This window comes from Paeniglutamicibacter sp. (assembly GCF_046714615.1).
Lineage (GTDB): Bacteria > Actinomycetota > Actinomycetes > Actinomycetales > Micrococcaceae > Paeniglutamicibacter.
The window spans coordinates 1-50459 of the sequence record NZ_JBKKAP010000014.1 but is presented as its reverse complement, the minus strand read 5'-3'; the positions used below and the strand labels follow the sequence as shown (position 1 = coordinate 50459).

35 protein-coding genes, 1 pseudogene and 4 riboswitches are annotated in these 50459 nt (G+C 64.2%); of the genes and pseudogenes, 23 read left to right on the top strand and 13 right to left on the bottom strand.

Annotated features, from left to right (window positions below; all coding sequences use genetic code 11):
• Positions 1-105 precede the first annotated feature (105 nt).
• On the bottom strand, positions 106-606 hold the full coding sequence (locus ACLQ7E_RS01760) for a CoA-binding protein (RefSeq protein WP_411730818.1): 501 nt from the start codon (positions 604-606) through the stop codon (positions 106-108).
• Positions 606-1979: an O-acetylhomoserine aminocarboxypropyltransferase/cysteine synthase family protein gene (locus tag ACLQ7E_RS01755; RefSeq protein ID WP_411730817.1), complete on the bottom strand. Its 1374-nt coding sequence runs from the start codon at positions 1977-1979 to the stop codon at positions 606-608. The genes ACLQ7E_RS01760 and ACLQ7E_RS01755 overlap by 1 nt, the downstream gene beginning before the upstream one ends.
• 155 nt (positions 1980-2134) lie before the next feature.
• Positions 2135-2230, bottom strand: a riboswitch (SAM riboswitch).
• 130 nt (positions 2231-2360) lie between these two features.
• Here ACLQ7E_RS01755 and ACLQ7E_RS01750 point away from each other — a divergent pair.
• Positions 2361-2912 (top strand): histidine phosphatase family protein, encoded by a 552-nt coding sequence (locus tag ACLQ7E_RS01750; protein WP_411730816.1) that lies wholly within the window; start codon positions 2361-2363, stop codon positions 2910-2912.
• Positions 2913-2945: 33 nt separating this feature from the next.
• Positions 2946-3593: a methyltransferase domain-containing protein gene (locus ACLQ7E_RS01745; protein ID WP_411730815.1), complete on the top strand. Its 648-nt coding sequence runs from the start codon at positions 2946-2948 to the stop codon at positions 3591-3593.
• An 83-nt stretch (positions 3594-3676) separates the two neighbouring features.
• On the opposite strand, the gene katG is transcribed toward ACLQ7E_RS01745, so the two are convergent.
• The 5 genes from katG to ACLQ7E_RS01720 all read right to left on the bottom strand — a co-directional run bounded on the left by katG (position 3677) and on the right by ACLQ7E_RS01720 (position 11208).
• A complete protein-coding gene (gene katG / locus ACLQ7E_RS01740; protein WP_411730814.1) occupies positions 3677-5857 on the bottom strand; it encodes a catalase/peroxidase HPI in 2181 nt (726 codons plus the stop codon).
• Between the two features lie 84 nt (positions 5858-5941).
• Entirely contained in the window at positions 5942-6370 is a 429-nt protein-coding gene (locus tag ACLQ7E_RS01735; protein WP_411730813.1) for a Fur family transcriptional regulator, read from the bottom strand.
• Positions 6371-6827: 457 nt separating this feature from the next.
• Positions 6828-8858: an acetate--CoA ligase gene (acs, locus tag ACLQ7E_RS01730; protein ID WP_411730812.1), complete on the bottom strand. Its 2031-nt coding sequence runs from the start codon at positions 8856-8858 to the stop codon at positions 6828-6830.
• Positions 8859-8974: 116 nt separating this feature from the next.
• Complete coding sequence (locus ACLQ7E_RS01725; protein ID WP_411730811.1) at positions 8975-10630, bottom strand: sodium:solute symporter family protein; 1656 nt, start codon at positions 10628-10630, stop codon at positions 8975-8977.
• On the bottom strand, positions 10627-11208 hold the full coding sequence (locus ACLQ7E_RS01720; RefSeq protein WP_411730809.1) for an OsmC family protein: 582 nt from the start codon (positions 11206-11208) through the stop codon (positions 10627-10629). The genes ACLQ7E_RS01725 and ACLQ7E_RS01720 overlap by 4 nt, the downstream gene beginning before the upstream one ends.
• A gap of 4 nt (positions 11209-11212) precedes the next feature.
• A riboswitch (SAM riboswitch) is annotated at positions 11213-11302 on the bottom strand.
• Between the two features lie 422 nt (positions 11303-11724).
• Positions 11725-11821: riboswitch (SAM riboswitch) on the top strand.
• A 6-nt stretch (positions 11822-11827) separates the two neighbouring features.
• Between ACLQ7E_RS01720 and ACLQ7E_RS01715 the strand changes: the two genes are divergently transcribed.
• Both ACLQ7E_RS01715 and ACLQ7E_RS01710 read left to right on the top strand, forming a co-directional pair.
• On the top strand, positions 11828-13165 hold the full coding sequence (locus ACLQ7E_RS01715; protein ID WP_411730808.1) for an acyl-CoA dehydrogenase family protein: 1338 nt from the start codon (positions 11828-11830) through the stop codon (positions 13163-13165).
• Positions 13166-13246: 81 nt separating this feature from the next.
• Positions 13247-14650, top strand: a complete 1404-nt coding sequence (locus tag ACLQ7E_RS01710) for an LLM class flavin-dependent oxidoreductase (RefSeq protein ID WP_411730807.1) — start codon at positions 13247-13249, stop codon at positions 14648-14650.
• Positions 14651-14844: 194 nt separating this feature from the next.
• On the opposite strand, the gene ald is transcribed toward ACLQ7E_RS01710, so the two are convergent.
• From ald to ACLQ7E_RS01685, 5 genes are all read right to left on the bottom strand, one after another.
• Positions 14845-15966, bottom strand: coding sequence for an alanine dehydrogenase (gene ald, locus ACLQ7E_RS01705; RefSeq protein WP_411730806.1), 1122 nt, complete (start codon positions 15964-15966; stop codon positions 14845-14847).
• A gap of 62 nt (positions 15967-16028) precedes the next feature.
• Entirely contained in the window at positions 16029-17516 is a 1488-nt protein-coding gene (locus tag ACLQ7E_RS01700) for an NAD-dependent succinate-semialdehyde dehydrogenase (RefSeq protein WP_411730805.1), read from the bottom strand.
• The gene (locus ACLQ7E_RS01695) at positions 17513-18814 is read right to left on the bottom strand and encodes an aspartate aminotransferase family protein (protein ID WP_411730804.1); all 1302 of its coding nucleotides are present in this window, start codon (positions 18812-18814) and stop codon (positions 17513-17515) included. Before ACLQ7E_RS01695 ends, ACLQ7E_RS01700 begins: the two co-directional genes overlap by 4 nt.
• 141 nt (positions 18815-18955) lie before the next feature.
• Positions 18956-19852 (bottom strand): LysR family transcriptional regulator, encoded by an 897-nt coding sequence (locus ACLQ7E_RS01690; RefSeq protein ID WP_411730803.1) that lies wholly within the window; start codon positions 19850-19852, stop codon positions 18956-18958.
• Positions 19853-19885: 33 nt separating this feature from the next.
• Positions 19886-20782: a LysR family transcriptional regulator gene (locus ACLQ7E_RS01685; protein WP_411730802.1), complete on the bottom strand. Its 897-nt coding sequence runs from the start codon at positions 20780-20782 to the stop codon at positions 19886-19888.
• A gap of 158 nt (positions 20783-20940) precedes the next feature.
• On the opposite strand from ACLQ7E_RS01685, the gene ACLQ7E_RS01680 reads away from it, so the two are divergent.
• From ACLQ7E_RS01680 to ACLQ7E_RS01590, 19 genes are all read left to right on the top strand, one after another.
• Entirely contained in the window at positions 20941-22206 is a 1266-nt protein-coding gene (locus ACLQ7E_RS01680) for a M24 family metallopeptidase (protein ID WP_411730801.1), read from the top strand.
• The gene (locus ACLQ7E_RS01675; protein WP_411730800.1) at positions 22151-23386 is read left to right on the top strand and encodes a PLP-dependent aminotransferase family protein; all 1236 of its coding nucleotides are present in this window, start codon (positions 22151-22153) and stop codon (positions 23384-23386) included. The genes ACLQ7E_RS01680 and ACLQ7E_RS01675 overlap by 56 nt, the downstream gene beginning before the upstream one ends.
• A 5-nt stretch (positions 23387-23391) precedes the next feature.
• Positions 23392-24627: a M20 family metallopeptidase gene (locus tag ACLQ7E_RS01670; protein WP_411730799.1), complete on the top strand. Its 1236-nt coding sequence runs from the start codon at positions 23392-23394 to the stop codon at positions 24625-24627.
• A 21-nt stretch (positions 24628-24648) separates the two neighbouring features.
• A complete protein-coding gene (locus ACLQ7E_RS01665; RefSeq protein ID WP_411730798.1) occupies positions 24649-26061 on the top strand; it encodes an MFS transporter in 1413 nt (470 codons plus the stop codon).
• Between the two features lie 76 nt (positions 26062-26137).
• A complete protein-coding gene (locus ACLQ7E_RS01660; protein ID WP_411730797.1) occupies positions 26138-26890 on the top strand; it encodes an SDR family NAD(P)-dependent oxidoreductase in 753 nt (250 codons plus the stop codon).
• Positions 26891-27415: 525 nt separating this feature from the next.
• Positions 27416-27510: riboswitch (SAM riboswitch) on the top strand.
• A gap of 106 nt (positions 27511-27616) precedes the next feature.
• The gene (locus tag ACLQ7E_RS01655) at positions 27617-29275 is read left to right on the top strand and encodes an ABC transporter substrate-binding protein (protein WP_411730795.1); all 1659 of its coding nucleotides are present in this window, start codon (positions 27617-27619) and stop codon (positions 29273-29275) included.
• Between the two features lie 7 nt (positions 29276-29282).
• Positions 29283-30242 (top strand): ABC transporter permease, encoded by a 960-nt coding sequence (locus ACLQ7E_RS01650; protein ID WP_411730794.1) that lies wholly within the window; start codon positions 29283-29285, stop codon positions 30240-30242.
• Positions 30243-30262: 20 nt separating this feature from the next.
• On the top strand, positions 30263-31159 hold the full coding sequence (locus ACLQ7E_RS01645) for an ABC transporter permease (protein WP_411730793.1): 897 nt from the start codon (positions 30263-30265) through the stop codon (positions 31157-31159).
• Between the two features lie 13 nt (positions 31160-31172).
• Positions 31173-32810: a dipeptide ABC transporter ATP-binding protein gene (locus ACLQ7E_RS01640; RefSeq protein WP_411730792.1), complete on the top strand. Its 1638-nt coding sequence runs from the start codon at positions 31173-31175 to the stop codon at positions 32808-32810.
• Positions 32811-32857: 47 nt separating this feature from the next.
• Positions 32858-34093 carry an acyl-CoA dehydrogenase family protein gene (locus ACLQ7E_RS01635; protein ID WP_411730791.1) on the top strand — a complete coding sequence of 412 codons (1236 nt, stop codon included), beginning with the start codon at positions 32858-32860 and terminating at the stop codon, positions 34091-34093.
• A complete protein-coding gene (locus ACLQ7E_RS01630; RefSeq protein WP_411730789.1) occupies positions 34094-35512 on the top strand; it encodes an NtaA/DmoA family FMN-dependent monooxygenase in 1419 nt (472 codons plus the stop codon). It begins immediately after the preceding gene.
• Between the two features lie 127 nt (positions 35513-35639).
• Positions 35640-36068, top strand: a complete 429-nt coding sequence (locus ACLQ7E_RS01625; protein ID WP_411730788.1) for a CoA-binding protein — start codon at positions 35640-35642, stop codon at positions 36066-36068.
• 454 nt (positions 36069-36522) lie between these two features.
• Positions 36523-44715, top strand: a complete 8193-nt coding sequence (locus ACLQ7E_RS01620) for an LPXTG cell wall anchor domain-containing protein (RefSeq protein ID WP_411730787.1) — start codon at positions 36523-36525, stop codon at positions 44713-44715.
• 151 nt (positions 44716-44866) lie between these two features.
• Positions 44867-45253, top strand: coding sequence for an MmcQ/YjbR family DNA-binding protein (locus ACLQ7E_RS01615; RefSeq protein WP_411730786.1), 387 nt, complete (start codon positions 44867-44869; stop codon positions 45251-45253).
• Between the two features lie 24 nt (positions 45254-45277).
• On the top strand, positions 45278-45601 hold the full coding sequence (locus ACLQ7E_RS01610) for a putative quinol monooxygenase (RefSeq protein ID WP_411730785.1): 324 nt from the start codon (positions 45278-45280) through the stop codon (positions 45599-45601).
• Between the two features lie 8 nt (positions 45602-45609).
• Positions 45610-47010 (top strand): DUF1990 family protein, encoded by a 1401-nt coding sequence (locus tag ACLQ7E_RS01605; RefSeq protein WP_411730784.1) that lies wholly within the window; start codon positions 45610-45612, stop codon positions 47008-47010.
• A gap of 85 nt (positions 47011-47095) precedes the next feature.
• Positions 47096-47764 carry a DNA alkylation repair protein gene (locus ACLQ7E_RS01600; protein ID WP_411730783.1) on the top strand — a complete coding sequence of 223 codons (669 nt, stop codon included), beginning with the start codon at positions 47096-47098 and terminating at the stop codon, positions 47762-47764.
• 86 nt (positions 47765-47850) lie between these two features.
• On the top strand, positions 47851-48582 hold the full coding sequence (locus ACLQ7E_RS01595) for a hypothetical protein (protein ID WP_411730781.1): 732 nt from the start codon (positions 47851-47853) through the stop codon (positions 48580-48582).
• Positions 48583-48633: 51 nt separating this feature from the next.
• Entirely contained in the window at positions 48634-50265 is a 1632-nt protein-coding gene (locus ACLQ7E_RS01590) for an HD domain-containing phosphohydrolase (RefSeq protein WP_411730780.1), read from the top strand.
• A 52-nt stretch (positions 50266-50317) separates the two neighbouring features.
• Here the strand turns inward: ACLQ7E_RS01590 and ACLQ7E_RS01585 are convergent.
• Positions 50318-50459, bottom strand: a pseudogene (locus ACLQ7E_RS01585) (IS30 family transposase); the annotation flags it as partial.

Below are 50459 nucleotides of genomic sequence, written 5' to 3'. Positions count from 1 at the left end.
CGGTACCCGGGGGGGTCCCGGGGGGTCCCGCCAACTACGATGGGCCGGTCCCCTAAAACACTTGGTTTCTGCCACGGACCCTTCGCGTTGCGCCGCTGCTTCAAGCTAGGCGAGCAGTTGGCGCTTGGAGGAGATGACGCCGGTGTTGAAGCCGGCCAGGCGCAGCCCGCCGTGGAAGCGGGCGTGTTCGATCTTCACGCAGCGATCCATCACGACGTTCATGCCGTTGGCCTCGGCCTTCGCCGCGACCTCCTCGTGCCATGAACCCAGCTGCAGCCACAGGGTCTTGGCCCCCACCGCCAGCGCCTCGTCCAGGACGCCGGGCAGGTCGTCGTGCTTGCGGAAGACCTCGACCAGGTCCGGGGTTTCCGGCAGGTCTGCCAGCGACTTGTAGACCGGCTGCCCCAGGATCTCGTTGAGCACCGGGTTCACGAAGTAGACCTTGTACTTGGCCGAGGACAGCAGGTACGTCGATACGAAGTAGCTGGCGCGCGAGGGCTTGTTCGAGGCCCCCACGATCGCGATCGACTTGGTGTTGCGCAGGATGTCCAGGCGCTCGGCGGCATTGGGTCCCACCCAGGTGCGGGCCTCGATGGCGTTGCTCATTACTTGGCTCCCGTCACGGCGGCCGCGCGGGCGGCGTCGATGGAGCAGGCTGCCCCGTCGTAGGTTTCCTCGGCCGGGGCGCCCGCAACCTGCTGCGAGACGGTCAGTGCCTGGTCCAGGTCCCAGAGGATGTCCTCCAGGTCCTCCAGGCCCACCGAGAAGCGGATCAGGTCCTCCGGGACGCCGGCGGCAACCAGCTGCTCGGCGGAGAGCTGCTGGTGCGTGGTGGAGGCCGGGTGCAGCACCAGGGTGCGCACGTCCCCGATGTTGGCCAGGTGGCTGGCCAGCTGCAGTGCCTCGATGAAGGCGGTGCCGGCGGCGCGGCCGCCCTTGACGCCGAAGCTGAACACCGAGCCGACGCCCAGGGGCAGCAGCTCCTTGGCGCGCTCGTAGTGCGGGTGGGATTCCAGGCCGGCGTAGTTCACGTAGGTGATGCGCTCATCGGCCTCGAGCCATGCCGCAACGGCCTTGGCGTTTGCCAGGTGCGAGTCCATGCGCTGGGGCAGGGTCTCGACGCCCTGCAGCAGCTGGAACGCCGACTGTGCCGGCAGGGCCGGACCGATGTCGCGCAGCTGCTCGCTGCGCAGCTTGGTCAGGAAGCCGTACTCGCCGAAGTTGTCCCACCAGGAGACATTGCCGTAGGAGGCCACCGGCTCGGTCATCGCGGGGAACTTGCCGTTGCCCCAGTTGAAGGTGCCGGATTCCACCACGACGCCGCCGAGGGTGGTGCCGTGGCCGCCAAGGAACTTGGTGGCGGAGTGGATGACGATGTCTGCGCCGTGCTCGATGGGACGCAGCAGGTACGGAGGGGTGAGGGTCGAGTCGACCACGAGCGGGATGCCCGCGGCGTGGGCGACCTCGGCCAGGCCCTTGAGGTCCGCGATGTCGCCCGAGGGGTTTGCCACGACCTCGGTATAGACGGCCTTGGTGTTCTCCTGGATGGCGGCGGCGAACTCGGCCGGATCCGTGGAATCGACGAAGGTAGTCTGGACCCCGAAGCGGCGCAGGGTCACGTCGAGCTGGGTGATGGTGCCGCCGTAGAGCTTGGAGGAGGCCACGATGTGGTCCCCGGTCCCGGCCAGCGCCGCGAAGGTGATGAATTCGGCGGCCATGCCCGAACCGGTGGCCACGGCGCCGATGCCGCCCTCGAGGGAGGCGATGCGTTCCTCGAATGCCGCCACCGTCGGGTTGCCGATGCGGGAGTAGATGTTGCCGTACTTTTGCAGCGCAAAGAGGTTCGCGGCGTCGTCGGAATCCTTGAAGACAAACGACGTGGTCTGGTAGATCGGCACGGCGCGGGATCCGTGCTCGGCGTCCGGTGTGCCGCCGGCGTGCAGTGCGCGCGTGCGGAATCCAAATTGATGTTCGGCCATGAGGGGTGGCTGACTCCTTGCATATGCGGGCGACGCCCGTCCACGTTCCGTGGACTTCCATCGCCCTAAGGTGGGGCTGGTTTGCTAACTTTTCCCGGGATCAATGCTGGGTTGCCGTGGCGGGGGCCGGGCAGTCCCAAAGATTGCTTTCGCGCTCTCCATCGTTTCTGGCGGTAGCACCTTCTCCACCGGAGTGTGGAAGGTTGCTGCGGCGTCACTGAACCAGATCTCTCGGCCGCTCGGGATGGTGGTCTGGAATCCATTGTGGCAAGAATTCCCCGATGCGCCAAAGATTGTGAGCTTAGGTTGCGGCAGGAATCCGGCAAATCGAAGATCCTGCAAGAAAAGCGGGACCAAAAGCCGCCCGGTAGGCTTGTGGGCATGAGTGCAACATTGGTTTTGGTTCGGCACGGTGAAACCGCCTGGAACGCCGAGGGCCGCCTTCAGGGTCAAACGGATATTCCGCTCAACGACCTGGGGCGGGCCCAGGCGCACGCCGCGGGACAGTCGCTCGGCTCCGAACCGTGGGACGTCATCGTCTCCTCGAGCCTGGGGCGGGCCATCGAGACCGCCGAGTTGATCGGCCAGAACCTCGGACTCGCCCTCGCCGAAAAGATCGGCGGCCTGCAGGAACGCAGCTACGGCGACGCCGAGGGACACGTGGTCCGCGACCTGCCCCGCGACCAGATCGATCTCCTGTTGCGTTCGGCCGAACCCGAGGACGCCGTGGCAAGCCGTGGCCTGGCCGTGCTGCATGAACTCACCCAGAGCCACCCCGGCAAACGCATCATCGCGGTGGCACACGGAACGCTGATCCGCCTGACGCTGGATGCGATCAGCGGGGGCGAGCGGAGCCCCATCCTGCGCAACGGCGCCATCGTTCAGGTTGACGTCGAGAGGCTGCGGGACCATTTCCGCTCGCCGGTGCACTAGAAAACCCTGCCCGCGCGGGCGCACCATGTGTGCATGAGCGAAACGTTTTTTGGGGAACCTGAGTATTACGCCCGATGGGCCAAGACCTACGACGCCATGATCGGCTCCAAGCTGTACAACAAGGTGTTCTGGGGCACCGACCCCCGGCAGTATTCAATCTTCGCTGCCCAGGCCATCGGCTCCGGGCAGGGTCCGCTGCTGGAGGTGGCGGCCGGCACGGCGCAGGCCACCGCGACGCTTCACGTGGCCAGCGCCAGGGAGACGACGTTGGTGGACATGAGCGCCCCGATGCTGGAGCTGGCGGGCCAGTCCATCGCCCGGGCGGCCGGCGGCACCCTGCCCAAGCGGATCACCCTGGAATGCCGGGACATGCTCTCGCCCTCGGGGGACAAACGCTACGAAACCATTCTCGGCCTGGGGCTGCTGCACCTGGTCCCGGATGTCACCGCCACAGTCAGCGCCCTCGGCCGGCAACTCGAGAACAACGGAAGAATGTTCCTGGCCTCGTTGGTCAAGGGCTCGGCCCGGTCCAACGCCTACCTTGCGCTGCTGAAGGCCCATGGCGACATCGCGCGTGTCCGCACCGCCACCGAGCTCTTTGACGAAGTGCGGGCCAGCGGGCTTGGACCGGTCACGCTTTCCCGGCGCGGGGCCATGGCCTACGTGGAGATTTCGCGCTAGAAACGCGGGATGCGAGGCCAGCACATATGGTGGCGCGAGAGGCGGCGCGGGAGACCCGCCCCGCCTCTCGATTCAGCCGGTGACTACTTCTTCAGTTCGAAGCGGTCGGCGTCCATGAGCTTGGCCCATGCGGCGGCGAAATCGCGGCCGAACTTCTCCTTGGCGTCGTCCGAGGCGTAGGCCTCGGCCAGGGCGCGGAGCTCGGAGTTCGAGCCGAAGACCAGGTCCACGCGGCTGCCGTTGAAGCGGCCGTCGGTGGTGGAGTAGGTCTTCTCTTCGGCGTCCGGGGTCCATTCCAGGCCCAGCTCCATGAGATTCGCGAAGAAGTCGTTCGTCAGCGCACCCGGGGTGTCGGTGAAGACGCCCAGGTTCGAGCCGTCCCAGTTGTTGCCCAGCACGCGCAGGCCACCGAGCAACACTGTCATCTCCGGGGCCGAGAGGCCCAACAGGTTCGCGCGGTCGATCAGCAGGTACTCGCTGGGCATCTTCAGGAAGCCCGAGTCGTAGTTGCGGAACGCGTCGGCAACCGGCTCAAGCCACGCGAACTGCTCCGGATCGGTCTGCTCCTGGGTGGCATCCACGCGGCCCGGGGTGAACGGCACGGTGAGCTCCTGGCCTGCGGCCAGGGCAGCCTGCTCGATGCCCACGTTGCCTGCCAGAACCACGACGTCGGCGAACGAGGTCTTGACCAGTGAGGTGGCGTTGAACTCGTCAACGATTTCCTCGAGCTTGGCGATGACCGGCTTGAGCTGCTCGGGCTGGTTCACGGTCCAGGAAACCTGTGGCTCCAGGCGGATGCGGCCGCCGTTGGCGCCGCCTCGCTTGTCCGAGGAACGGAAGGTCGCAGCGGCCTTCCAGGCGGTGGAGACCAGCTGCTGGACGCTCAGGCCCGAGGCGGCGATCGTGGACTTCAGCGCCTCGATTTCCGCATCGCCCAAGGTCACGGCCGGAGCGGCCGGCAGCGGATCCTGCCAGACGAGGTCCTCGGCCGGGACCTCCTTGCCCAGGTAGCGGGACTTCGGGCCCATGTCGCGGTGGGTCAGCTTGAACCACGCGCGGGCGTAGGCGTCGGAGAACTGCTCCTGATTGTCCTTGAAGCGGCGGGAAATCTCGCCGTAGATCGGGTCGAAGCGCAGGGCCAGGTCGCTGGTGAGCATGCGCGGCTCGCGGTGTGCGGCCGGGTTGTGGGCCATCGGGACCAGATCGGCGCCGCCGCCGTCCTTCGGACGCCACTGCTGGGCGCCGGCAGGGGAAAGGAACATTTCCCACTCGTAGGCGAAGAGGATGTGGAAGAACTCGTTGTCCCAGCGGGTCGGGTGGTAGGTCCAGGTGACCTCCAGGCCCGAGCCGATGGTGTCATCGCCGTGGCCGGTGCCGTGGCCGGACTTCCAGCCCAGGCCCTGCAGCTCCAGCGGTGCGGATTCCGGCTCGGCGCCCTTGTGGGACTCTTCGTTGGCGCCGTGGGTCTTGCCGAAGGTGTGGCCGCCGGCGATCAGCGCGACGGTTTCCTCGTCGTCCATGCCCATGCGGCGGAAGGTTTCGCGGATGTCGATGGCCGAGGCCAGCGGATCGGCGAGGCCGTCCGGACCCTCGGGGTTCACATAGATCAGGCCCATCTGGACTGCTGCCAGCGGGGCGTCAAGCTCGCGGGCCCCGGTGTAGCGCTCGTTGTCCAGCCACACCTTCTCCGGGCCCCAGTAAACGTCGTCGTCGGCTTCCCAGACGTCCGGGCGGCCGCCGGCAAAGCCGAAGGTCTTGAAGCCCATGGTCTCCATGGCCACGTTGCCGGCCAGGATCATCAGGTCGGCCCAGGAGATGGACTGGCCGTACTTCTTCTTGACCGGCCACAGCAGGCGGCGGGCCTTGTCCAGGTTGACGTTGTCCGGCCAGGAGTTCAACGGAGCGAAGCGCTGCTGGCCCGCGCCGCCGCCGCCGCGGCCGTCGTGGCTGCGGTAGGTGCCGGCCGAGTGCCAGGCCATGCGCACGAAGAAGGGTCCGTAGTGGCCGAAGTCGGCAGGCCACCAGTCGTAGGACTTGGTCATGGTCTCGGCGAGGTCGGCCTTCACGGCGTCCAGGTCAAGGGCCTCGAAGGCCTCGGTGTAGCTGAAGTTCTCGTCCAGCGGGTTGGAGACCTGGGTGTTCTTGGCCAGGATCTTCAAGTTGAGCTTATTCGGCCACCACTCGGTGTTTGCACTTCCGTGGGTGGGGTGGGTGCGGCCGCCGCCGTGGAATACGGGGCACTTGCCGGTTGTAGCTTCAGACATGGCTTCCTTCTTAAGGTGTTTTGTTGGTTTAGGGGAATGGACGGGCTTGCAGGGGGACTTCTGGCCGAGTGGGGATCCAGGCGACTAGGAGTCCGCGTTTTGGCACTGGGGACATAATCCCCAGTAGATGACCTCGGCCTCTTCGATGGCGAACCCGTGGTCGTTGGCGGCATGCAGGCAGGGGGAGTCTCCCACCGCGCAGTCGACGTCGAGCACCGTGCCGCAAGAGCGGCAGACCAAATGGTGGTGGTTGTCGCCCACGCGGGTCTCGTAGCGCGCGTTGTGCCCGTGCGGCTGGATCTTGCGCACGACGCCGAGGTGGGTCAGCAGCTTCAACGAGTCGTATACGGCCTGGTGGGATACCGCGGGGTGCTCTTGGCGCACTGCATCACGGATGGCATCTGTATCCGCATGCGGGTTGGCGGAGACCGCGGCGAGCACGGCGACCCGCGGGAGCGTCACACGCATGGACGCCTCGCGCAGCACTTGCTCGAGCTCAACCGGTTTTGTCATGCTTAATAGTTTTCCCACTTATTTTGAACTAGTCAAGATATGGGCGGCTTTGAACTGAAATATTTCGTGGAACCCGGCATCGCGACGTGCGGTCCGGGTGGGCGGGACCGGCCGGGTCGTCCGCCTGCCGGCCCTGGTGGCAAATGTGTCCTGCGCCACCATGCGTATTGCTGCCACGCATGGTGGAGTCGCCCCCCCGCGACGTTGGGAGGGCGGCGGAAGCAAACGTGCGAGGGGTATCCACCAAGGCGCGGCCCCGATGCGGCAACGCACTGGCCCCGGCCGATTGCCCAGGGCAGGATGAAGACACGGGTGATAAATTCTTCGGCAACCCCGCGTTTTTATGACCGCCGAGCCAGGGCCTGTGACGGAGTGCCCGGTTCCCTGACGAACAACAGGGCTGTAGGGGAGAACCCTCCCGGTGCAATATGCCGCCCTCGGCGCCAGGGCGATCGGATCAAGCGACGGGCCGCCCCGATCGTGTCAGCGGCGCGGCAGCGGACCCGGGGACGTCGGCGTCGCAGATCTCCTTGATCTGCTCGATGCACGGCTCGTTTTGCAGACTGGTGGTGTCGCCCAGGGCGCTGCCCTCAAAGAGCTGGGTCAGTAGCCGGCGCATGATCTTGCCCGAACGGGTCTTGGGCACGTCGGGCACGAAGACGATCTCGCGCGGCTTGGCGATGGGCCCAATCTGGGTGGCCACGTGGTTGCGCAGCTCCACAATGAGGGCCTGCTGCTTCGCCAGCGCCTCGCCGGCCAGGTCCGTTCCCACCACCGACTTGTCGAAGGGCACCACGAACGCGGTGGCAGCGTGGCCGGTCTTGGCATCGGCGGTCGGGCAGACCCCGGCCTCGACGACGGCCGGGTGGGTGACCAGCGCGGACTCGATCTCGATGGTGGAGAGCCGGTGCCCGGAAATGTTGATGACATCGTCCGTGCGGCCCAGGATCCAGATGTCCCCGTCCTCATCGAAGCGCGCGCCGTCCCCGGCCAGGAACCAGCCCTGCTGCGCGTACTTCTCCCAGTAGGAGGTGTAATAGCGCTCCGGGTTTCCCCAGACGGTGCGGGCCATGGAAGGGCCGGTCTTGGTGAGCACGATGTACCCCTGCAGGTTCTTCTCCACGGTCGCCGCGGCATCGTCAACGATGTCCACGCTCACGCCGGGCAGTGCCCGGGTGCCGCAGCCCGGCTTGAACGCGGTGTCGTCCTGGCGCGGGGAGAGGATGGTGGCGCCGGTCTCGGACTGCCACCAGGTGTCGACCATGGGGATGCCGGCGGCTGTGTCGCGGCCGACCTGGCTGCGCAGCCAGCGCCACGCCTCCGGGTTCACTGCCTCGCCGACGGTTCCGGCCATCCGGATCGAGGACAGGTCGTATTCGGGGGGGACGTCTTCGGGGAACCAACCCATCAGCGAGCGCACCAGGGTGGGCGCTGTGTAGTAGCTGGTCACCCCGTAGCGTGCGATGATCTCGAAGTGGCGGCCCGGATGCGGGGCATTGGGCACGCCCTCGTAGATGACCTGGGTGACGCCGTTGGACAGCGGCCCGTAGATCTCGTAGGTGTGCGCGGTGACCCAGGCCAGGTCCGCGGTGCACCAGTGGACGTCGCCGTCGCGCTGGGCGGGATCCGGGTTGGAGAAGAGGAACTCGTGGCTCCACGACGCCTGGGTCAGGTATCCGCCGGTGGTGTGGACCAGGCCCTTGGGCTGGCCCGTGGTCCCGGAGGTGTACATGATGAACAGCGGGGTCTCGGCGTCGAAGGCCTCGGGGGCGTGTTCGGTGCTCGCGGTGTCGACCGTCTCGTGCCACCACACGTCCCGGCCCTCGACCCAGTTGATGTCGGTGTGCCCGGTGCGGTTGATGACCAGGACGTGTTCGATGGCGTTGTCGCCGGCGACGGCCTCGTCGGCGTGCGCCTTGACGGGGACCGAGGTGCCGCGGCGGTACTGGCCGTCGGTGGTGACCAGGAGCTTGGCGGCGGTGTCCTCGACGCGGAACTTGAGGGCCTCGGCGGAGAAGCCGCCGAAGACCAGCGAGTGCACCGCGCCGATGCGTGCGCAGGCCAGGGTGATGACAATGGTTTCCACCAGCACCGGCAGGTAGATGACCACGCGGTCGCCCTTGGTGATGCCCAGGGCCTCCAGCGCATTGGCCGCCTGGGAAACGCGGTCCTGCAGGTCCTTGTAGGTGACGGTGGTCCTGTCGCCGGGCTCGCCCTCGAAGTGCAGCGCGACCTTGTCGCCGCGGCCGGCCTCCACGTGCCGGTCCACGCAGTTGTAGGCGGCGTTGAGCTTGCCACCCTCGTACCAGCGCAAGTCGGGACCGCGCCGGGCCACCTGGTCGACGCCGGTGCTGGTGTGGATGGTGTGCCACGGATCGGACCAGCTCAGGCGCCGAGCCGCGGCATCCCAGAAAGCGAGGCGTTCGGCTTCGGTCCAGGAGGCCTCGTTGGCGATGCCCGCGGTGGCAGGGGACAGGGTTTCAGTCATTGTTTTCTCCATCGGTCCGGGCGTGGGCCCTGCGCCGGGTGCTTGTGGGATTGCTGCGGCATCTGCGGCCTGGATGCCCCGGCCGCCAGTGTGGGCAGGGGCTCTGCCGTGAGTGATCAGGGCACCGGAGTGGTTTGTCCGGAACGCGGCTGAAGAGCGCTCCCGGATTCCGCCGGGACCTCCGGTGTTGAAGTGGATTCCGTACCAAAGAACACCGCCAGCGAGGCAAGGATCAGGACGATGAACAACGCCATCCCAACCAACCCGAATCCAGCGATCCAGCCTGCGGTGACACTCAGAACGGCCAGTGACATCACGGTGGCAGCCGCGAATTGTGTAGCTTTGCGGCGCCGGCCCGGCGTTGTGCTGAGCCGCCATTGGGTGGTTAGCAAGGTGACGGCAACCAGCGTGAAGACGTTCACCAACATTCCGACCCAAACAGGGTGGGTGCCAAGGAAGAACTCCTTGGGAGACCAGTCCGCTAGGTGGTTCCAGAGGATGCCGGCGCTGAAACCGGCCACCATCGATGCATAAACGGCGGTGCGTGTGGCCAACGGCCAAAAGAAGACTGCCAGGACTGGGGCCAGGGTCGCGCCGTTGCGCAACGTCCAGGCCAGGACGTTCCACCAGGCGGATTGCTCGGTACGGAGGATGCTAAAGAGGATCATGAGTCCAGTCAGGGCCACCAGCGACCACTGCGTGTAGCGAACCAGCTGCGCCTCGGTGGCCTTGGGGTTGAGTGCGCTGCCGACGTCGCGGCCCAGGGAAGTAGATCCGGAGAACTGGCACGGACCGGCCCAGCCCATGGCACAGGCCCAGACGCCCAGGAAGAACACGCCCACGAGCGGTGCTGGGAGGACCTGTTCGATGTAGTGGGGGATCGCCACCAGGGCCAGGCTCTCTCCGGGCATCACGATGGCCGCCGAAGTGCCGATGAGCGCACCGATGATGATGAAAGGGACGCCAAAGGCGGCAGCCGTGTAGAGGCCCTTCTGGCCGTCCTCTGGTGTTCGGCAAGACATGGTCATTTGGAAAGCGGCCTGTGCCAGCGGCACGTTCACGATGAAGGTGCCGAACCATGCCACGATGAGGGAAACGCCTGCGTTGCCGGGGTCGAACATTTGGGGGTTGGTCTCGGCAAAGTCGATCAATCCGGAGATCCCGGGCTTGGCCAAGATTGCGTATGCGCCCACGAGCAGCATGCCGACAAACACGATGCAGTTCATGGTTTGGTTGAATGCCACTGAACGCATTCCACCTGTCCACAAGAACATGAGCAATAACAAGGCCGTGACGATGACGGCCAAGTGCAAGTTCAGGCCAGTGAAAGCTGTCAGTGCGGAAGCGAAGGCGATCGTGGTGGCAACCGACCACATGGGAAACGTGAAAGCCGTGATAACGCCGGCAATGCCCTTGGCAAGGCGGCCGAAGCGGTCTCCGATGATGCCTGTTACGGTGACGACGAGCTTCTCCCGCAACTTCTTGACCAAGAGCAGCGAGATGAGCAGGATTTGCACGGTCTCGGCCACACCGTACCAAAGCGCGGATACGCCTGTTCGGTAGCTCAGCTCCATGATGGCTATGTAGGAAGAACCAGAGAACAGTCCGGTGATGCAGAAGGCAACCGTCCACGGGCTGAAGGTGCGACCGCCAACAAAGAATCCGCTAGTTTTGCCCAGCGTGCTGCGGCGTTGGGCAAGGCGTCCGCCGAAGACGAGCAGCGCCGTGTAGGACACCGCGAGGCCGATGGTCCACAGTCCGGCCGCGCTCATGCGCTTGCTCCCGCAGCAGTTGTAAGTGCGGTGCGGGGAGCGTATCCGAGCGCAATGTTGCAGGCATCTTCGGCGGAGCCCGGGGCGACTTCAGTGGCGAATTCCCAGTTGATAACCATGTTCACGCCTGCTGTCTTGACCAAGTTGATGGCCGGGCATCTCCGGTGGACTTGCGAGGTGAATTCCCGTTGCAGCTCAGGATCGTCCAGGGCCGTTTCAACATGGATTTCGAGCCGGTAGGAATGGAAGAACGGAGAAACGTCTGCCGTTCCGGCAAACCCACGGGTATCTTGAGTGGCAATCGAGTAGGTCTCCAGGGCAGTGAAGTCGATCCGGAGTTCCTTTGCCACCTGTTCCACAACGACGCTTACGCATCCGTTGAGCGCGCCGGCAATGAATTCCATCGGTGTCGGTGCGTTGTTGGTTCCGCCCACGGCGACAGGCTCGTCAATGTCGAAGGAGAAATCCCGGATTCCGACACGTGTACGCATGGAACCCAGCCAGGTTCCCTTGGCGCGGATGCGCTTGTCGTGGGGCCCCGAAGTGTTGGGCACAGTTGGCAGGGAAGCGGATGTCATGGTCTCTCCATCGGACTTGGCGGTAGCACCGGCCTCAGCGAGGTGGTTGCTGCGGCGTCATAGAGCCAGATCTCTCGGCCGCTCGGGATGGGTTACGACTCAATCAAAGTCGATGCGGTGTCACGGGAGCAAACCGTCCGTAACATGACGGAATCTTCGACCACATGGATATTCTTCACGTATCAACGAAGGATATTTCATTAATTGGTAAAATTTCGATGCTTTGATTCCAGTCTGGCGGCAGTCGGGGGATCTCCGCAAGAGGCGCTGCATCCCCTGCCTCCGTCCCCGGGAAACCGCGGCCAGAGAGGAAAGTGCGCGACGCTGCTCGAGATGGGCAAGGCGATCCTCGATGCTCCCTGTCTCGTCGAAGGATTGGCGGGGGAAACGCCGGGGAGTCGGTCAGCCAAGCCCGGCATTCAGGAGGCGGAATCGTGTTTCGGCCAGCGCCGGAGGCCCCGATTGTGACGAAACGGGTTGTCTCCGCCTCGCCGGGACGTGTAGAAATATGACCAACAACCATCCAGAGCGGCCGAGAGATCTGGCTCCATGACGCCGCAGCAACCCCTCCCCTTAATTGGGCGGTAGGTGCTCACGCCAGAACCGATGGAGAGAATTCATGGCTGTCGATTCCTTTGCACATGCTCACGATGTCGAAGCGGACCCCAACATCTTTGGAGCCGTCAATCTCGACGCATTTACCGGCGACACCCCTGCCCGGCACCTGCTCAAACTTACTCCGGGCGTTCCCCTGAACGGTCACTATGACGAATTGGCCGCAATCTTCCGTCCGGTCTTCGCCAAGATTGCCGCCGGGGCCAGCGAGCGAGATGCCAACCGGACCCTTCCCTTTGAGCCGGTCGGTTGGCTGAACCGGGTGCGATTCGGTGCATTGCGCATCCCGGTGTCCGAAGGCGGCTACGGGGCGAGCGTGTCCGACCTCTTCCGCCTGTTCATTGAGCTGGCCGAGGCGGATTCCCAGGTGGCGCACCTGTGGCGCTCGCACATCGGCTTCGTCGAATCCGTGTTGCTGCTTGAGGACGATGCCTTGCGGCACCGCTGGATCGAGCGCATTGTTGCCGGGCAAATCGTCGGCAACGCCTACACCGAGCGCGGTGGAAACCGGCTCGGCACCCTGAACACGACGATTGCCAAGCAGGGCGAGCGCTGGATCCTCAACGGCGAAAAATACTACTGCACCGGCACGATCTACGCCGACTGGGTCGCCGTTGCCGTGGCGCACCCCGCCCGCGCCGGCCGGCAGATCGCCGTGGTCTCCACACAGCATTCCGGGGTCAAGATCTTTGACGACTGGGACGGATTCGGGCAGCAGCTCACCGGCACCGGCTCGACCACGTTCGAGAATGTCCCGGTGGACACGATCCTTCCCGACGAGCAGCAGGTCAACAACCCTGAATCCGCGATCTTCCAACTGGTGCTCCTCGGGGTCCAGGCCGGAATCACGCGCGCCGTGCTCAACGACATGCGCTCGTCGGTCCAGGCCCGTACGCGAAGCTTCAGCACCGGGACAGGGGTTCCGGTACGCGAAGAACCCCAGGTATTGCAATTGGTGGGCGAGATCTCGGGCACCGCGTTCGCTGTCGACGCCATCGTCCTGGCCGCCGTGGCGGAGATCGAGGTCGCGCTGGCCGATGCATCACTCAGCCCTGCCGAGAGGTTTGCGGTGTGCGAACTCGCCGCGGACCGGGCGCAGGCAGTCGTCCAGCCGCTGGTGCTCTCCGCGGCGACCAAGCTCTTTGACGGGCTGGGGGCCTCGGCAACCGCCAAGGGCTGCAACCTGGACCGGCACTGGCGCAACGCCCGCACCGTGGCCACCCACAACCCGGCGATCTACAAGTCGCGCATCATTGGCGACTACGAGGTCAATGGAACGGCACCCCAGCAGCTGAACGCCATCGGCGACGTGGGTGCGACCCAGGCAATCGGCATCCCCTAAACCGCCCGCCGCACCCGAACCAACGACTTGATCCGCGCAATATCGGATCCGCAAATACCCAACACCTCGCGAAGGACAAACATGAGCACGACTCCCGCCCCCCGCCAGATCCGTTTCAACGCCTTCGACATGAACTGCGTGGGACACCAGTCCCCGGGTTTGTGGAAGCACCCCAAGGACCAGTCAGCCAGCTACAAGGACCTTTCCTACTGGACCAACCTGGCCAAGACCCTGGAAAAGGGCAAGTTCGACGGCATCTTCATTGCCGACGTGTTGGGCACCTACGACGTCTTCGGCGGCTCCAACGAGGTTCCGCTGCGCGCCGGCACCCAGGTCCCGGTCAACGACCCGTTCATGCTGGTCTCGGCCATGGCTTCGGTGACCGAAAACCTCAGCTTCGGCGTCACCGCCGGCACCGCCTACGAGCACCCGTACCCGTTCGCCCGCCGCCTGGCGACCCTTGACCACCTGACCAAGGGCCGCGTCGGCTGGAACGTCGTGACCGGTTACCTGCCCTCCGCCGCGCGGAACATGGGCCAGGAAGACCAGCTCGAGCACGACGAGCGCTACAACCACGCCGACGAGTACCTGGAGGTCGTGTACAAGCTTCTCGAGGGCTCCTGGGAAGAGGACGCGGTGGTGCGCGACGTTGAGCGCGGGATCTTCACCGACCCGTCCAAGGTCCACGAGATCAACCACGAAGGCAAGTACTTCAAGGTTCCCGGCATCGCCATCACCGAGCCCAGCCCGCAGCGGACCCCCGTGGTATTCCAGGCCGGAACCTCGCCGCGCGGCATGAAATTCGCTTCCGAAAATGCCGAAGCCGTCTTCGTCACCTGCCCCACCAAGGACATGCTCAAGGCCACGGTCACCAAGATCCGTGACGCCGTGGAAGCTGCCGGACGCGGACGCTACGATGTGCGCATCTACGCCATGCAGACCATCATCACGGACGTGGACAGCGCCGCTGCCCAGGCCAAGTTCGAGGACTACAAGTCCTACGCCGACATCGATGGCGCCCTTGCGCTGATCTCCGGGTGGATGGGCGTCGACCTGTCGACCTACGGGCCGGATGACGTCATTGGCGACAACGTGAAGTCCAACGCCATCCAGTCCTCCGTTGCGATGTTCCAAAAGGCCAGCGGCGACGACGGAAACCCGTGGACCATTCGCCAGCTGGCCGAGTGGGTTGGTGTTGGCGGATTCGGCCCCATCACCGTGGGATCGCCGACCGAGGTCGCCGACAAGCTCATCGATTGGGTCGAGGACACCGACGTGGACGGGTTCAACCTGGCCTACGCCATCACCCCGGGCACCTTCGAGGACATCGTGGAGTTCATCGTTCCCGAGCTGCAGGCCCGCGGCGCCTACCCGACCGAATACGTCGAGGGCACGTTGCGCAACAAGCTCTTCGGCAAGGGCGACCGGGTCCAGGATTCGCACCGTGCGGCGAAGTACCGGTTCTCGAACGCCGAGGTCAAGTAACCGGGAGTAGTTCCCTTGCGGGGTTCGGGCGGTGGTGCACTTGGGTGCGCCACCGCCCGAATTGTTTAAGGTGCCGGGATTCCCAAGGGAAACTGCGAAACGGGAACCAGCCAAAAGTCTTGAACCGGACCGCGGTGAAACGCAGGCCAGGCAGGGGGGGCGGGTGATTTCACCCGTCACCCACCTGGCGGTTTCTAGTTGCTTGCCGAGACGAGCAGTGCTCGATCCTCGCTGGGAAGATCGGTGAAGGCCGCGGCCACACCCGGATGGGCGATCCGGCCGGCACGGGTGTTTACTCCCGCGGCCAATGCCCGATTGGCGGCCACCGCGTGCGCTGCTCCCTGGTCAGCCAGCTGCAGCAGATACGGCAGGGTGGCGTTTGTCAGTGCCTTGGTCGAGGTTTGCGGTACCCCGCCTGGCATGTTCGCCACGCAGTAGTGGCGCACCCCGTCCACCTCGAAGATGGGATCCTGATAGGTGGTTGGGCGGGATGTGTCGAACGCACCACCTTGGTCGATCGCGACGTCCACCAGCAGGGCGCCGGGTTTGAGCAGGGCCAGCTGCGAGCGTTTGACTACCTTCGGCGCGGCACGTCCGGGAACCAGCACGGCACCGATGACCGCATCGGCCTGCGCCAGCTCCTGTTCAAGGGTCAGCGGGTCGTTCATGAGGACGCGGGCTCGCGAGCCAAGCAATTCACCGAGCTGACGGATGCGGCGCGGGGACATCTCCAGGATCGTGACCTCGGCCTGCATTCCCAGGGCCAATTGTGCTGCCTGGGTGCCGAACACGCCACCACCGATGACCAGCACCCGGCAGGGAGCCACGCCGGGCGAACCGCCCAGCAGGCGTCCCGGGCCACCGTTGGGACCGGTCAGGTAGTTGGCTGCCACATGGGCCGCCAGGCGACCGGCGATTTCACTCATCGGGGCGAGCAACGGCAGTCCGGTGTCGTCCTGAACCGTTTCGTAGGCGATCCCGAGCGTGCCGGCCCTCAGCAGGGCTTCGGTCAGTGGCCGGTCGGCGGCCAGGTGCAGGTACGTGAATAGGGTGAGGTCTTCGCGGAGAAAACCGTACTCGGAGGCAATGGGTTCCTTGACCTTGACCAGAAGTTCTGCGTTGGCCCAGGCTTCGTTCTGGTCTACCAGGACTGCATCGGCCGCGGCGTACTGTTCATCGGTGAATCCTGCGGCAATCCCGGCCTCGTGTTCCACATGGACGGTGTGTCCGCGCCCGGTTAGCGCGGCGACTCCGGCTGGCAGCAGTGCAACGCGCTGTTCTTGGGGCTTGATTTCCTTCACGACTGAGATCTGCATTGAGCTTGTGCTTTCGTGTTTGGTTACTGAAGTGGATTTGGTGGGAGAAAATCTGGCGGGGGTTAACCGGTGGTGCGACGAGCAAGGTTGTAGAACCGTACGTTCTGGTATTCCTCCAGGCCCTCGGCACCGCCTTCGCGGCCCAACCCTGACTGCTTGACTCCGCCAAAGGGTGCTGCGGCGTTGGAAGGAACTCCCTGATTGATGCCGATAATTCCGGTCTGCAGCTGGTCCGCGACGTTCAGCGCGCGATCCAGATCCTGGCTGAAGACATAGCCGGCGAGACCAAACTCGGTGTCGTTGGCCAGCGAGATCACCTCGGCTTCGGAGGAGAAACGTTGAATGGCGGCAATTGGACCGAAGATCTCCTCACGCACCACCCTGGAATCGGGGTGGACCCGATCCACGACGGTGGGAGCAAAGAAGTTTCCGACCGAATCATAGCCATGACCTCCGGTGAGTAGTTCCGCACCGTGGGACAGGGCGTCCTCAGTCAGTGCGTGCATCTGCGTGACGGCGCGATGATCGATGAGCGCGCCGAGCACCGTACCGACCCCGAGTCCCGAGCCCACGGGGACTTGGGCGAAACGGGCGGTGAGCTCGGAGATGAACCGATCCGCGATCCCATCCTGGACATAGATGCGGTTGGCGCCGATGCAGGACTGGCCACCGTTGCGGAGTTTGGCGGCAAAGGTGCCTTCGAGTGCACGTTCCAGGTCGGCGTCGTCGAAGATGACCAGTGGGGCGTTGCCGCCCAGCTCCATGGAGGTGCGCAGCACGTTCTTCGCGGCGAGTTCCAGCAGTTGTTTTCCGACCGGGGTGGAACCGGTGAATGACACCTTGCGCACCCGCTCATCGGTGAGCACGTTGCGGCTAAAGGCTCCGGAATCGGAGGTAGTGACCACCTGGATGAGATCTGCCGGAATGCCGGCCTGCACTGCGAGCTGCACTGCGAGGTAGGTGGTCAGCGGCGTCGCCGTGGCCGGTTTGACCACCACCGGGCACCCGGCGGCCAAAGCCGGGGCGATCTTGCGGGTAGCCATGGCCAGCGGAAAATTCCATGGCGTAATGAGTACGGCCAGGCCCACCGGGGAGCGGCGCGTGAGGATATCTGCTGCCCCATCCGGTGCCGGGCGGTAATCGCCGCTGGGACGAACCGCCTCCTCGGCGTACCAGCGCACGAAATCGGTTCCGTACTTCACCTCGCCACGGGCCTCGGCCAGGGTCTTGCCCATTTCACGTGAAATTAGGTGCGCGATTTCTTCGGTGTTCTGCACGAGCAGTTGATACCACGCGTGCAGGGCATCAGCTCGTTGGCGGGTGGTGCGCCCAGCCCAGGCGCGACCTGCCTGATCCGCGCGGGCTACGGCGCGCAGCGCATCATCGCTGTCCAGATCAGGTATGTGGGCAATCAGCTGACCGGAGGCGGGGTCATGGACCTGGATCCCGTCAGTTGGCAGATTCAGCGTGGCGATTACGGCGTCGGCCAGGGCCAGGGCCTTTGGATCGGCTTCGATCAGTTCGGTGCCCACGGTGGCGGTGCGGTTCACTTGGCGCCTCGTTCGGTGATTGCGTGCGAGATGGCGGCAACGAAGTCGTGTAACTCCGAATCGCTGATGATGAAGGGTGGGCTGAGTTGGATGGTGTTTCCGCGGAGTGGACGGCCGATGAACCCGAGCTCGACCAGGTCATCACAAACCTGCTCGGCCGAGAGCCGGTCGCTGAGCGTCACGCCGCCAAGCAAGCCTGCACAGCGCACCTGGGCAACCAGCGGGTTCTGGCTGGCGAGGGTGGTCAGCGCATCGCGCAGCACCCCAGCCAGTTCGCCCACCCGCGGCACGAGCTGTTCACGCTCCAGGATCTCCATGTGCTTCAGCGCGACGGCGCAGGCAGTCGCATGTCCGGCGTAGGTGGCCCCATGGCGGAAGACCGGGGTGCTGGGGGAGTCTTGGTAGAACGGCTCCCACAGCCGCGGAGCCACCATGACACCGCCCAGCGGTGCGTAGCCGCTGGTGACGCCCTTGGCGAAGGTGATCATGTCGGGTTCCAGGCCGTAGTAGTCGGCCGCGAACATGGTTCCCATGCGCCCGAATCCGGTGATGACTTCATCCAGGATCAAGAGGATGTCATGCTCCTTGCACAATCGCGAGATGGCTTCGAGGTACCCCGGCGCCGGCGGGTTGACGCCGCCGGTGCCCTGCACCGCCTCGGTGACGAGGGCCGCGATGTTCTCCGGACCCAACTCGGTGATCAGCGCCTCGACCTGCGCCGGGTCATTTAGGGAGATGCGGGCAGTTTCGGGAACCAGCGATTCGGTCCCATAGCCTTCGCGGTTGAATTCGAGCCCAGCGATGCTCGTGCCGTAGGCGTGGAGTCCGTGGTAGGCGAATTCACGAGAGAGAATGATCTTCTTTGATCCGCGGCCCTCGCGTTGCCAGTGCCGGCGGGCCAGCTTGCAGGCCACATCAGTGGCGTCTGAGCCGCCGGAGTTCAGGATGAGTTTCGCGCGATCGATGGGGGAGATATCGGCAAGGACTTCGCCGAGTTCCAGCGCCTTGTCGTTGGCGTAGCGTGCGAAGATGTGGAACGTTTCCAACCGGCGCATCTGGTCGTAGGCCGCTTGTGCCAGCTCGGGGCGGCCATGCCCGACATTGGCGTGCCACAGCCCGGCTGTGCCGTCGAAAAGCCTGCGTCCGTCGGAGGTGTACAGCCAAGACCCTTCCCCGCGTTCCACCACCACCTGGCGCCCGAGCACGGTGGGGGTGTGGGCCTGGGCCGGCCAGAGGGCCGGCCCATCGAGGAGGGCGGGGATGGCGGGTGCCGGATGGGCCACGTCGTTGACTGTCATTCGGATTCGCTCCTTTCCGGTGCGGATCGGCTGAAGAAAAAGGATGTCCGCGGCGAGTCTTCACAGCGTTGTAAATCCAATTTAGAGAGCTCGACCCGTAAAGAAAAGCGAATGATTCCAACGGATTCCTGTAAGTTCTACTTACATGATTTCTGGGTGCTCCAGAGCCTGTAACACCGCCTGGCGCACGGCATTCAAGGCAAGGTTTTTCTCGGCGCCGCTGCGCGCCACGAAGAGGATGGTGCGATGCTGATCTACGGGGAGCCAGCGGCTTGGTTGTAGCTCGCTTTGCATCTCACGCATCAGCATGTCCGGCAGGAAAGCGGCGGCCAGGCCACGCTCCACCAGACGTAAATGGAAGAGCAAATCAGAGGAGACATGGGCGACCTGAGGCTCGAAACCAACTTCGCGGCACACCCGTAGCGCCCAGTGTGCCGCCGCGCTCTCCGGTGGCTCCATGGCCCAAGGCACTGCTGCGATGGCCGCGGTGTCATTCGGATCCAATCCCTGGGGCATGTAACCACGCATGGCGTCGGTTCCCAACACGGTGGTATGCAGACCGGGGTGTCCGCCGGCAGCGGTTCCCGGGAACGAATCGGTGATGACCGCGTCCACCTGACGGGATACCAGGCGCAAAACCGCTTCCTCGGGTTCGTACCGGTGGATGTTCACCTGGAGGTTCGGATGCTCCCGGGCCAATAGGGCTAGGGCCGTCGGTAGAACCGCCCGGCTGATACTGGCAAAGGCCGCCACGGTGACCGTGCCCTGTGCACGCTGATGCGAGGTGGCCAGATCCGACTCGGCCCGTTCGATCGCCGAGAGTATGGCTTCGGTATTGCGCACAAGTTCAAGGCCGGCAGGCGTCAGCTGGACGTTGCGTCCTACCTTTTCCAGCAAACGCACCCCGGTCTCACGTTCGAGCTGGGCGAGCTGCTGCGAAATCGCCGAGTGGCTGTATGAGAGATTGCGTGCCGCGGCGCTCATGCTGCCATGGAGCTTGACCTCGCGGAGCAACGTGAGTCGATGTATATCGAGCATTCTGTCCTTCCCTGGTTGGGGAGGGCCGCCGGGCTAGGCGGCGACCTCGCAGAGGATCTCTAGGAAACTTCTCACGGCCGGGCGCAAATGGCTACCACGTCGACCCACCGCATAAATGTCGCGGAACAAGGATTGCTCGAGTTCTGCATCAGGTGGCAACCATCGGGTCATCGTGCCATGGCTGGGTATTTCGCCACCAAAGACCATGTGCGGCAAGAACGCCGCGGCAACCCCGGCGGCCACCAATTCGTAATGCAACCGCGGATCCGGCGAATCGAATGTGATCTTTGGTTCGAACCCCAGTTCGCGGCAGAACCGTTGGGTCCACAGGTACGCGTCGGTACCACGTGGTTCGAATGCCCAGTGCAGTTCCCCCAGCTCGACTGGATTGAAGATCGGGTGCGGCAGGAAAATATCAACCCGGTCACGGGTGACCAAGGTGCGCACCAGCCCCTCGTCCGTTCGCCGAGGAATATGGGTGAATTCATCGACAATCGCGATATCAGCCCGGCGGCTGGCCAGAGCATCCAGGGCCTCGAACGGTTCGAGTTGGGTGAACTCCACGACCACATCGGGGTAGACCAGGCTCAACCGGCGCAAGGTTTCCGGGAGGTAGGTGCGGGCAAAGGTCCCGAAGGCCACGAAGCGAATGACACCCTGGACACGGCTGCTGCGGGCCTCCAGTTCGGCGGCTGCTCCTTCGAGCACCATCACTGCTTCGTCGACGCGCGATACCAGCTGCCTGGCGGCCGGCGTCAGCTGGATTTTTCGACCGACCTGTTCCAGCAAGGGCAGGCCGGCCTCGGTCTCGAGTTTGGCCAGCTGCTGGGAGACCGCAGAGGCGCTGATTCCGATGACGCGGGCGGTGGCGGCAATGCTCCCGCGTAGCTGCAATTCACGCAGCAAAGTCAGTCTTTTGAAGTCGAGCATCGGCCCTCCGAGGGTCAGGGGATTTCCGGGTCCTCAACGCATAAGTTCTACTTAACGGTACGAACAAGATCTACCTACTTTATCTGATGGAAGCCCGGGCCTATCGTTTACGTCACAGGCAAAAATTCCCTTGGAACCGTTAGGAACAAGCAACGACGATGGTGCACAACCCGGTAGGTCACCGCGACCTCGAAATCGACGAATATGCGGTCCGTCAGCAGCATGTTCGTCAGCGCATGGCCAACCAGGCGCTGGACGTCCTGCTGGTTTCGGATCCAGCGAATCTGTACTACCTGACCGGGTACAACGCGTGGTCGTTCTATACCGCGCAACTACTGGTGCTGCCCCTGGAGGGAGCACCGCTGCTCTACATGCGTCAGATGGATGCCCACGGCGCCCATCGAACCGCAATCTGCATGGATGAATCAAACATCCATGGCTACCCCGAACAAATCGTGCACAGCGCCGACATCCATCCCGGTGACTGGATCGCCAAGCACCTCCGCGATCTCGGATTCGGACGCAACCTGCGGGTGGGGTTCGAAGGCGATGCCCACTACTTCTCCGTGCGCATGTTCATGGCGCTGTCCGCGATGCTCCCCGAATGGCAAATGCAAGAATCACGTGAACTGGTCAACTGGGTCCGTCTGGTGAAGTCCCCGTACGAGATTGAGCTGATGCGCTCTGCCGGGAAGGTCTGCTCGACGGTCATGCGCACCGCGATGCAGGCCCTGGAGCCGGGCAGGCCGCAAAATGAGGTCGCCGCCGAGATCATGGCGGCCCAAGCGCGGGGTGTCGATGGAATTCCGGGCGATTACGCCTCCATCGTTCCAATGCTCCCCACCGGTGAAGGCGCGGACACCCCGCACCTGACCTGGTCCAATGACCCATTGCCGACAGATTCCCCGATTTGCATTGAACTAGCCGGGGTCTACCGCCGCTATCACGCACCGATGGCCCGCACCGCGGTAATCGGTAATCCCAGCTCAGCGCTAAAGCAGGTCGCGGCCGCCACAATTGAGGGTCTCGAAGCGGCCCTCGCGCTGGTCCGCCCCGGGGTCACCCCCCATGAGGTGACAGCCCGCTTTTCCAACGTCATCAAGGCTGCCGGATTCGACAAGGAATCCCGCCTGGGATACTCGGTCGGCGTGGGTTTCCCACCGGACTGGGGCGAACGCACCGTCAGCTTCCGGCCCGGGGACTACACCGAGTTGCAAGAAAACATGACCTTCCACCTCATCGCCGGGATGTGGCTCGATGGATATGGTTTCGAAGTCTCCGAACCTATCCGCGTCACCGCCACCGGCCTCGAATTCTTCGCGGACGTCCCGCGCGAACTAACCACGATTGATGCAAGGAGCACTCCTCATGTCCATCGAACCACTGCTCAAATCCCCGGCAACCCGATTAGCCTCGCGGGCTAGCCAGTTAAAAGGCTCCATCATCGACTCCTCGACGTCGTTGCTGGCAAGCCAGCAGCATGACATCGTCCGATTCGCGATGGGTGCCCCGAATGCCGAACTGATCCCCGAGGCGGAGTTCGCCCGGCTCGCGACCTACCCGGCGGCCGGCCGCTATGACTATGCTGCCACCGAGGGCAATCCGGGCCTGATTGAGCAGATCGTGGCCTACCATTCACGGCTGGGGGTGGAGTTGGACCCGGCCCGGCTGCTGGTGACCACCGGCGGCATGCAGGGTCTGGATATCGCCTTCAAGCTCTTCGTCGACCCGTCAGACCTGGTCATTGTCGAGTCGCCGACGTACACCAACGGAATCTCCACGGCGCTGAGCTACCAGGGACGAGTGTTGGAAGCCCCGGTGGATGAACAGGGACTGATCGTGGAAGCGCTACCGGAGCTGGTTGCCGCCATCGGTCAGATCCCTAAGGTCATCTACACCATCCCGAACTTCCAAAATCCCTCCGGGCGGACGCTGAGCGGCGCTCGCCGCAAGCATCTACTCGAACTTGCCGAGCAGTGGGACGCATTCATCATCGATGATGACCCATACGGGCTGTTGCGCTTCGAGGGAACCGAGGAGCCGAGCTTCGGCGAACTCAGCCCGGGCAATCCACGGGTGGTTTCGGTGCGCACCTTCTCCAAGATCCTGGCCCCGGGACTACGCGTGGGATGGATGGACATGGATCCGGCGCTGCGTGCCCTGGCGGTGAACGCCAAGCAGTCCATGGATACCTGCACCAACGGGCCCATGCAACAGCTGATTGCCGACTACCTCTCCGAGGGCCGGCTCGACGCGCATCTGAATACCCTGCGTGGGGTCTACCGGGAACGCAAGCAGGCGATGCGGGCCGCACTCGCGGCGACCTTCGGGGAGGATGTGGAAACCACGGATCCCGAAGGCGGGTTCTTCCTATGGCTCACCCTGCGCGGAAAATACGCCGAGATCAACTCCGAAAAGCTCTTCCCGATCGCATTGGCGCATGGCGTCGCATATATCCCCGGACCGGCCTTCTCGGACTCGGGCGCCTTTACCGACGCACTGCGCCTGTGCTTCGCGACCTCCACCCCGGAACGGATTCTCGAAGGTGTGCAACGGCTGCACACCGCGCTGCAGGAGGCCTTGGGCAACGGGGACACACGGTGAGCGTGATGGCTGCCGCATCCTCCTTGCTGCCGCTGGAGGCCAGCGTGCTGGCCGAGATCGACCGGTCACGGCTGGTCGAACTGGCCGGTGAGCTGATTGCCGCAGGCGGAGAGAACCCCGGTGGCACCGAAGCAGCCACCGTGGCCATTCTGCATCGGGTGCTCACCGGGCTCGGTGCCACCGTGCACCTGAATGAGGTTGCCCCGGGACGAGCCAACCTCATTGCCCACCTCGGTGGGGACCAAACCGGCGGGGGGCTGCTTTTCCTGGGCCACAGCGACGTTGTTCCGGCCGGCCAGGGCTGGGACTCCGATGCCTTCACGCCACGAGAGGACCAGGGACGGCTCATCGGACGCGGCGCGACGGACATGAAGGGCGGGCTGGCCGCGGTGCTCGTGGCCATGGCCTCGGTGCATGCGCGCCAACCCCGGCTCCCGCTGACCTTGGTATGCACCGTGGATGAGGAGGCCGACGCGATCGGCATCGCACACTACGTGGCCACCGAGCCCGCCGGCTCCTACACCGGTTGCGTCGTCGCCGAACCCACCGATCTGGTGGCGATCGTCGCCTGCAGGGGAGCCGCGAATTTCGTCCTGCGGATTACCGGGGCGAGCGCCCATGCCGGACGCCCAACCGACGGGGCCAGCGCCATCCAAGCCGCGGCCGAGATCATTGCCGAAATAGGCCAGGACACGAAGCGACTGGCGGCGGCCAAGCATCCGGTGCTTGGCGCCGCAACCTGGAATATTGGAACTATCGCAGGCGGACACGGAACGTCCATCGTGCCGGACACCTGCGAACTGAGCCTTGATCGGCGTCTGCTGCCCAACGAGAACGCACGGCTTATTCTCGAACATCTCCTGGTACGCATCCGTGGTCGGCTTCAGACCGCTTCGTTCCCGGGCCGCGAGAAGATCACTGTCCACGGCGAGCTGCAGATGCAGATGCCCGGATTCCTCACCGAGGAGGACAGCGACTTTGTCACGGGTGTTCGCCAAGCGGTCCGCGATGTCACCGGCACCGGTGATGTTGGCATTTGGACGGCCTCGTGCGAGGGCGGCTACATGGCCGAGCACCACCGGATCCCCACCCTGGTCCTCGGTCCCGGGGAAATCAACACCCAGGCCCATCAACCCAACGAATCGGTTGAGGTCGACGATCTGCTCACCGCAGCCCGTGCGTATGCACTTTTCGCCCTGCGCCACGCCTCCAACAACGCACAGACCCCCTCCACTTCATAAAGGCTGCCAAAGGAGCACACCATGACCAGTCAAACCCAACCGCCTGCACTGAGACTCGAAGCTGATTTCAGTCCAATGGAACTGAAGCAGGCCCGGAAGTCGGTGGCCGGATCTGCAATCGGTAACGCGATCGAGTGGTTCGACTACGGGATCTACGGGTACCTCATCGTGTACATTTCCCAACAGTTCTTCACCTTCGGTGAAGACGGGGGAACCATGCCGCGAATCCTTGCCTTTTCCACCTTCGCGATCTCCTTCCTCATCCGCCCACTGGGAGGCATGGTGCTCGGTCCGCTCGGCGATCGGATCGGCCGACGGAAGGTCTTGATCTTCACCATTGTCATGATCAGTGTGTCCACCGCGTGCATCGCCGCCTTGCCCACTTTTGACCAGGTCGGATACCTGGCTCCGATCCTGCTTGTCCTGCTGCGCATGGTCCAGGGGTTCTCTGCCGGTGGCGAATACGCGGGGGCGGCGGTATTCATGAGCGAGCACGCCCCGGACAACCGTCGTGGTTTCTACGGTTCCTTCCTCGAATTTGGCACCCTGGCCGGCTTCAGCGCGGCGGCGATTTTGTGCACGGTGCTGACTCTGGTGGTGGGTGAAGAAGGCATGATGGGTGGCTGGTGGCGATTGCCCTTCGCGCTCACCCTCGTGCTCGGCGGAATTGCGTTGTGGATGCGGCGCCACCTCACCGAATCCGAAACCTTCATCGGAGACAGTTCCAAGGACAAGGAAGTTAGCACCGCGCCTCAGGCACTGGGGACCTTGATACGCAAGTACCCCGGTCAGCTCGTCAAGCTCTTCGGCTTTATCGTGCTGGTCAATGTTGCCTTCTACCTCGTGCTGACCTATATGCCCAGTTACCTGACATTGACCTTGGGACATGGTGCGGTGGAATCCAATATGACGCTGGTGCTCATCCAGCTGGTGATGATCGCCTTGATTGTTCCGTTGGGTGCGCTCAGCGACCGGATTGGACGTAAGCCCTTGCTGGTGACCGCGAGCGTTGGCTTCGTGGTCCTTTCGGTGCCGGCTGTGCTATTGATGCAGTCCACTGGATTGTGGGGGCAGATCGTTGGTATCGGCATCCTGGGTCTATTGCTGGTCATGCTTCTCTCGACGATCTCCTCGACTCTGCCGGCATTGTTCCCCACCTCGGTGCGCTACTCCGGATTCGCCATTGGCTACAACCTTTCCACGGCCGTCTTCGGTGGCACCGCGGCGGTGGCCAACGAGGCGCTGATCGGGGCGACCGGAAACCCACTGGTGCCCGGGTGGTATCTGATGGCTGCAGGCGTGATTGGACTGATTTCCGTGCTCACCTTCAAGGAGACCGCGGGGCGTTCGCTTCGTGGCAACGTGATTCCGGGCAGCGATGACAAGCAACGGCTGGAGATTGGTGAAAGCCTGGTGGGGGTGGGGCGTCGCTAAGCGACAGGCTCGGGCCAAGGATGGATCGGCCCCACGAAACCGTAGGACAAATAACGAAGTGTAGGAGGACAGCCTAGTGGGAGAGAGCCAACGCGTCGCACTGGTTACCGGCGCCACCTCGGGCATCGGGATCGAGATTGCCCGACGACTGGTAGCCGATGGAATGAAGGTCGTGGTCACCGGGCGAAATGAGGAACGCGGAATTCAGGTGGCCGAAGAACTCGGGGAGTCCGGCTGTTTCGTCCGGGCGGACCTGACCACTTCGGGTGCCGCGCAGTCACTGATGAACACGGTGCTCGAACGCACCGGAAGACTGGACGTCCTGGTGAATAATGCGGCCATTGACCACACTAATTCGCTACTCGACACCCCGGAGGAAGAGGTGCGGAAAACTTTTGAAACCAACACGTTCGCGGCGATTTCCTGCCTCCAAGCTGCGGGGCGGGTCATGCGTGTGGCCGGAGGTGGCGCGATCATCAACGTGACCTCGCGGCTGGCAAGCGTCGGAGTTCCCACCATGGGGATTTACAGTGCCAGCAAGGGAGCGATGCTGGCACTGACACGGGCCGCGGCGGTGGAACTCGCCCCACACAACATCAGGGTCAATGCGGTGGCTCCCGGGATGACGCGTACCCAGATGTTTGAGGACTGGTTGGCCGGACAGGAAGATCCCGTGGCCGTTGAGCGAGCGGTTTCCGAAGCGATTCCGTTGGGTCGAGTGGCGCTTCCGGAAGATGTTGCCGAAGCGGTGGGCTATTTTGCCAGTGCAACCAATACTTACGTCACCGGGGTTTCCTTGCCGGTCGATGGTGGCTATTTGGCCACGTGAGCCGAGACCAACAAACCCGCAGACACCATCCGCCCACGTGGGTCCCGGTGCCTGCGGGTTTGTTGTCGGTGGGAACCTGCGGCGGGTCACAGTGAAATCCCACAACGGGCGCAAGGCCATCATCCGGTGAGGTTGCTGCCCGCTTTCAGTCCGAGAATGTCGGGCATTGTGATCGCCGTGGCATCCTCACCACTTACCGATTGAGGATCAAGGTTTTGCTTGGTTGTACCTCCAGATGGCAGTCATCATTCCGGCGACCGGCGGCAGTCACCTATGCGCTGGAATCGGATCGACAAGTCGGGAGCGCTGTTTCAGCGTGCATTATCAACATGACGCGCAAGTGAAGCAAGACTCGGATTTTTTAGGCTTCATGTTCTGACTTATGACGCTTCATGAAGCAAATGCGGCCATTGGGCCGCTCTCTACGTCGATTTGTTTCACGGCGAACCCTTTTATGTTGGTTGCATCGAAGATCCTGCGACACACTTGGATTGTTCGAGGTTGCTAGACAACCAAAACGAGCACACACCATCCAGAGCGGCTGAGAGACCTGGCTCGTTGACGCCGCAGCAACCACTCCCGTCATTGGGATACGGTGCTACCGCCAGGACCGATGGAGATAGCCAAACTCTGCGCGGTCCGCCGAATGCTGTCACGTTTTGGACAGGCATTCGACTGATTAGCCATGTCGCGGCGTTCCTCGGGTGAACCGAGAAGGAATGAATCATGGGCAACACCAAACCACCTGCGAAGCGACGCCTTCGCGCCGGCCTCGGCGTCAAGATCCTTACCGTGCTTTCCGTGGCCACGCTGGCACTGAGCGCCTGCGGATCGGGAACCCAAACAGCGGGAAATGCAGCCGGCCCGGTCAGCAACGATCCCGTCCAAGGCGGAACCTTCGTGTATGCGGAAGTAGCCCCGATCAACAACTGGCAGACCCAGGCCGCACGCTTCTACGAGAAGGCCAATGTGCTCAACAGCGTGTTGGACCGACTGACGTATTTCGACGCGGCAACGGGAAAGCTCGTTGGCTGGATAGCGTCGGATTTCACCGCCAACAAGAACCAGACCGAGTTCACCTTCACGATTCGTGACGGCGTGAGTTTCTCGGACGGAACGGCGCTCGATGCCAAGGCAGTGAAGGAAAACCTGGACGCGCTGGGCAAGGGAGTCAAGAGCGCACAGATCGCACCCAACGTCGACTTCGCGGCCTTCAAGTCCGCCGAGGTCGTCGGGAAAAACCAGGTCAAGGTCACGCTCAAGACCCCCGATGCCAACTTCCTGCGTGCCACATCGTCGGTCACCTCGGGACTGGTTTCCCCGGCCACGCTGAAGCTGGACAATGCCGGCCAGTCGGCCATCGCCACGATCGTAGGCTCCGGACCGTTCGTCTTCGAATCCGAGAAGACCGACGAAGAAGTCACCTTTGCCAAGCGCGCGGACTACAAGTGGGCACCTGAATCAGCGGCAAACCAGGGCGCCGCATACCTGGACAAGCTCGTGGTGAAGTACCTGCCCGAGGTGGCGCACCGCGCCGGAGCGGTCCAAACCGGCCAGGTCGACCTGGTCCGGGGACTTCAGCCCGTGGACGAGCAAACCCTCACGGGCAGCGGCGACCAGGTGCTGCCGGCCAAGGGTATCGACTTGACCACCAACATGGCGGCCGTGCGCATCGGCAGCGGCAAGCTCGCTGACACCAAGGTGCGCCAGGCACTGCAGGTCGGCATCGACCGCCAATCCATCAAGGACACGGTGCTGTCGGACAGCTATGTCATCGCCGACTCCGTGCTGAACCACGCGGCCCCCGGGTTCATCGACCTGTCCGCGGATCTGGGCTACAACCCGGAGAAATCCAAGGCGTTGCTCGATGAGGCAGGCTGGGTTGTCGGAGCCGACGGAGTGCGCGAAAAGGGTGGACAGAAGCTGGAAATCACCATCACCAGCTCCAACAACTCCGTGGTCATCAAGCCTGCCTTTGAACTCATCGAGCAGCAATGGCGGGAAATCGGCGTCAAGCTCATCAACCGTGCCGCCGACAATACGTTCCTGACCACCGCCATGATCGATCCCAACACCGAGTTCTTTGGAACCCGCCAATTTGCCTACGGCGGACTGGGACCGGTCTTCGGCCCGGAAAACAACACCCAGACCCTGAACGCGGACAGCGAGCTCAACGCGCTGTTCGCCAAGGAACGCTCGGCCACCAGCGATGCGGAGCACAAGAAACTGGTTGCCGAGGAACAGCGCCAGCTGGTCAGCGAAAAGGCCCTGTCCCTGGTCCTGTGGGACGAAGTCCAGGTCTACGGCGGCAACTCGGATGCACACGTTGAATTCACCTCCGGCACCGCCCCGATTTTCCAGGGCGCCTGGAAGACCGGAAAGTAGCAAGCACATGGCCGCTTACATCGCGCGACGCGTCGGACAGGCTTTGCTGGTCATTTGGCTTGCCTACACCCTGGTCTTCCTGGCCGTGCAGTTGCTCCCGAATGACCCAGTGACGATCTTCCTGTCAGCGGATGCTGCGGCCAACCCGGAAACCATTGCGGCCATGAAGGCGCAATACGGATACGACCAACCGCTGTTGGTGCAGTATTTCAACCAACTGGCTGGTCTCTTCCGGGGTGATTTCGGATATTCGCTCGCCTCGGGCCAGCCCGTTGCAGAGCGCATCGGTGCCGTGGCCGGGTCGACCTTGGTGCTGGCTTCCAGTGCCTTCGTGACTGCTGTGGTGTTTGCGGTTCTGCTGGTCGCTTCGGCCACGTTGGCACGTCGGACGTGGTTGAAGCGGCTCATCATCAACCTGCCGCCGCTCTTCGCGGCAGTTCCCGTGTTCTGGCTGGGTCTGGTGCTCCTGCAGCTCCTCTCCATCCAGCTCGGAGTCATGTCGCTTTTCCCTGATGGTTCGTTCGCCTCGATCGCCGTCCCCGTCCTGGTCCTGGCCGTCCACGTCTCTGCCCCGATTGCCCAGGTGCTGCTCAAGAGCGTGGACATCGTTTACGCCCAGCCATTCGTGGACGTATTGCGTGCCAAGGGCGCTTCGCCGTCATGGATTTTCTTTCGCCACACCCTCAAGAACGCTGCAGCACCGGCCATGACCATCAGCGGGATCACGGTGGGAACGTTGTTGGCCGGCTCCGTCATTACCGAGACGGTGTTTGCCCGGTCCGGCCTGGGCCAGGTGGTGCTTCAGTCTGTCACCGCGCAGGACGTGGCGCTGGTCCAGGGACTCGTGCTGATCACCGCCACGGCTTTCGTTGTCGTGAACCTGGTTGTTGACCTGCTTTACCCGCTATTGGATCCACGGATCCTCAAGAGTGGAACGCACGGGGCACCGCGCGCACTCGTAGCCTAAGCCCGAACGGAGATGAACCCATGAGCATCAAGCTGGAGGAACCGTTGACACAGGTTGCCGTTCCCGAGATCGCCTTCGCTGACATCGAGAACCTGCCCACGCAGAAGAGGAAACCAAGAGCGCTTCGTTCGCCAGTGTTCTGGCTGACCTGCGCCCCGTTGATCATGGTCCTGGGGTGGGCGTTGTTCCCCGCGCTGTTCAGCGGTTTTGACCCGATTAGCGGCGTCCCGGCCGAAAAGTTCCAGGCACCCGGGTCCGCCCACTGGTTTGGCACCGACCACCTGGGCCGCGACGTGTTTGCCCGGGTTGTGCACGGGACCAGCCAAACGCTGTTGACCGCGGGCTTGGCGGTGACGATTGGGCTCGTCGTGGGGACCGGGCTGGGGTTGCTGGCGGCAACCGCGGGCCGGGCGGCCGACGCCGTCACCATGCGCCTGATCGATGTCTTGCTCGCCGTCCCGGGCTTCCTGATCTCGCTGATCATCGTCACGGCGTTTGCCCCCGGTCCGATTTCCCTGGGAATCGGCGTGGGCATTGCCTCCATTGCGTCGTTTGCACGCGTGGTGCGTTCCGAGGTCCTGCGCGTTCGCAGCCTGGACTACGTGGAAGCCGCGTTCATGAACGGCGGCACGTATTGGTCGGTCGTTTTCAAGCACATCCTGCCCAACTCCTGCGGCCCCGTTCTGGCCCTCCTGGCGGTGGACCTTGGCGTGGCGATCCTCGCGATTTCGGGTCTGGGCTTCCTCGGTTTCGGCTCTCCGCCTCCGACCCCGGAATGGGGTCTGCTCATTTCCGAGGGACGGCAGTACCTCGCTTCGGCATGGTGGCTCACGACCCTGCCGGGCGTGGTCATCGTCGTCGTGGTCATCCTGCTCGCCGGTCTTGGCCGACAGCTTCACAAGATCTTCCGTTTTTAGTCAGGGGAACAGCATGAGCACCATCGACTCGGCACCCACATTGCTGGACATTCGTGGGCTAAGCATTCAATACGGCACCGGCGATGAATCCGTCATCGCCGCAGACCACCTAGACATCGCGCTCAAGACCGGCGAAATCGTTGCACTGGTTGGCGAATCCGGCTCCGGCAAGTCCACGCTGGCAAAGGCCATCATCGGACTTCTGCCGGAATCGGCAAAGGTCCTGGGCGGAACGATCGACCTTGTGGGCGAGAACCTCCTGGACCATTCGGCCAAGGAACTGGAAGCCATCCGCGGACGGCGCATCGGCATGGTGCCACAGGATCCCGGAGCCTCCCTCGATCCGGTGAAGACCGTGGGGTCCCAGGTATCCGAGGTTTTCCGCCTGCACCCGCAAGGGCGCAAGCGCACCAAGGCGGAGTTGCGCCGAGAAGTTCTCAGGCTGCTGGAACTGGTCGGGATCGATCGCCCGGAACAGCGCCTTGGGCAGTACCCGCATGAACTCTCGGGCGGGCTGAAGCAACGGGTGCTCATTGCCATAGCCTTTGCCTTGGAACCCGAGCTGCTGATTGCCGATGAGCCAACATCCGCATTGGATGTCACGGTCCAACAGACGGTGCTCGAGGTATTTACCAAGCTCGCCCGCGAACTCGGAACCGCAGTCATTTTTGTGACCCATGACTTGGCCGTGGCCACGGATATCGCCGACCGCATCGTGGTCATGCAGCACGGCCGGATTCGCGAGGACCGCCCGGTGCGCGAAATCCTGCATGCCCCGGAAGACGCCTATACCCAAATGCTGCTTACCGAGGCCACTGCCACGGGCAAAGGCGCACAAACCACCGGGCCTGAGGGCGCCATCGAGGCGCCGGCCATTGAGGTCCGTGGCCTGACAAAGATCTACGGCAACGGAAAAGCGGAACGAGCAGCGGTGGACAACGTTTCCTTCGCAGTCCGTCCCGGAACCACTTTCTCATTGGTGGGGGAATCCGGCTCCGGAAAATCCACGACCGCGCGCATGGTCATGCGTCTGCTCGAGCCCAGCGCCGGGACGGTGAAGATCCACGGACAAGATGTCACCCGTGTGCGCGGAGCCGGCAAGCGGGACCTCTGGCGCAGCCTGCAACTGGTGTACCAAAACCCGGACTCGGCACTGGATCCGCGTTATTCGGTGTCCCGGATCATCAGCGAACCGCTGGAAAACTACAAGGTCGGGTCAAGGAACGAACGCAGGATCAGGGTGGCCGAGCTGTTGGACGCGGTCAACTTGCCCTCGCGCATGGCCTCCCTCGGCGCGAAGGAACTTTCCGGAGGACAAAGGCAACGCGTGGCAATCGCCAGGGCCTTGGCCCTCGGCGCCAAGACGTTGGTGCTGGACGAGGCACTTTCCGCACTCGATGTCTTGACCCAGGCGCAGATCCTGGCGCTGCTGGAAGACCTCCAGGTCAACCAGGGGCTGTCATACCTCTTCATTTCCCACGACCTGCACGTCGTCGAGCGCATTTCACACGACGTGGGAGTCATGCGACAGGGCAAGCTCGTCGAAGTGGGCCCGGCCTCACAGGTCTTCGGGAACCCCGCCAGCGAGTACACCAAATTGCTTTTGGACTCGAACCCTGGTCAGCTGCTGCGCGAGATGGCAAACCGCTAAATCCGGCCAACAAACTTTTTGAAACTCATGGATGTAAAGGAAGAAAAATGAGTGCAACGCACGTGCAGGAACGAACCGAAGAAGCCCGTTACGCGGAATTGAGTGCACGCTTTGCACCGGTGTTCGGCCGGATCGCCGAAGGCACTGTGGACCGGGAAAACAACCATGTGTTGCCCTTCGAACCCGTGACATGGCTCAAGGAAGCCGGCTTTACCACGCTGCGCGTCCCGGCCGCGCATGGCGGGGATCCGGTCAGCCATGAACATCTCTTCCGGTTGATCGTGGAACTTTCCGCCGCGGATTCCAACGTCGGCCACTTGCTCCGCTCCCACTTCGCCTTTGTCGAAACCATCGCCCTGCAGCCGGAGGAATTCCAGCTTCGTTGGTTCCCTCGGGTGCTCGCCGGCGAGATCTTCGGCAACGCGGCCACCGAACGGGGCGGCAATGCGTTGGGGACTACCAACACCAAGCTTCGCGAGGAATCCGGGCAGTGGCTGCTGAACGGGGAAAAGTACTACACAACCGGCTCCATCTTCGCCGACTGGGTGGTTGTCATGGCCAGCACCGAGGGCGTCGAAGGCCGGCAGTACGCCATCGTGCGCGCCGATGACGCCCGGGTACGGATCATTGACGACTGGGATGGCTTTGGCCAGCCGCTGACCGGCACCGGCACCGCAATCTTCGAAGATGTTGTGGTCCCATTCGAAGACATCATCCAGCGCAAGGTCTCCTCCACGCTCGAGCCGGCCTTCTTCCAGATGGCCCTCCTGAGCGTCCTGGCCGGCATCGGGCGTGCGGCACTGGCAGATGCCGCCGAATTGGTGCGCACCCGCACCCGAACCTTCAATACCGGATCAGGTGAACTCTTCCGGAACGACCCGCTGATCCAGGAAAAGGTCGGCCGCATCGCAGCGGCCGTCTACGCGGCGGATTCGATCGTCTGTGCCGCCGCTCGCGACCTGGATGCCGCGGTGGACCAGTCCCTGGGCCTGGAACCGACAGCTGCCTTCATCCGCGCGGAAATTGCCGTGCAGCAGGCCCACGTGACGGTCCCGAAGCTGGTGCTGGATGCAACCAGCGAACTCTTCGACGTCACCGGCGCCTCGTCCGTTTCACGAGGAAAATCCCTTGACCGGCACTGGCGCAACGCCCGCACCGTCGCGACCCACAACCCGGTCGCCTTCAAGGCCCGTTCGGTGGGCGACTACTACATCAACGGCACCATCCCCACCGGATTGCACTCGATCGGTGAAGCCACGGACACGAAATCGGAGAACAAGTAAATGGGTACTTTTGACACGCGTCCGCGCCTGTTGCTGAGCGCATTCCTGATGAACACTTCCAGCCACATCCTGGGTGGCCAATGGCGCCACCCCCAAGCGCAGCAGCACCGCTTCAATGAGCTGCAACTGTGGGTCGACCTGGCCAAGCAGCTTGAGGACGCCAAGTTCGACAACCTGTTCTTTGCCGACGTCGTGGGGCTTTACGGCAACCACGAGGGCGGCTGGGCCTCGATGGTCCGCAAGGGCATGCAGGTTCCGTCCCACGACCCGCTCGTGCTGCTCTCGGCCCTTGCAGCAACCACCAGCGACATCGGACTGGCCATGACCAGTTCCGTGGTGCAGGCATCCCCGTTCCAGTTTGCGCGCCAGCTCTCCACGCTGGACCACCTTTCCAACGGCCGCGTCGCGTGGAACATCGTGACCAGCGTCCTGGAGAACTCGCACCGAAACTTTGGTGCGGCCGGCCTGACCGCCCACGACGACCGCTATGACTGGGCCGAGGAATACGTCGAGGCGACGTACAAGCTGTGGGAAGGTTCCTGGGAGGACGACGCGGTTCTGGCCAACAAGGAAACCGGTGTCTTTGCCGACCCGGCCAAGGTCAACAAGATCCACCACCAGGGAAAACGGTATTCCATCGAGGGCCCGCATCTTGCCTTGCCGAGCCCGCAACGCACGCCGTTCCTGTTCCAGGCTGGATCGTCCGCACGCGGGCGCCAGTTTGCCGCGGAACATGCGGAGGCAACTTTCCTTTTTGCTCCGCACCCGGAGTATGTGGCCAAGCAGGTGGGCAAGATCCGCGAGCTGGAGGCTGCCGCAGGACGCGCCACGGGAGACGTCAAGGTCTTTGCCGGCCTGTCATTCGTCGTGGGAAGCACCGAGGCCGAAGCCAAGGCCAAGGAAGCCGAATACGACGAGTACCTGGACCTTGATGCGATCATCGCCCACATCGGCGGTGGGATCGGGATCGATCTGGGCGGGTTGGACCTGGACACACCCTTGGGCGACGTCCAGACCGAGGGCGCCCGAGGCGTCCTCGAAGCAGCCATCGCGTCGGTTCCCGGAGGGAAACCAACCATTGGCGACCTGGCCCGCTACCGGGCCAAGGCCCAGCAGATCGTGGGAACCCCCGAGCAGATCGTTGACGAGATCGAACGCTGGCAGGACGCGGGCATGGATGGCCTGAACATCATGACCCAGATCCTGCCGGGCTCATACACGGACTTCATCGACGGGATCCTGCCCGATCTCCGTGCCCGCGGGCTTGCGCAGACCGAATACGCCCCCGGCACCTTGCGCGAAAAGGTGTTCGGGCGCGGGGCCCGGCTCGAAGAGACCCACCCGGCAGCACGCTTCCGTGGGGCCTTCACCGAGTACTCCGCCGCCAACACCGAAGAGGCGCTGGAGCGCGCACTCTAGACGGCTGCACATCGGTCCGCTGCGCCGGGGAGTCGGAAGAGTCGAGGGCTTTTCCGACTTCCTGCCGGTTAAGTACCCAAGAAGGCTTTTGGGGCAAGACCCAGACTGTGGCGGTAGCGTATGGAACATGAGCACCGAAGTTGGCCAGCGGCACGTAAATGACCCGGCAGTGATCCGTAGGCTCCTGCAAACCCCCGCGCGATGGGCGGTGGTGGGGCTGACCAATAACCCGCGCCGCGTGGCTCCAGGGGTCTCGGTATTCCTTCAAGAGCGGCTGGGCATGGAAATCATTCCGGTCTCCCTGAGCGGCGAAAGCGTTCTGGGCAACGTCGGGTACAAGCTTCTGGCCGAAATCCCCGGACACATCAGCGTCGTTGATTGTTTTGTGAACTCGCAAAAAGTCGGTGACATCGTTGACCAGGCCATTGCCATTGGTGCGGATGCAGTCTGGCTGCAACTCGGTGTCGTCGACGAAGCTGCCACCAAGCGCGCCAAGGACGCCGGGTTGGATGTCGTCATGGACACCTGTCCGAAAATTGAGTACCACTACCGGTAGTTTCAGCGCGCCCAAAAAAACAGTGCACCGTCCGTAGTGGCAGTAGACGTGGATCACGATCTGTGTCTAGAATGACGGCATCACAAGCAACACAAATTGGGAGCTGGGGCCCCAATAAATGCTGGGGGTAGTTCGAACTTGGGGTTTGAACTGAACTAACGGATCGGTTGGGACCGATCCGTAAACGGTGCTTATTGCGTGGTTGCTGCGCCCCCTTGGGGTAATTGGGGTAACTAAAGTGTTCGGCAAAATTGGGGATAATGCTGCACGGAATCAATCAAGAGGTCGTCGCTTTGCGCGCCGCAACTCTTTTTTGGGAGCCATTTGGAGGAACGGAATTGTCCGTTCAACCGTGGGTGCCAGCGCGACGACAGCGCTCGTTGCAACGATGATGTTTGGCGGCGGTGGATTCAATCCCGCCGCGGCATCACCGTCGGACAGCAAAGACGCCAGTGTGGAGCAGGCGCTGCTGGATGCCGTTGAGGGCAGCGAAGCGAGCGCCGGGTCGAACCCGGCCAAGGCAAAGACCGCGCCTGCGGAAGAAACGGTTGCCGAAGCACCTCTCCAGGGCACCGAACCGTCCGCGGACGAAGAGCTTGCAGAGGCACAGGAGTCGGCGGCCCCCACGTCCGAAGCTCCGTCGACGAGCAAGTCGATTGATTCAGGGAAGCCGGCGACCCCGAGTGCCGAAGCGCCTACGAAGTCCGAAGAGAAGACCACAGAGGAACCAGCGGAAGCCTCGGTCAGTGAGCCGAATTCTGCCCTGGCCAAGGACGCACCCGTCGTTGCGGCGGTTGCAGGCGTTTGCGACACGAACATCGACAAAGGCAAGATTGACACGTTCATGCAGCGGGCCGGCGGCGCCCCATTCGCCAACGGCAACCTTTCCTCGGGCATCTACGAGGGCGGTTATGTTGACCAGCGCGTGCAGATGAGCAACATGCTGCCGGGCGAGAACGAATTTGTATTCAACTACCGGGTGCGCACTGGCGGCAAATGGGCCTATGACTTCATTGACCAGTACTCAATGACCGGCGGAACGATCACCAACACCGAGGTGATCGAGGGATCGGGCAGCGACCGCGAGGACACCGTCAAGCTCACGTTTGATGCAACGGCCTCCTCGGTCACCCTCTACTTCAGTGTCCATGTCGCATCCGAACTGGACCATGGGCCGGGCGCGGGAGCCTCTGCCATTAGCGGATCCCCGTATCACGTGTCCTTGGTGTCGTTGAATTGCGCGACCGCGGGGAACCGTGCCAACCAGATTTCGGCAAGCGACGTCCAGGCAGGTTTCGTGACCATCATCAAAGACGCCACCCCGGCCGACGGTACCGACTTCGGCTTCACACTTAAATCCGGCACGACGGCAGATTCCGTGAACTTCCAGTTGGATGACAGCGCCGGCTCCAACACCGGCGCGGACCTTCCCGACCGCCTGACCTACACCGTTGCCCCGGGCACGGTAACTATTTCCGAAAACGCCCTTCCCGAGGGATGGAACCTCTCGGCCCTGACCTGTACCGGTGTCACGCCGACGATCGATTCGTCGGCGCGCAGCACGTCCTTCACGCTGGTGGACAACGCCCAGGTCACTTGTACATTCACCAATAGCAAGACGACGTACAAGGACCTTGAGGTCTCGAAGACCGCAGTCGCCAAGTTTGACCGCGACTACGACTGGACGATCGAAAAGAACCTGGCCTCCGCCCAGCCCTCCACCGTCAAGTCGGCCGCCGGCGACGTCCCCGTCAACTACAGCGTGCTGGTCGATGCCAGTGCTGCGCAGGACAGCAACTTCACCGTCGATGGTGTCATCACCGTGAAAAACACGAACATCGCGGCCATCGACGGGGTAACCCTGACGGACAGCATCCCCGGCGCCGTGTGTGCCATTGAGACTTCCGAAGGCACTGCAGTAACGGGCCCGTTGTCCGTCCCGGCCGGAACCACGACCTTCAACTACACCTGTGAGATGCCTTCCGGCACCACCGCGGGCACTGCCGGAACAAATACCGCCACCGCGACGTGGAACGCCGCCTCCTACTACGGGACCGACGGCAGCGCGAGCACCACGAAGGACTTCTCCTTCGTGGGAGTGGAGCCCACCGTGACCGATGGCTCGGTGACCGTCACCGACAGCAAGTTCAACCTCTCCACGCTTCCCGGCGGCAACATCGTCACCGCCGCGCAGGCGCCGAAGAACTTTGCCTACACGACTACCTGGCCGGGCGTGGCCGGTGAGTGCACGACCTATGGCAACACGGCAAAGTACACCGAGAAGGACGGCGGCACGGCGAGCGATACGGCCTCCGTCGATGTCTGCCTTGGTGCGGACTTGGTCGTCACCAAGAACGTTGTCGCGAGCTTCAACCGTTCCTACCTGTGGGAGATCGACAAGACGCCGGTGAACGGTGCCGGCCCCTACACCACCGATGCCAACGGAGACGTCGTCGTCGACTACCAGGTGACGGTCAAGCCGAACGACCCCGAAGACAGCGCCTGGGCCATGTCGGGTGTCATGACGGTGACGAACCCGAACACGTGGCAGGACATCACCGCCACATTGAGCGACACGGTGAATGTCGGCGGCGACGCCGCGTGCACCGTGTCCGGTACGACGGGGACAAATCCCGTCGGCGACGCAGACCCGGACACCGAAGGGTTCCAGGCCGTCATCCCGAAGGACTCGGTGCAGGGGTTCAGCTACAGGTGTACCTTCGAGACGCTCCCACGCTATGAGGGCACGAACACCGCCACGGCGACCTGGGACGCCGCGAAGGCCTCCACGCCCACGGCGGAAGCCGCGGGGACCGCCGCGGTGACCATGGGGACCTGGACCCAGGCACCGTTGAACAACGTGGTGACCGTGACGGATGACCACCACACCTTTGATCCCGCCTGGACCATCACGTGGTCAGAAGACATGGCGGCACAGACCCGCGACTACAAGGTCAAGTGGACGGTTCCGGCTGTTTCGGCAGGCACATGCGTGGGGTTCACAAACAAGGCAACCGTTGCAGGGGCCAGCGGCTTCACCACATCGGACCATGCCGCCATCAAGGCATGCCGCCCCGCCTCCCTCAGCGTCAAGAAAACCGCCGATGCGGGATACGACCGCACCTATCTCTGGGACATTGAGAAGACCGTGGTCGGTCCCGACACGGTCAACGCCGGGGAGGACCACAACGCAGTAGTCGACTACGGCATCACCGTCACTTCCAAGGGATACGAGGACGATGCCAAGACGCTGAGCGGCGAGATCACCGTATCGAACCCGAACAGGTTCGGTGGCGACGTCGAAGTAACGGTCTCGGACACCACCACGCTCGCGGGCCTGGTCTGCACGGTGGATCCGGCGGCCGATACGAACCCGGATGCCGACGGCGTCCAGGTCACCGTCCCGCAGGCCACCGTGTCCGGCGAAGTTTGGGTCGATGGCAAGAAGAAAGTCGCCTACAACTGCGATGCCAGTTCAGTGACCGAGGCCGACTACACCGGCCAAAGGAACACCGCATCCATCACCTGGAACGGTGGCAAGGCCAGCAGCCAACCCGTCGATATCGCCTTCGGGCTCAAGGGAGCCACGGACGAGACCGTGGACATCCTCGACCAGTTGATCGATCCCGACTCCACGCCCAAGGATCTGGGCACGGTTTCCTTCTCCGACATCCCGGACGGCGACTGGGCCACCTGGTCCAAGACGTTCAACGACCAGCTGACCCACGAGGCCACGCTTGGCGAATGCACCCCATTCACCAACAAGGCCTGGGTCGAGCTCGATGGCGACGGGACGAATCCGTCTTCCGAAGCCACGGTCACCGTGTGCGACCAAGCGGGGCTGCAGGTTTCCAAGACCGCGCAGGCCTCCTTCGACCGCCTGTACAAGTGGAACGCGGCCAAGGACGTGGACAGGACGGAGCAGACGATAGCGCCGGATGGATCGGCAGTCTTCAACTACACCGTCAAGGCAGTGCCAAACGGCTTTGAGGACTTTGACGAATCCCTGCTTGGCAAGATCACTTTGACGAACCCCAACCAGTTCGAGGCCGGAGAAATCACGGCAACGGTCACCGACACGGTGGACATTGCAGGGTTGATCTGCGAAATCACCACGCCCGAGGACATCGATCCTGGCAAGGCGGGCTTCCAGGTCCTGGTGCCCGCGGGCGCCGACGGCAACCCGGGCAGCGTGGTCCTGGATTACGAATGCACCGGTGTCCCGGCCACCTACACGGGTACCAACACCGTTGATGTCACATGGAAGGATGCCACTTACGCCAAGCAGACCGCCACGGCATCGGCCGAGGTCAACTACGTGCTGGACACCGAGTACGACAAAAACGTCCTGGTGTTTGACGACAAGGTCGTCGAGACGGATTACCCGGAGCTCTTGGGCACGGCAACCTGGAACAAGGAAAAGGACCCCACGGAGTTCACCTACGACCTTTCGTTCCCGGGAATCCTCGGAACATGTGAGGATCACACGAATACCGCGATCGTGACCGAAGACGGTTGGAACCAAGCGACCCTGGACTCGGCCAGCAAGCAAGTCACCGTCTGTGTTGAGGAGAACCTCGAGGTCACCAAGGACGTCACCGCGACCTTCGACCGCGACTACGACTGGAAGATCGAGAAGGACGCCGACAAGACCTCCTTCAACGTCGACGGCGACGGAAACGTGACAGCAGGCTACACGGTGGCCGCCACCAAGATCGGCCACACGGATTCGGGGTGGAAACTCGGTGGAACCATCACCGTGCATAACCCGAACGACTTTGGTTCCATCACGGCCAACGTCGAGGACACCCTGGGCCTTGAGGGCGTAACCTGCACCATTGCCGACGGCAAGACAGTGCAGATCGCCGCGGGCGACACGTTGGAACTCGGCTACACCTGTGACGTTTCGGCGGGAGTGGACGAGACCGACTACACCGGCGTCATCACGAACACCGCAACGGCCACCTGGGGTGAAGGCCGCAGTGCATCCAGCGATGCCGTTGCCGTCGACTTCTCGATGGACACGGAAACCGACACCCACATCACGGTGACCGATGACAAGTACACGGAGAACGGGCATGTATTGGGTGCCGTGACGTTGGAAGAGTCGCCAAAGACCTTTAGCTACGACGTCGATTGGGAAGCTGCCGCAGGCAAGTGCACCACCTTCACCAACACCGCCGTGATCGACGGTGACGCGAACCACCCCGCGGGCAATGAATCATCCGCCGACGTCGAGGTGTGCGTCGAGAAGGGCCTAACCGTGGTCAAGACCGTTGACGCGGGCTTCACCCGCGACTACGGCTGGGACCTCGAGAAGAAGGTGGACCAGGCCAGGTTCACCGTCGATGAAAACGGAAAGGCGACCGCCAACTACACGGTCACCGCCACCCAGGCGGGACACGAAGACCAGGACTGGACGATGTCCGGATCGATCGACGTGTTCAACCCGAACCGGCAGGGCGAGCTGGTTGTCGACATCGCCGATGTCACCACCGTTCCCGGTGCCACGTGCAGCGTTGCCGGCGGCGGCACGGATGTCGTTGTCCCGGCGGCCACCGCAAAGGACGGCGTCGTGACCAGGGGCAAGGCCACGGTCAGCTACGACTGCGTACTGACAGATCCCTTGACTGCGGCCGACTACGCGGGCCACACCAACACCGCCACCGTCACCTGGAGCGGCACGGACGGCAAGGACCGCACCGCCGACTTCGCGGCAGGAGTCCTGTTCACCCAGGACCAGGCCAAGGACATCGACGGGGCCGTGACGGTCCTCGATGACCAGACGGTGCCGGGCGCGACCCATGAACTGGGAACCGCAACCCTGGGGGAGTCGCCCAAGGCGTTTACCTATCCCCTCGAGCTGGCGGGCGTGGCAGGAGAATGCACCACCTACACCAACACCGCGGTCCTGAGGGAAACCACCGGAACCGACGAGGTCGACAACACGGCCACGGCGGACGTGGAAGTGTGTGCCAAGGCGGGACTGGGCGTTTCCGACCCGGCGGAAGCCACCTTCGACCGCGAATACCTGTGGAAGCTGGACAAGAAGGTTGACCGCACCGAGGCCGAAATCGGCCTGGACTCAACGGCGACGTTCGACTACACGGTCGCCGCGACACCTGACGGTTATGAGGATTCAAACCACCAGGTGGCGGGCACGATCACGCTGAGCAACCCCAACCAGTTTGAGGGCGGCGACATCACCGCCACGCTCACCGGCAGTGTCGATATTGTTGGTGTCACCTGCGCCTTCGATGCCACCGACGCCGACCCGGACACCGACGGGTTCCAGGTCCTGGTGCCGGCCGGCGCCAACGGCACGGCCAACACCGTGACCCTTTCATACACCTGCACCGGGACCCCGGAAAACGGGGACTATGCGGGCGAGCACACCGTCACCGCCACCTGGGCAACTGCCCAGGGCGGGGACGCCACCGCCACGGCCTCGGCCGAGGTGCTCTACGAGCAGGTGGGTTCCACGAATACCGACCTTGAGGTCTTCGACGACAAGGCCGCAACGGTTCCGCAGCCCGTGAAGCTGGGCACCGCCGACTGGAACGCAGGGTCGGTTCCCACCGAGTTCACCTACCAGGTGATCTACCGGAACCCGAACCCGGATGCCCTGGACGGCACCTGCACCACCTACGACAACACGGCAACCAGCGTTGCGACTGACGATGCAAGCGCATCGGTCGAGGTCTGCGTGACGGTCGGCGCCCCGACGGTCGCAAAGACCGTCACCGGCACCCGCCAGAACGCGGACGGCAGCTGGGACATCACCTACAAGCTGGAGGTCACCAACAACGACGCGTTCCAAGGCCGCTACTCGCTGAACGACACCCTGTCCTTCGGCAGCGGCATCGAGGTCACCGACGCGTCGTGGACCGGCCCTGCGGCCGGCGACGGCGATGCGTGGGACCTGGAGACATCGAACCACACCGAGGTCCTGGCCACCGACACGCTGATCGATGCGGAGGAGACCGACACCTACCTGGTCAGCGTCACCGCAGACGTGGAGGTCGGAGTCATCGGCTCCGCGGCAGCGGATTGCGAGCTCGCCGAGGGCGAGGACGGCACCGGGTTCCTGAACACGGCGACCCTCACCGCCAACGGCCAGGACACCGAGGTCGCGGCCTGTGCCGCGCCGGTCGCCCCGACGTTCGACAAGCAGGCCATTGACTTGGTCCAGCATGAGGACGCCGACGGAAACTGGGACGGCACCTGGGACGCGAGCTACAAGCTCACCGTCACCAATCCGGGCACCGACGGGCAGGGCGTGAACTACACGCTCACCGACACCCCGGCCTTCGCGGACGGCGTGCTCGTCAACGACCGAACGGTTGGCTCCGAGGACGTGGTGGTCAATGCAGGCTGGAACGGCACGGACCCCGCCGAGGACATGGTGGTCGCCGGCCAGGCACTGGAAGCCGGCGAAGTCCACACCTTCACGGTGGTCGTCAATCTCAGCCTCACCTCCGCCATCACCGATGCAGACCGCGTCTGTGGCGAGGGCGGGCACGGCCTGTTGAACACCGGCGAAGTGAGCTCCGGCAACGAATCCGCTCCGGATGAAGCATGCCTGGACATCCCGGCACCGAGCAGCAACGTCGTCAAGACCGCCGAAAGCGCCGCGGAGAACGCGGACGGCAGCTGGGACGTGCACTACACGGTCGTCGTGAACAACACCTCGGACGCGGCAACCCGCTACGACCTCACCGACACGCTGCGCTTCGGCGAGGGGCTCACCGCCACCGGCGCCGACTGGAGCATGGAAGGCACCCACACGGCAGGCAGCTGGGCGACCCCCGGCACCGAGCCGGGCACGGTGCTGGCCACGGACCGCAACCTGGAGGCCCGCGATTCCCACACCTATAGGGTGCATGTCGTCGCGATCCTCGAGGACGGCGTCATCGGATCGGCCGCAGGCAACTGCCCGTCCGGGGAGGGGAACACCGACGGCGGCTTCCTGAACGAGGCCACGCTGAGCGCCAACGGCAAAACCACCCATTCCCGCGACTGCGTGGAACCGGTGAAGAACCCGCGCAGCTACTCGCTGGTGAAGACCTCCGATCCGGCCAGCGGCACCGTCGTCTGGCCCGGCGACACCATCGCCTACACCCTCACGGTGCGCAACACCGGCGAGTTCGTGTACACCGGGGCCGTGGTCACCGACGAGATGGCCGGGTGGCAGCAGGCGGCAATCCTCAACGAGGGCAGCCTGAAGCCCTCGGGCGGAGAATCGGTCATCGAGGGGAGCAAGCTCGTCTGGAACGTGGGAGACCTGGCGGTCGGGGAGGTCAAGACCCTGACCTACTCCATCACCGTGAATGCCGAGGCCTGGGGCGCGGTCCTGGTGAACGTGGCCACCGGCAACGGGGACGTTCCGGGATCGAAGACCACGCACCGGACCCCGGTGCAGGTCAAGCACCCCAACCCCTCGCCCCGGAACCCGGTGCAGGTCATCCAGGCCCCCGTCCCGGTCCAGCCTGTAGCCGTGGTTCCACCGCGGAAGCCGGTTGCGCCGCTGGCCAACACCGGCGCCTCGGACTCCACGCTGTGGGTCCTGGGATCCGGAGCCCTGTTCATGCTCCTCGGAGCGGCGTTCGTGGCAGGTTCGCGCCGCCGCAAGGGCGAGGGGAAATAGTCGCCAGGAAAAATGACGTTCGCGGTCGGCCGCTCGCTACTTGGGGGTGAGTGGCCGGCCGCGAACCCCTATGGACCGGCCGGTCTTGCCACACCCCCCCAGCGGGCGGGACCGGCCATTTTTTCTGCCCTCCGGGCTTAGGATTGGCAACGTGGAATACGAATCATGGCGCGGCCTGCTGCTCTCGATGCCCGGCGCCTTCGAGGATTTCCCCTTCGGTGAGGACGCCGCGGTGTTCAAGGTCTCCGGTCGGGAGGGCAGTCGTGCCAAGATGTTTGGGCTGTTGATGCACCGGGGAGGGACGATCAACCTGAACCTCAAGTGCGACCCGGCGCTCGCCGAGCAGCTGCGCGCCGCCAACGAGCAAATCACGCCCGGTTACCACATGAACAAAAAGCACTGGAACACCGTGGTGCCGGGGTTGGATGAGGAAACCATGCTGGCGATGATCGAGGATTCCTACGACCTGGTGGTCGCCTCGCTGCCCGCCGCCGAACGCGCGGCCCTGGGCTGGAAGGGTTTGGTCGAGCGCGGCTGATCCGGAATCTGTAGGCTTGGAGGCATGTACTTCATTGTCGTGAAATTTCAGACCAAGCCGGACTACACCGAACAGTTCATGGACCTGGTGACCCCGTTCACCGAAGCCACCCGCGCCGAGCCCGGCAACCTCTGGTTCGACTGGTCCCGCAGCGTCGAGGACCCCAACGAGTTCGTCCTCGTCGAGGCATTCCTCGATGACGACGCCGCCGGTACCCACGTGAACTCCGAGCACTTCAAAGCCAGCATGGTAGCCATGCGCCCGGCCCTGCTGGCAACCCCGAAGATCGTCTCGCGCAAGGTCGAGGGCGATTCCTGGGGAGAAATGGGCGAATTGCAGATCGGCTAGGTCCTGCCTTGTTCGAACCACTGAGGCGCAAGCTACAGCAGACCTTCTCCGCCCAGGAACACTACGATCCGGTGTGGGAACGCGAGCTGGACCGCGGGAACGATGCGGGGTACTTCCCGCACGACTCCGCGGTCTGGGTGGTGCACGGCGGGATGAGCCCGATCGCCGCCGGAATCCGGGCACTGCTGACCCAGGCCCTCCACCCAGGGGCGCTGGCAGGGGTGGCCGAACACTCCAACTACCAAAGCGACCCGCTGGCCCGGCTTGCCGGCACCATCCGGTGGATCTTCACCCTTACCTACGGTGACACCGCCGCGGCCGATGCCGCCTGCGCCTGGGTGGCCCGCCGCCACGAGCCAGTCACCGGCAGGTACACCGCCGGCACCGGGGAAGAGCGCGAGTACGCGGCCAACGACCCGGGCCTTGCGGCCTGGGTGCACCTGGCCTTCGCCGACGCCTTCCTGCGCAGCCACGAGATCTTTTCCGGCCCCGTCCCGCAGGGCGCCGACACCTATGTGCGTGAGTGGGCCAAGGCCGGCGAACTGATGGGTGTTGCCAACCCGCCGCGCAGCGAGGCCGAACTCCGCGAGGCCATTGCCGGGTACGAGACCCGCGGCGAACTGGCCGGCGGCCCCAGGGTCGCCCAGGTCGTCTCCTTCCTGAAAAACCCGCCGCTGGATCCCGCCGTGCTGCCGGGCTACAGGCTGATCTTCGCCGCTGTCGTGGACACCCTTCCGGAAAACCACCTCAGGATGCTGGGGCTCAGGCCGCCATCCCTGGGCCCGGTGCAACTGCCGGCCCGCCTCGGCGGAAAAGTGGCGCTCGGGGTGGCGGGCCTGGCGCTGGCCAAGCATGGCCCGGCGGAACTGGCAGCACGCCGCAGGCTTTTTCGCCTCGGCGTGCTCAATGACCTGAGCTATCCGGATCCCGGCATCACCGACTCCGTCCCGGCACCCGCCGGCTACCGGACGCTTCAGGTGCGCGAGCGCGTGGGCAGGGGCGCGATGGCCTTCGAGGCCCTGGCCGCCGGGATCATGGCCTGGAAGCTGCACGAGGGAGCCGGACTGCGGGTGCGCGCCGACACCCCCGAGGTGCAATTGGCCAGCCGCGTCCGGCTCGGCGTCGGCCTCGGGCCGGTGCGCATCGAGGCTCCCTGCCGCGTCGTGCGGCTTATCGAGTCCGAGACCCGGCTCGGCTTTGCCTACGGCACCCTGGCCGGGCACCCCGAAACAGGGGAGGAGTCCTTCGCCGCGGTGCTTGATCCCGACGGCTGCGTGTACCTGGAGCTGAAGGCGGTGTCCCGGCCTTCGCCGGGGCGCTACCGCCTGGGCGCCCCGGTCACCGTGGCCGCCCAGCACCTGGTCACGGGCCGCTATGTGGATGCGGCCCGCAGGCTCGCGCGGGGTTGAGCGGGGAGCGGGCCGCGACGCCACGTCGTGTCGCAGGTGGGCTTTTCGTAGACTGGAATTTGATCACTAATACGAGGAGGTCGGGATGCCGGAAACGACGATAGACGAGGTGATGGCCGAGCTGGCAGCGCTCGAGGATCCGAAGATGCGCGAGGCGAACGAGAAGCGCGGGGACGACCACGGGGTGAACCTGTCCAAGCTGCGGGCGGTTGCCAAGAGGCTCAAGACCCAGCAGGAGCTGGCACTGGAACTCTGGGCAACGAATGACACCGCGGCGCGACTGCTGGCGCTGTTGGTCTGCCGTCCCAAGGCCTTCGCACGCGAGCAGCTGGACACCATGTTGCGCCAGGCGCGCGCGCCCAAGGTCCACGATTGGCTCGTGAACTACGTGGTGAAGAAGAGTCCCCACGCCGAGGAGCTGCGCGTGGCCTGGAAGGCCGATGCCGATCCCGTGGTCGCCAGTGCCGGATGGGCGCTGACCAGCGAGCGAATAGCAAAGTCGCCCGAGGGCCTGGAGTTGGCCGGTCTGCTGGATACCATCGAGGCCGAAATGAAGGACGCGCCCGAGCGGCTGCAGTGGGGGATGAACCAGGCCCTTGCAACCATCGGCATCGAGCACGCCGAGCACCGGGCCCGGGCGCTTGAAATCGGCGAACGCCTCGAGGTGCTCAAGGACTACCCGACGCCCCCGAACTGCACCTCACCCTTCGCGCCGATCTGGATCAACGAAATCGTGCGCCGCAAGGAAGAGTGAGCACCGGCGCGACAAATGGGGCATCGGCCCCATGCGCAGGCGCGGCAACACTCCTACGCTCGTTTCATGAGGCAGAGGAGTCCGTCATGACAACGATGACACCGCAGGAATGTGCCCGGCTTTCGGAGGCCACGGCGGCATTGCCGCCGGGCACCGCGGAACGATTTTCCGGCTATGCGCTCATGGGCATGCCCTTCAGCAGCGGACACTACCTTGCCTACAGGCGTTTCCCCGCCAGCTCCATCGGCCCGGGCTACCACGCGGCGTGGCTGCGCCGTCCCGACGGCCGCTGGACCGTCTACGCCGACGCCCCGCCGGAGCTCAGCTGTGCGCGCTACTTCGGGGCCGCGTTCAGCGAGGCCGTCCATGCGCCGGTCTCCGGCAGCTTCAGTGGCCCGTTCAGCCTCACGGTCACGGTTCCGGGCGTCCTGACCTGGCGGCTTGCGCTTGAATCCTCCCTGGCCACGGCCGCCCTCACCGCCATGGCCAGGAAGATGCCCGCCGCCGTGTGGCGCAGCGACCGCCTGCTCGATGCGATGGGACTGTTGATGGGACCTGCATTGCGCGCCGGGAAGATGGGCCTGGCGGGGCTGGTCCCCAACGGACAGTCCTTCCGGGCGCACCCGCAACGCGTGTGGATGGTCGCCTCCGCCGAGGCAACCATTGACGGTGAAGACGCAGGGGTCCCGCAAGCGCTCCCGGCCCAAGAGCACCTGGCCGACTTCTGGTTGCCGCAACGCGGCGTGTTCGTGGCCGATCTGGGCATCGACTACCCTTCAACCGCATCCGACATCCGGTCCGCTCCCGCCCGGCACTGAAGTCCGTCCTGAACCGGGCACCGTCGGTGCGGGCCGCCGTAGAATGAAGGGGTGGCGGATCAGGGCGCGGGGACGTTCGACCGGATTCCCGCGGTCCCAGGGTCTGCGGGCGCACGGGCGCGGAACCGGGCAGGCACCCCGCGGCGCAACGAACTGCTGGCAGCACTCTCGCTGGCCATCGACCTGGGGCTCGGCCAGCCCATGGAACACATGATGCGCGCGACCCTGCTGGGGCTGCGGATGGCGACGCTGCTCGGCGTCGAAAAGGCGGTGCGCGAGCGGATCTACCACGCAAACCTCCTGGCCTGGATCGGCTGCCCCACGGATTCCTTTGAGCTTGCGGCGCTGTTCGGCGACGACCTCGGCTTCCGCTCCGACTATTACCGCATCGACGCCCATGGCCTGCCCATGCTCTCGCTGATGCTGCGCCACACCGGAACCCAACTGCCGGGGATGCAGCGGGTCGCCGAACGCGTCAGGTTCGCCGCGAGGGCGAAGACCACGGTCAGGGACCTCATTGCCTCGCATTGCACCTCGGCCGGCCAGCTGGCGGCACGGGTGGGCCTTGACGAGCACCTGCCCGCGATCCTCGAGCACGCCTTTGAACGCTGGGACGGCAAGGGTCTTCCCGCCGGTAGATCCGGCGAGCAGATTCCCCTGGAGATGCGCATTGCGCAGCTCGCCGACACGGCCGAGGTCTTCCTGCGCACCGGCGGAGTCGACGCGGCGGTGGCCATGGCAGCGCAGCGCCGCGGCACCCAGTTTGACCCGGGGATCGCCGACCTTTTTTGCTCGCGGGCGCGGGAGCTGGCCGACGGGCTGCTGGAGTCCGACCCGTGGCCGGCCGTGCTGGCCTCCGCCCCCGCGGACGCGCCCCTGGGCGACGCGGAGCTGGATTCGGTCTTGGAGGCCATGGGCGATTTTGCCGACCTGAAATCCCCCTGGACGACAGGGCATTCCCGGGCCGTGGCGGCCCTCGCCGCCGATGCCGCCTGCCGTCTGGGGCTCGGCCCCGCCGAAGTCCTGGTGCTGCGCCGCGCCGGCTGGGTCCACGACCTGGGACGGATGGGGGTGTCCAATGCGGTGTGGGACAAGAAGGAGCCGCTGTCGGCGGTGGACCGGGAGCATCTGGCGATGTATCCGTTCCTGACCGAACGGATCCTGGCGCGGGTGCCCGGCATGCGGCGGGTGGCCGAGGTGGCCGGCGCCCACCGGGAACGGCTCGACGGTTCCGGTTACCCGCACGGGCGCGCCGGGTCCGAGCTGGATCCGGGCCAACGCCTGCTTGCCGCCGCCGAGGCCTACGCGACCTACCTGGAGCCGCGGCCGCACCGGGAGGCCATGGGCCCGCGGGCCGCGGGCGAGCGGCTTCGCTCGGAGGCGGTGGCGGGCCGGCTGGATGGGCGCGCGGTCGATGCGGTGCTGGCCGCCGCCGGAGGTTCCGAACCCCGTCGGCGCGGAGGCGGGCCGGGAGGGCTGACCGGGCGGGAGGTCGAGGTGCTGGCACTGCTCTGCCGCGGGATGAACAACAAGGACATTGCCGCGGCCCTGGTGATCGCCCCGAAAACCGCGCGCAACCACGTGGAACACATCTACCTGAAGACCGGTGCGACAAATCGGGTGTCGGCCACGCTCTTTGCGCTCGAGCACGGCTTGTGGGACCGCGGCGCCACCCGGGCATGAGTCGGGCCCCGCAGCAAGGGCGGATTCTAGGAGTCGTTGCAACACCTGGTGGCTAGGCTGCCAACATTAGTTCACGCAGGCGCTCGGTTGGGGTATCCCAACCGAGCGTTTTGCGTGGGCGTCCGTTGAGCAGGCGGCTGACCCGTTCCAGTTCCTCGGGGCCATGGGTGCTGAGATCGGTTCCCTTGGGGAAG

Coding starts and splice junctions, on each gene's coding strand:
- ACLQ7E_RS01760 (WP_411730818.1), bottom strand. CDS start 606: ATGAGCAACGCCATCGAGGCCCGCACCTGGGTGGGACCCAATGCCGCC.
- ACLQ7E_RS01755 (WP_411730817.1), bottom strand. CDS start 1,979: ATGGCCGAACATCAATTTGGATTCCGCACGCGCGCACTGCACGCCGGC.
- ACLQ7E_RS01750 (WP_411730816.1), top strand. CDS start 2,361: ATGAGTGCAACATTGGTTTTGGTTCGGCACGGTGAAACCGCCTGGAAC.
- ACLQ7E_RS01745 (WP_411730815.1), top strand. CDS start 2,946: ATGAGCGAAACGTTTTTTGGGGAACCTGAGTATTACGCCCGATGGGCC.
- katG (WP_411730814.1), bottom strand. CDS start 5,857: ATGTCTGAAGCTACAACCGGCAAGTGCCCCGTATTCCACGGCGGCGGC.
- ACLQ7E_RS01735 (WP_411730813.1), bottom strand. CDS start 6,370: ATGACAAAACCGGTTGAGCTCGAGCAAGTGCTGCGCGAGGCGTCCATG.
- acs (WP_411730812.1), bottom strand. CDS start 8,858: ATGACTGAAACCCTGTCCCCTGCCACCGCGGGCATCGCCAACGAGGCC.
- ACLQ7E_RS01725 (WP_411730811.1), bottom strand. CDS start 10,630: ATGAGCGCGGCCGGACTGTGGACCATCGGCCTCGCGGTGTCCTACACG.
- ACLQ7E_RS01720 (WP_411730809.1), bottom strand. CDS start 11,208: ATGACATCCGCTTCCCTGCCAACTGTGCCCAACACTTCGGGGCCCCAC.
- ACLQ7E_RS01715 (WP_411730808.1), top strand. CDS start 11,828: ATGGCTGTCGATTCCTTTGCACATGCTCACGATGTCGAAGCGGACCCC.
- ACLQ7E_RS01710 (WP_411730807.1), top strand. CDS start 13,247: ATGAGCACGACTCCCGCCCCCCGCCAGATCCGTTTCAACGCCTTCGAC.
- ald (WP_411730806.1), bottom strand. CDS start 15,966: ATGCAGATCTCAGTCGTGAAGGAAATCAAGCCCCAAGAACAGCGCGTT.
- ACLQ7E_RS01695 (WP_411730804.1), bottom strand. CDS start 18,814: ATGACAGTCAACGACGTGGCCCATCCGGCACCCGCCATCCCCGCCCTC.
- ACLQ7E_RS01690 (WP_411730803.1), bottom strand. CDS start 19,852: ATGCTCGATATACATCGACTCACGTTGCTCCGCGAGGTCAAGCTCCAT.
- ACLQ7E_RS01685 (WP_411730802.1), bottom strand. CDS start 20,782: ATGCTCGACTTCAAAAGACTGACTTTGCTGCGTGAATTGCAGCTACGC.
- ACLQ7E_RS01680 (WP_411730801.1), top strand. CDS start 20,941: ATGGTGCACAACCCGGTAGGTCACCGCGACCTCGAAATCGACGAATAT.
- ACLQ7E_RS01675 (WP_411730800.1), top strand. CDS start 22,151: ATGTCCATCGAACCACTGCTCAAATCCCCGGCAACCCGATTAGCCTCG.
- ACLQ7E_RS01670 (WP_411730799.1), top strand. CDS start 23,392: ATGGCTGCCGCATCCTCCTTGCTGCCGCTGGAGGCCAGCGTGCTGGCC.
- ACLQ7E_RS01665 (WP_411730798.1), top strand. CDS start 24,649: ATGACCAGTCAAACCCAACCGCCTGCACTGAGACTCGAAGCTGATTTC.
- ACLQ7E_RS01655 (WP_411730795.1), top strand. CDS start 27,617: ATGGGCAACACCAAACCACCTGCGAAGCGACGCCTTCGCGCCGGCCTC.
- ACLQ7E_RS01650 (WP_411730794.1), top strand. CDS start 29,283: ATGGCCGCTTACATCGCGCGACGCGTCGGACAGGCTTTGCTGGTCATT.
- ACLQ7E_RS01645 (WP_411730793.1), top strand. CDS start 30,263: ATGAGCATCAAGCTGGAGGAACCGTTGACACAGGTTGCCGTTCCCGAG.
- ACLQ7E_RS01640 (WP_411730792.1), top strand. CDS start 31,173: ATGAGCACCATCGACTCGGCACCCACATTGCTGGACATTCGTGGGCTA.
- ACLQ7E_RS01635 (WP_411730791.1), top strand. CDS start 32,858: ATGAGTGCAACGCACGTGCAGGAACGAACCGAAGAAGCCCGTTACGCG.
- ACLQ7E_RS01630 (WP_411730789.1), top strand. CDS start 34,094: ATGGGTACTTTTGACACGCGTCCGCGCCTGTTGCTGAGCGCATTCCTG.
- ACLQ7E_RS01625 (WP_411730788.1), top strand. CDS start 35,640: ATGAGCACCGAAGTTGGCCAGCGGCACGTAAATGACCCGGCAGTGATC.
- ACLQ7E_RS01610 (WP_411730785.1), top strand. CDS start 45,278: ATGTACTTCATTGTCGTGAAATTTCAGACCAAGCCGGACTACACCGAA.
- ACLQ7E_RS01600 (WP_411730783.1), top strand. CDS start 47,096: ATGCCGGAAACGACGATAGACGAGGTGATGGCCGAGCTGGCAGCGCTC.
- ACLQ7E_RS01595 (WP_411730781.1), top strand. CDS start 47,851: ATGACAACGATGACACCGCAGGAATGTGCCCGGCTTTCGGAGGCCACG.